57 protein-coding genes (1 of these 57 only partly in view) are annotated in these 56,883 nt (G+C 50.4%); 27 read left to right on the forward strand and 30 right to left on the reverse strand.

Features of this window, described 5'->3' with window-relative positions:
- The 4 genes from H164_RS0103615 to H164_RS0103630 all read right to left on the reverse strand — a co-directional run.
- The coding region (locus tag H164_RS0103615; RefSeq protein ID WP_019967355.1) for an HU family DNA-binding protein at nucleotides 1-341 on the reverse strand (341 nt) is incomplete at its 3' end.
- 220 nt (nucleotides 342-561) lie between these two features.
- Nucleotides 562-2,277, reverse strand: a complete 1,716-nt coding sequence (locus H164_RS0103620) for a hypothetical protein (RefSeq protein ID WP_026356222.1) — start codon at nucleotides 2,275-2,277, stop codon at nucleotides 562-564.
- Between the two features lie 153 nt (nucleotides 2,278-2,430).
- On the reverse strand, nucleotides 2,431-2,835 hold the full coding sequence (locus H164_RS15850) for a hypothetical protein (protein ID WP_248616178.1): 405 nt from the start codon (nucleotides 2,833-2,835) through the stop codon (nucleotides 2,431-2,433).
- A 340-nt stretch (nucleotides 2,836-3,175) separates the two neighbouring features.
- Nucleotides 3,176-4,870: a putative transporter gene (locus H164_RS0103630; RefSeq protein ID WP_019967358.1), complete on the reverse strand. Its 1,695-nt coding sequence runs from the start codon at nucleotides 4,868-4,870 to the stop codon at nucleotides 3,176-3,178.
- Between the two features lie 329 nt (nucleotides 4,871-5,199).
- Between H164_RS0103630 and H164_RS0103635 the strand changes: the two genes are divergently transcribed.
- The gene (locus H164_RS0103635) at nucleotides 5,200-7,173 is read left to right on the forward strand and encodes a glycoside hydrolase family 97 protein (protein WP_019967359.1); all 1,974 of its coding nucleotides are present in this window, start codon (nucleotides 5,200-5,202) and stop codon (nucleotides 7,171-7,173) included.
- Nucleotides 7,174-7,193: 20 nt separating this feature from the next.
- On the opposite strand, the gene cmk is transcribed toward H164_RS0103635, so the two are convergent.
- Nucleotides 7,194-7,886: a (d)CMP kinase gene (gene cmk / locus H164_RS0103640; protein ID WP_019967360.1), complete on the reverse strand. Its 693-nt coding sequence runs from the start codon at nucleotides 7,884-7,886 to the stop codon at nucleotides 7,194-7,196.
- Entirely contained in the window at nucleotides 7,883-8,824 is a 942-nt protein-coding gene (gene porQ / locus H164_RS0103645) for a type IX secretion system protein PorQ (protein ID WP_019967361.1), read from the reverse strand. Before porQ ends, cmk begins: the two co-directional genes overlap by 4 nt.
- A 340-nt stretch (nucleotides 8,825-9,164) precedes the next feature.
- On the opposite strand from porQ, the gene H164_RS0103650 reads away from it, so the two are divergent.
- The 8 genes from H164_RS0103650 (at nucleotide 9,165) to H164_RS0103685 (ending at nucleotide 14,629) form a co-directional block, all read left to right on the forward strand.
- Entirely contained in the window at nucleotides 9,165-9,887 is a 723-nt protein-coding gene (locus tag H164_RS0103650; protein WP_019967362.1) for an energy transducer TonB, read from the forward strand.
- Nucleotides 9,888-10,859, forward strand: a complete 972-nt coding sequence (locus tag H164_RS0103655) for a polyprenyl synthetase family protein (RefSeq protein WP_019967363.1) — start codon at nucleotides 9,888-9,890, stop codon at nucleotides 10,857-10,859.
- 23 nt (nucleotides 10,860-10,882) lie between these two features.
- A complete protein-coding gene (locus H164_RS0103660) occupies nucleotides 10,883-11,659 on the forward strand; it encodes a TatD family hydrolase (RefSeq protein ID WP_019967364.1) in 777 nt (258 codons plus the stop codon).
- A gap of 14 nt (nucleotides 11,660-11,673) precedes the next feature.
- Nucleotides 11,674-12,522, forward strand: coding sequence for a MotA/TolQ/ExbB proton channel family protein (locus tag H164_RS0103665; RefSeq protein WP_019967365.1), 849 nt, complete (start codon nucleotides 11,674-11,676; stop codon nucleotides 12,520-12,522).
- Nucleotides 12,516-13,046 carry a membrane protein gene (locus H164_RS0103670; protein ID WP_019967366.1) on the forward strand — a complete coding sequence of 177 codons (531 nt, stop codon included), beginning with the start codon at nucleotides 12,516-12,518 and terminating at the stop codon, nucleotides 13,044-13,046. The genes H164_RS0103665 and H164_RS0103670 overlap by 7 nt, the downstream gene beginning before the upstream one ends.
- A complete protein-coding gene (locus tag H164_RS0103675; RefSeq protein WP_019967367.1) occupies nucleotides 13,033-13,563 on the forward strand; it encodes an ExbD/TolR family protein in 531 nt (176 codons plus the stop codon). Before H164_RS0103670 ends, H164_RS0103675 begins: the two co-directional genes overlap by 14 nt.
- Complete coding sequence (locus tag H164_RS0103680; RefSeq protein WP_025830302.1) at nucleotides 13,556-14,047, forward strand: ExbD/TolR family protein; 492 nt, start codon at nucleotides 13,556-13,558, stop codon at nucleotides 14,045-14,047. Before H164_RS0103675 ends, H164_RS0103680 begins: the two co-directional genes overlap by 8 nt.
- 78 nt (nucleotides 14,048-14,125) lie before the next feature.
- Entirely contained in the window at nucleotides 14,126-14,629 is a 504-nt protein-coding gene (locus tag H164_RS0103685) for an Lrp/AsnC family transcriptional regulator (RefSeq protein ID WP_019967369.1), read from the forward strand.
- Here the strand turns inward: H164_RS0103685 and H164_RS0103690 are convergent.
- Nucleotides 14,624-15,118, reverse strand: a complete 495-nt coding sequence (locus tag H164_RS0103690) for a dihydrofolate reductase (protein ID WP_019967370.1) — start codon at nucleotides 15,116-15,118, stop codon at nucleotides 14,624-14,626. The two genes, H164_RS0103685 and H164_RS0103690, sit on opposite strands and share 6 nt — an antisense overlap.
- On the reverse strand, nucleotides 15,115-16,401 hold the full coding sequence (locus H164_RS0103695; protein WP_019967371.1) for a methyltransferase RsmF C-terminal domain-like protein: 1,287 nt from the start codon (nucleotides 16,399-16,401) through the stop codon (nucleotides 15,115-15,117). Before H164_RS0103695 ends, H164_RS0103690 begins: the two co-directional genes overlap by 4 nt.
- Before the next feature lie 108 nt (nucleotides 16,402-16,509).
- On the opposite strand from H164_RS0103695, the gene H164_RS0103700 reads away from it, so the two are divergent.
- The 3 genes from H164_RS0103700 to H164_RS0103710 are packed head-to-tail and all read left to right on the forward strand — an operon-like array spanning nucleotide 16,510 to nucleotide 18,185.
- Nucleotides 16,510-17,283: a DUF6249 domain-containing protein gene (locus tag H164_RS0103700; RefSeq protein ID WP_025830301.1), complete on the forward strand. Its 774-nt coding sequence runs from the start codon at nucleotides 16,510-16,512 to the stop codon at nucleotides 17,281-17,283.
- A gap of 10 nt (nucleotides 17,284-17,293) precedes the next feature.
- Nucleotides 17,294-17,830, forward strand: a complete 537-nt coding sequence (locus tag H164_RS0103705) for an RNA polymerase sigma factor (RefSeq protein WP_019967373.1) — start codon at nucleotides 17,294-17,296, stop codon at nucleotides 17,828-17,830.
- Complete coding sequence (locus H164_RS0103710; RefSeq protein WP_008565029.1) at nucleotides 17,823-18,185, forward strand: DUF5056 domain-containing protein; 363 nt, start codon at nucleotides 17,823-17,825, stop codon at nucleotides 18,183-18,185. The genes H164_RS0103705 and H164_RS0103710 overlap by 8 nt, the downstream gene beginning before the upstream one ends.
- Before the next feature lie 390 nt (nucleotides 18,186-18,575).
- Here H164_RS0103710 and porE read toward each other — a convergent pair whose 3' ends face one another.
- Entirely contained in the window at nucleotides 18,576-20,624 is a 2,049-nt protein-coding gene (gene porE / locus H164_RS0103715) for a PorE family type IX secretion system protein (protein WP_025830300.1), read from the reverse strand.
- 378 nt (nucleotides 20,625-21,002) lie between these two features.
- Here porE and H164_RS15855 point away from each other — a divergent pair, with 378 nt between their 5' ends.
- Entirely contained in the window at nucleotides 21,003-21,215 is a 213-nt protein-coding gene (locus tag H164_RS15855) for a hypothetical protein (protein WP_238315296.1), read from the forward strand.
- A gap of 50 nt (nucleotides 21,216-21,265) precedes the next feature.
- Here the strand turns inward: H164_RS15855 and H164_RS0103725 are convergent, their stop codons facing one another.
- Nucleotides 21,266-23,380, reverse strand: coding sequence for a DNA topoisomerase 3 (locus H164_RS0103725; protein ID WP_019967377.1), 2,115 nt, complete (start codon nucleotides 23,378-23,380; stop codon nucleotides 21,266-21,268).
- A gap of 503 nt (nucleotides 23,381-23,883) precedes the next feature.
- Here H164_RS0103725 and cdd point away from each other — a divergent pair.
- From cdd to H164_RS0103745, 4 genes are read left to right on the forward strand one after another with little or no spacing between them, the layout of a single operon-like run.
- Nucleotides 23,884-24,366 (forward strand): cytidine deaminase, encoded by a 483-nt coding sequence (gene cdd, locus H164_RS0103730; RefSeq protein ID WP_019967378.1) that lies wholly within the window; start codon nucleotides 23,884-23,886, stop codon nucleotides 24,364-24,366.
- Nucleotides 24,367-24,392: 26 nt separating this feature from the next.
- A complete protein-coding gene (locus H164_RS0103735; protein ID WP_019967379.1) occupies nucleotides 24,393-25,130 on the forward strand; it encodes a (Fe-S)-binding protein in 738 nt (245 codons plus the stop codon).
- A 24-nt stretch (nucleotides 25,131-25,154) separates the two neighbouring features.
- Nucleotides 25,155-26,528 (forward strand): lactate utilization protein B, encoded by a 1,374-nt coding sequence (locus H164_RS0103740; protein ID WP_019967380.1) that lies wholly within the window; start codon nucleotides 25,155-25,157, stop codon nucleotides 26,526-26,528.
- A gap of 19 nt (nucleotides 26,529-26,547) precedes the next feature.
- Nucleotides 26,548-27,123 carry a LutC/YkgG family protein gene (locus H164_RS0103745; RefSeq protein ID WP_019967381.1) on the forward strand — a complete coding sequence of 192 codons (576 nt, stop codon included), beginning with the start codon at nucleotides 26,548-26,550 and terminating at the stop codon, nucleotides 27,121-27,123.
- Between the two features lie 216 nt (nucleotides 27,124-27,339).
- On the opposite strand, the gene H164_RS0103750 is transcribed toward H164_RS0103745, so the two are convergent.
- From H164_RS0103750 to H164_RS0103800, 10 genes are all read right to left on the reverse strand, one after another.
- Nucleotides 27,340-28,134 carry a TlpA family protein disulfide reductase gene (locus H164_RS0103750; protein WP_025830299.1) on the reverse strand — a complete coding sequence of 265 codons (795 nt, stop codon included), beginning with the start codon at nucleotides 28,132-28,134 and terminating at the stop codon, nucleotides 27,340-27,342.
- Between the two features lie 18 nt (nucleotides 28,135-28,152).
- A complete protein-coding gene (locus H164_RS0103755; protein WP_019967383.1) occupies nucleotides 28,153-29,253 on the reverse strand; it encodes a DegT/DnrJ/EryC1/StrS family aminotransferase in 1,101 nt (366 codons plus the stop codon).
- Complete coding sequence (locus H164_RS0103760) at nucleotides 29,250-30,182, reverse strand: GNAT family N-acetyltransferase (RefSeq protein WP_019967384.1); 933 nt, start codon at nucleotides 30,180-30,182, stop codon at nucleotides 29,250-29,252. The genes H164_RS0103755 and H164_RS0103760 overlap by 4 nt, the downstream gene beginning before the upstream one ends.
- Nucleotides 30,170-30,580 (reverse strand): sugar 3,4-ketoisomerase, encoded by a 411-nt coding sequence (locus H164_RS0103765; protein ID WP_008565043.1) that lies wholly within the window; start codon nucleotides 30,578-30,580, stop codon nucleotides 30,170-30,172. The genes H164_RS0103760 and H164_RS0103765 overlap by 13 nt, the downstream gene beginning before the upstream one ends.
- Before the next feature lie 15 nt (nucleotides 30,581-30,595).
- On the reverse strand, nucleotides 30,596-31,756 hold the full coding sequence (gene purT, locus H164_RS0103770) for a formate-dependent phosphoribosylglycinamide formyltransferase (RefSeq protein WP_019967385.1): 1,161 nt from the start codon (nucleotides 31,754-31,756) through the stop codon (nucleotides 30,596-30,598).
- Between the two features lie 27 nt (nucleotides 31,757-31,783).
- On the reverse strand, nucleotides 31,784-32,932 hold the full coding sequence (rfbB, locus tag H164_RS0103775; protein ID WP_019967386.1) for a dTDP-glucose 4,6-dehydratase: 1,149 nt from the start codon (nucleotides 32,930-32,932) through the stop codon (nucleotides 31,784-31,786).
- Between the two features lie 5 nt (nucleotides 32,933-32,937).
- A complete protein-coding gene (locus H164_RS0103780) occupies nucleotides 32,938-33,447 on the reverse strand; it encodes a metallophosphoesterase family protein (RefSeq protein WP_019967387.1) in 510 nt (169 codons plus the stop codon).
- Nucleotides 33,444-34,067, reverse strand: coding sequence for a cytidylate kinase-like family protein (locus H164_RS0103785; RefSeq protein ID WP_019967388.1), 624 nt, complete (start codon nucleotides 34,065-34,067; stop codon nucleotides 33,444-33,446). The genes H164_RS0103780 and H164_RS0103785 overlap by 4 nt, the downstream gene beginning before the upstream one ends.
- On the reverse strand, nucleotides 34,042-35,427 hold the full coding sequence (locus H164_RS0103790) for an MATE family efflux transporter (protein WP_019967389.1): 1,386 nt from the start codon (nucleotides 35,425-35,427) through the stop codon (nucleotides 34,042-34,044). The genes H164_RS0103785 and H164_RS0103790 overlap by 26 nt, the downstream gene beginning before the upstream one ends.
- Nucleotides 35,428-35,985: 558 nt before the next feature.
- A complete protein-coding gene (locus H164_RS0103800; RefSeq protein ID WP_008565052.1) occupies nucleotides 35,986-36,402 on the reverse strand; it encodes a DUF3127 domain-containing protein in 417 nt (138 codons plus the stop codon).
- 200 nt (nucleotides 36,403-36,602) lie between these two features.
- Between H164_RS0103800 and dnaN the strand changes: the two genes are divergently transcribed.
- The 6 genes from dnaN to H164_RS0103830 all read left to right on the forward strand — a co-directional run bounded on the left by dnaN (nucleotide 36,603) and on the right by H164_RS0103830 (nucleotide 44,084).
- Complete coding sequence (gene dnaN / locus H164_RS0103805) at nucleotides 36,603-37,724, forward strand: DNA polymerase III subunit beta (RefSeq protein WP_026356224.1); 1,122 nt, start codon at nucleotides 36,603-36,605, stop codon at nucleotides 37,722-37,724.
- Between the two features lie 92 nt (nucleotides 37,725-37,816).
- Nucleotides 37,817-38,677, forward strand: coding sequence for a 3'-5' exonuclease (locus H164_RS0103810; RefSeq protein WP_019967392.1), 861 nt, complete (start codon nucleotides 37,817-37,819; stop codon nucleotides 38,675-38,677).
- Nucleotides 38,671-39,861, forward strand: a complete 1,191-nt coding sequence (gene coaBC, locus H164_RS0103815; protein ID WP_019967393.1) for a bifunctional phosphopantothenoylcysteine decarboxylase/phosphopantothenate--cysteine ligase CoaBC — start codon at nucleotides 38,671-38,673, stop codon at nucleotides 39,859-39,861. Before H164_RS0103810 ends, coaBC begins: the two co-directional genes overlap by 7 nt.
- Complete coding sequence (porD, locus tag H164_RS0103820) at nucleotides 39,818-40,723, forward strand: type IX secretion system protein PorD (protein ID WP_026356225.1); 906 nt, start codon at nucleotides 39,818-39,820, stop codon at nucleotides 40,721-40,723. The genes coaBC and porD overlap by 44 nt, the downstream gene beginning before the upstream one ends.
- A gap of 6 nt (nucleotides 40,724-40,729) precedes the next feature.
- Complete coding sequence (gene recN, locus H164_RS0103825) at nucleotides 40,730-42,391, forward strand: DNA repair protein RecN (protein ID WP_019967395.1); 1,662 nt, start codon at nucleotides 40,730-40,732, stop codon at nucleotides 42,389-42,391.
- A 37-nt stretch (nucleotides 42,392-42,428) separates the two neighbouring features.
- On the forward strand, nucleotides 42,429-44,084 hold the full coding sequence (locus tag H164_RS0103830; RefSeq protein WP_019967396.1) for a tetratricopeptide repeat protein: 1,656 nt from the start codon (nucleotides 42,429-42,431) through the stop codon (nucleotides 44,082-44,084).
- A 329-nt stretch (nucleotides 44,085-44,413) separates the two neighbouring features.
- Here H164_RS0103830 and H164_RS0103835 read toward each other — a convergent pair whose 3' ends face one another.
- From H164_RS0103835 to H164_RS15430, 4 genes are all read right to left on the reverse strand, one after another.
- Nucleotides 44,414-44,854 (reverse strand): HU family DNA-binding protein, encoded by a 441-nt coding sequence (locus H164_RS0103835; RefSeq protein ID WP_019967397.1) that lies wholly within the window; start codon nucleotides 44,852-44,854, stop codon nucleotides 44,414-44,416.
- Nucleotides 44,855-45,044: 190 nt separating this feature from the next.
- On the reverse strand, nucleotides 45,045-46,700 hold the full coding sequence (locus H164_RS14880) for a hypothetical protein (RefSeq protein WP_019967398.1): 1,656 nt from the start codon (nucleotides 46,698-46,700) through the stop codon (nucleotides 45,045-45,047).
- A gap of 63 nt (nucleotides 46,701-46,763) precedes the next feature.
- Nucleotides 46,764-47,009, reverse strand: coding sequence for a hypothetical protein (locus tag H164_RS0103845; protein WP_008565063.1), 246 nt, complete (start codon nucleotides 47,007-47,009; stop codon nucleotides 46,764-46,766).
- Nucleotides 47,010-47,012: 3 nt separating this feature from the next.
- Nucleotides 47,013-47,180, reverse strand: coding sequence for a hypothetical protein (locus H164_RS15430; protein ID WP_154652101.1), 168 nt, complete (start codon nucleotides 47,178-47,180; stop codon nucleotides 47,013-47,015).
- 429 nt (nucleotides 47,181-47,609) lie between these two features.
- Between H164_RS15430 and thrS the strand changes: the two genes are divergently transcribed.
- Nucleotides 47,610-49,559 (forward strand): threonine--tRNA ligase, encoded by a 1,950-nt coding sequence (thrS, locus tag H164_RS0103850; protein WP_019967399.1) that lies wholly within the window; start codon nucleotides 47,610-47,612, stop codon nucleotides 49,557-49,559.
- A gap of 353 nt (nucleotides 49,560-49,912) precedes the next feature.
- On the opposite strand, the gene rlmH is transcribed toward thrS, so the two are convergent.
- Together rlmH and H164_RS15060 are read right to left on the reverse strand one after the other, a co-directional pair.
- Complete coding sequence (rlmH, locus tag H164_RS0103855; RefSeq protein ID WP_008565067.1) at nucleotides 49,913-50,383, reverse strand: 23S rRNA (pseudouridine(1915)-N(3))-methyltransferase RlmH; 471 nt, start codon at nucleotides 50,381-50,383, stop codon at nucleotides 49,913-49,915.
- A gap of 1 nt (nucleotide 50,384) precedes the next feature.
- Nucleotides 50,385-50,666 carry a DUF4491 family protein gene (locus tag H164_RS15060; RefSeq protein WP_081622254.1) on the reverse strand — a complete coding sequence of 94 codons (282 nt, stop codon included), beginning with the start codon at nucleotides 50,664-50,666 and terminating at the stop codon, nucleotides 50,385-50,387.
- A gap of 106 nt (nucleotides 50,667-50,772) precedes the next feature.
- On the opposite strand from H164_RS15060, the gene H164_RS0103865 reads away from it, so the two are divergent.
- Nucleotides 50,773-52,521: a phospho-sugar mutase gene (locus tag H164_RS0103865; protein WP_025830419.1), complete on the forward strand. Its 1,749-nt coding sequence runs from the start codon at nucleotides 50,773-50,775 to the stop codon at nucleotides 52,519-52,521.
- Nucleotides 52,522-52,533: 12 nt separating this feature from the next.
- Nucleotides 52,534-53,004 (forward strand): MaoC family dehydratase, encoded by a 471-nt coding sequence (locus H164_RS0103870; RefSeq protein ID WP_019967402.1) that lies wholly within the window; start codon nucleotides 52,534-52,536, stop codon nucleotides 53,002-53,004.
- A gap of 426 nt (nucleotides 53,005-53,430) precedes the next feature.
- Here H164_RS0103870 and H164_RS0103875 read toward each other — a convergent pair whose 3' ends face one another.
- The 4 genes from H164_RS0103875 to H164_RS15065 all read right to left on the reverse strand — a co-directional run bounded on the left by H164_RS0103875 (nucleotide 53,431) and on the right by H164_RS15065 (nucleotide 56,288).
- Nucleotides 53,431-53,880, reverse strand: coding sequence for an HU family DNA-binding protein (locus H164_RS0103875; protein ID WP_019967403.1), 450 nt, complete (start codon nucleotides 53,878-53,880; stop codon nucleotides 53,431-53,433).
- A 253-nt stretch (nucleotides 53,881-54,133) separates the two neighbouring features.
- Nucleotides 54,134-55,573, reverse strand: coding sequence for a hypothetical protein (locus H164_RS0103880; RefSeq protein WP_019967404.1), 1,440 nt, complete (start codon nucleotides 55,571-55,573; stop codon nucleotides 54,134-54,136).
- A 12-nt stretch (nucleotides 55,574-55,585) separates the two neighbouring features.
- The gene (locus H164_RS0103885; protein ID WP_025830442.1) at nucleotides 55,586-55,807 is read right to left on the reverse strand and encodes a hypothetical protein; all 222 of its coding nucleotides are present in this window, start codon (nucleotides 55,805-55,807) and stop codon (nucleotides 55,586-55,588) included.
- 10 nt (nucleotides 55,808-55,817) lie between these two features.
- Complete coding sequence (locus tag H164_RS15065) at nucleotides 55,818-56,288, reverse strand: DUF5977 domain-containing protein (protein WP_081622255.1); 471 nt, start codon at nucleotides 56,286-56,288, stop codon at nucleotides 55,818-55,820.
- Between the two features lie 339 nt (nucleotides 56,289-56,627).
- Here H164_RS15065 and H164_RS0103890 point away from each other — a divergent pair, with 339 nt between their 5' ends.
- Nucleotides 56,628-56,883, forward strand: partial view of an RNA polymerase sigma-70 factor gene (locus H164_RS0103890; protein ID WP_019967406.1) — the 5' end (the start) only. It continues 443 nt past the right edge of the window; the window shows 256 of its 699 coding nt (coding positions 1-256); the start codon lies at nucleotides 56,628-56,630; its stop codon lies beyond the right edge, outside the window.

Consider the following 56,883-nt stretch of genomic DNA (forward strand, 5'->3'; position numbering starts at 1 on the left):
GTGTCTTTCCATGTCAGCACCAGCTTGGCGGGCTTCAGGGCAGAGGTTGCCGTCACGTCGATTTCCTTCTCGATTTGTTTCGAGGGCACCACCACGCGCAGCGAGAAGATGTCGCCGAGGTCGAGCCCCACGCCCAGCCGTGCACACTCCATGATCAGGTTGCGCAGCGTGATGAGCACGTTGCGGGCATCGCCCTCGCTGAGCGACGTTTCGCGCACGATGCGTTCGAGCACCATCTCCGGCGTCAGCTTTTGTTGACCCTTGGGCACAGCGATATACACCGTCTTGCCCTTCAATTTTCCCATTGTCGCCTTACGCGACTTCACTGTAAACTCTAACATAACAAATTAAATTTTAAGGTTTGTAATATAATTAAAAAAACACACGAATTTCATTCGTTTTCACCCCATTCGCAGAGTGCCGTCCTACCCAGCTGTTGGGCAGCTCCCTACCCAGCGATTATGTCGCCCTGTACCCAGCAGCTGGGTAGCGGAGGATATATTCGCTGGGTAGGACGATACCCAGCAGCTGGGTGTAGAAGTATGCTATGCTGCATATCCATCATTCGAACGGTTGCGTATATATTCCGATACTGCGGTGACCGTGGTCCAGTAGAACTTTTGCTTTGCTAAATACCATGTAGAACCCTTCTTTGATGCTAAACGGAGTACTACTTGTAGACCAGTATAGTCCAGCGAAGCCGACGCTAATCAGTGTACCATTATTATAGCTGCCTAATGTGGGCAGGAAAAAATAGTCTGCGAGATTACTGGGGGTGCCGAGAGTTGGAATACTACTGGGATACGGAAAATAAATCTGTCGCAAGTCTCTGGGAGCTTCAATAGCCATGCGTCGGTAGCCCATTTTCAAGTCGTCCCATGTAAGCGTGCTTGGATAGCTTTCATTAGCCTTGAGATAGGCCACAATGGCACTCTTCTTTCTTAACCAAATGCCATTGAAGCTAACGAGATGGCCGTTCTGTGCAAAAACGCTGCCCGTGACCCAATGTGGGTCGCCTTTCGCAATATACCAGCACTGCTCGTTGACGTTGGGAATGCCTTGCATCCCACCGAAAGCGTCTGCCTTGGCATCATAAAGGACAAGATTGGTAGATGTGCCGGTGCCCCCATGGTCGTAGCCGCGGTCGTTCATGTTTACGTATGAGGCGTCGGGGTCAGGCCAATGTGGGTCAAAAGCGCCGTTAACCAAAGGCCGATAGCTTTCGTAACCATACCAATAATGATTCTTTGCTCCCCACATGTAGTAGTTCCCATGGGCAACAGAAGCTGGTGTGAGATTGGCCGTCACGTCATAGATAACGCCCTTGTCGAGGGTGATTCCGGTTCTGACGTCCGTGACGACAGTCTCCAAGTTTGTCGTTGGGTCTTTGATGGTGTATTCTATCTTGAAGTCGTATTTGTCGGGGCGAACGATGACATAGGTGGAATTGGCCTCCGGATTGGCAGCAGTGGTGAGCGGAAAGTTTGAAATGTCTATATCAATCACGTTAGATCCTGCGCTCCCTTGGGCACCGGGGCCGACGGTTTCGCCATCAAAGTCGAACAGGTCGACCAAATTGCTTGAAGGGTTGTTATAGCACCTTGTAGCAGTCATCTTGATGTGTGTCAGCCGAATATTGGGTGCAAGGGCTGCATTCTCACACCGGGGCAGGAAGCAAAGATAAGCCGGCTTATGCACAAGCGTAAAGTTGAACTTGTCGGGGTTGCCTGTATTATTTGCTTTACCTGAACCGCAGTCGCCGATGTGACCGGCCCAAGTATAGTCATTGGCTGTAGGGAAGTCGTAATGTTTGTACAACCCTACCGAAGTGGCACTTTCAGGGGTAGCATAGAAAGCGGAAGAACCGTGCCCTGTGTAGCGTACTTCGCAACCGTCGAGGTAGTCGGCCTTGCTGCCGGGCAGGGTGAACTCTGCGCTGGTTCCGCCGTCGTGCAGTTCGATGGCCGTACTCTTCTGCCATGTGCCGTTCTTGTCTTTCACCCAGATGTAGTCATCGCTCTTCCAATAAGCATCGGCTCCTTGGCCGGGTGTGTGTTTGAGGATTGTGCGCGTCTTCGCGCCTGCCGTCTCTTCCTCACCGTCTATCGACAGTCGCTTTGCTGAAGCCTTCGGTCCGTTGGCTGCGAAGATGACGCCACCCTTTGGTGCTTCGGTTTCGTTCTCTTTCTTTTTGTCCTGTGCAACGTCTTCATTGGCACAAGCTGCAAGTAGTGCTGCCACCATGAGCAACATGCTTGCCTGTATTAATCTTTTCATTTGTTCTAATTCTTAATATGAACCTCCCCCAGCCCCTCCGAAGGAGGGGAGTCCGAGCTTGCGGGTCTCTTCTGAGTTTTTCTCAAGTTAGGTCTCCCTCCCATTGGGAGGGACGGGGTGGGTGTTGGTTGTTACTTGTTACTTGTTACTCTTTTACTCTCCCCACACATTATAGCTTGGGTAATCACTCCCCTCTCCCTTTGGAGAGGGGTTGGGGGTGAGGCTTTCGGGTGAGGCTTCCTCCCATTCCTCATCACTGCCTCGCTTTGCATTGCCAAAGCTACCACCTTGTCCGATGTGCTGGTGCTGACCACTGACGGCCTGCAAGAGATTGTCTTCCTGCATCGGATAAACCTTCATCTCGGGCGTTGTGTATGCCCTTTTCTTACTCTCCATTTTCTTCATATTTATTGTTGTTATCTTGATTGTGCTGTTTGCATGTAGGGACGCACGGCTCGTGCGTCCGCTCCAATGGCTTGTTAACTGCCAACTTGTTAACCGTGGTGAGCGGACGCACGAGCCGTGCGTCCCTACATTTTGCTCCCTTATTTCGTTCATTTTTTGCTCGTAAAGGGACACGAAAACGCGAACAAAGGGAACTCCGAGAAGCCCTTTGTTTATTGGGGTTGCACGCTCTTCGCGCGCGCGTACGTGAAGACGTTTAAACGCCAGGTGCGCTAAGTGTGTGTGTGTGTGTGTGTGTGTGTGTGTGTGTGTGTGTTAGCAAATTATTTGAACCAGCCAAATAAAAAGCGTTAAAAGATGCAGAGAAGTTGAAGTTTCTCTGCATCGGCGTTACACCTTTTATATATATGCGATATGTCAAATGGTTTTGCTTCACGGCAGCAAAGGTAAGACTATTTTTCTTAACCTCCAAACAATTAGGAAAGAAAATGCTTCATACCCCACAACAGAACAGCACGATGAGCTGGGCCGTAAAGATGCGCAGGAACATGCTCAAAGGGTAGACGGTGGAGTAGCCTACGGACGGTGCTTCGCGCGAGCAGACACTGTTGGCGTAGGCCAGTGCCGGGGGGTCGGTATATGAACCGGCAATCATACCCATGATGGTGAAGTAGTTGAACTTGTAGCGTAGGCGGGCAATCGTTCCCACAATCAGAATGGGAACGATGGTGATGAGGAAGCCGGTATAGACATATTTCAGTCCGTCTCCCTGCACAACGGTTTCCCAGAAGCCTGCACCGGCCTTGATGCCCACCGATGCAAGGAAGAGCACGAGTCCTATTTCGCGTAGCATCATGTTGGCCGAGGTTGTGGTATAGGTAACAAGTTTGAAATGATAGCCAAAGCGGCCTATGAATATGGCGATAATCAGTGGGCCGCCGGCGATACCGAGTTTCAAGGGAACCGGCATGCCCGGGATAGCGAGTGGAATGCTCCCGAAGAGAATACCGATGATGATTCCGATGAAGATGGTACCGATGTTGGGTGCATCGAGACGCTTTATGCTGTTGCCCATGATGTCGGCCACGCGGTTCACATTGTCTTCGGGACCAACTACCATGATGCGGTCGCCAATCTGGAAATGGTGATTACGGCCGGCAAAGAGGTCCATGCCTTGGCGGGTGATGCGGGTGACATTGACGCCATAGACACTTGAGAAGTGCATTTTTCCCAATGTCTTGCCGTTCATGGCAGGGTTGGTCACGACTATTCTGCGGCTGATCAGTGGCTGTATTTCGGCCTCTGTGTGCCATGGTGTGTCTATTTCCGGGCCGATGAATGCCTTGATGGCTTCGGCGTCGGCTTCGGTACACACAATGAGCACTTCATCGCCAAGGCTAAAGATGGTGTCACGATTGGGGATAGTCACTTCGCCATCGTGAAGCAGTCGCGAACAGATGACATCACGATTGAGGAATTGGGAAATCTCAAGCAGTGTGCGTCCGGCAATATAGGCATTGCTCACTTTCAGATGCATCTGGTGAGGCTTTGCGTGTGGATTTTCATCCTCTTGTTCAGCAAGGTTCTGTTCTTCTTTCTCTAATTTCACACGCGTGATATAGCGGATAGCAATGGTTGCACCGATGATGCCCAGTACGCCAAGCGGATAGGCACAGGCATATCCCGATGCAATCTGAGGCATGCGACTGGGTGTAAAGATGCTCGTAAGGGCCTCATTGGCGGCACCAAGTCCGGGTGTATTGGTCACGGCTCCATAGAGCGTGCCAACCATCATTGGGAGGTTGTTGACATTGCTTGTGTCGAAAAAGACCCAATAGCAAATGAACATCACGGCAATGTTGAGCAAGATAATTGCCGTGGTCAGCAGATTAAGGGTCACGCCACCCTTGCGGAAGCTCTCGAAGAAGCCCGGTCCTACCTGAAGACCGATGCAGAACACAAAGAGAATAAGTCCGAAGTCCTGTATGAATCCCAAGATATTGATAGGAGCAGTAAAGCCTATATGACCTGCGAGAATTCCGGCAAAGAGTACGAAGGTGACGCCCAATGAAATACCGCCTACTTTCACTTTGCCCAATAGGACTCCAACAGAGATTACAATGGCATAGAGCAATGCAATGTGGGCTATTGAGTCAGTTGTGGTAAAAAGATTAATTAACCAGTCCATATTTTTAGTATAAATATGGTTGCAAATGTACTGAGTTTTTAGTGATTGGCAAAATAAATGCTATCTTATTTTGGTAGTACTGTTTCCATATTGTAAAAAAGAGTACCCTCTTTTGAATATGCTCATAGCGGTTTCTGCAAGACCATCTTATCCCGAACAGACGTGTGTTTTTTGTTCAACTGAGGCGTTGGAAGGCCGTTTCTCCTATGGCTTATCTCTGACTCCCGTTAAATTAAGGAGGCAGAAAAGCCAGATTTGTTTCTTTCGATTTTGCCGTTCGCCGGTTTTGTCTTACCTTTGCGAAAACTGAACAACGCTTACGTAATAACATGAAGAAAAACCTTTTATTTGCATTAGGCTTATGCCTCTCAATGGGAAGCTTTGCCGACAATCACACCGTCTGCTCACCCGACGGGAAACTAATGTTGACCATCAGCAACGAGGGTGGGCGCCCGTCTTACACGGTTAGTTACGATGGGGCGGAAGTGCTCAGACCCTCGGCACTCGGACTGACGGCAGACTATGGCGACTTCACGCAGGGTATGAAGTTCGTCAAGGTCACCGAGAAGCGCATTCAGGTGTCCTATGACATGACACGCACGAAGCGTGCACACGTCAGTTATGGGGCCAATCAACTGATGCTTGACATGGTGAACGCGAAAGGCTTTCCGCTGCAAATCACGTTCAATGTTGCGAATAACGATGTGGCCTATCGCTACACCTTGCTTCGCCCGAAAAGCGGAACGCCACGCTGTGCCGTTATCCGCAGCGAGGTAAGTGGCTTCAATCTGCCTGACGACACGCGCACGTTCCTCACGCCGCAGATACAGCCCATGACGGGGTGGGAGCGCACCAAGCCCAGCTACGAAGAGGAATATCGCCCAGACGCACGACTGGCAGACAAGTCGGCCTTCGGCGTGGGCTACACCTTTCCCTGCCTTTACCGCATACCGAACGGCAAGGCCGACACATGGCTGCTCATCTCCGAAACGGGAACGGAAGACTATCCCGGGTGCCGCCTCTCCGAATATGAACCCGGCAAGGGCTATCACGTGGCCTATCCGCAGCCCGGCGAGAACAACGGCGTCGGGAGCGAATACGCTGCCGTCCCGCTGCCGGGAAGCACGCCGTGGCGCACCATCACCGTGGGCCGCTCGCTGCAGCCCATTGTTGAGACCACCGTGCCCTACGACGTGGTGGAGCCACGCTACGAAGCAAAGGCCGAATACAAGCCGGGCAGGTACACATGGAGCTGGATACTTTGGATGGACGAGAGCTGCAACTACGACGATCAAGTGAGGTTCATCGACGTGGCTTCGAAGATGGGCTACGAATACATTCTCGTTGATGCGCTGTGGGACAAGCGAATCGGTTACGACCGCATTGAACAACTCTCCCGTTATGCGCAGAGTAAGGGCGTCGGTCTAATGTTATGGTATAACAGCAACGGCGCGGCAAACGATGCACCGCAGGGCCCACGCAATGTAATGAACAATCCGATTAGTCGCAAGCGCGACATGGCATGGATGCAACGCATCGGTGTGAAAGCCATCAAGGTGGACTTCTTCGGCGGCGACAAGCAACAGACGCTGCAACTTTATCGGGATATCCTCAGCGATGCCAACGACTATGGGCTTCAGGTCATCTTTCATGGTTGCACATTGCCGCGCGGTTGGGAACGTATGTATCCGAACTTCGTGGCGAGTGAGGCTGCTTTAGCAAGTGAGAACGTGTACTTCACGGACTATCATGCCAAGCGTGAAGCCTTTGAACTCACGATGTATCCTTTCACACGCAATGCTGTTGCGGCTTTCGATTGGGGTGGTGTGCTGATGAACCGCTATATGAGTAAGGACAATAAAAGCCGTCATCAACGTTTTACAGGTGATATCTTTGAAATGGCGACAGCCATCACCAACCAAACAAGCGTGAATTGCGTGGCACTTACGCCCAATGCGCTCGCTACACTGCCTGCCTTCGAAATCGAATGGCTCAGGCAGTTGCCCACAGCATGGAGCGACCTACGCTTCCTTGGCGGTTATCCCGGAAAGTATTTCGCTGTAGCCCGACAGACTACTGCAGGCAAGTGGTATGCCGCCGCCATCAATGCCGACCCGAAGCCACTGACTTTGACGCTCGACCTGCCGATGTTTGTCGGGAAAGTGGTTAAAGTATATGCAGACGGCCTCAAGAATAAAGGTTCATTGTGGCTTACGCCGGGTATGAAGCAGCAGAAAGTGGGGCGGAACGGCCGACTGACGGTGACGGTTCAGCCCAATGGTGGAGTGATTGTCAATGAGTAGAGCAGTCTCGAAGTGGCCTTTTAACCCTCGATTCTCTGCTGCACTTGTCGCATCAGCCAATCATTTTGCTCGGCAATCGTCATGTGGCTGTTGTCGAGTTCGATAGCGTCTGCGGCCTTACGCAGCGGACTCACCTCGCGATGACTGTCGATATAGTCGCGCTCCTGCACGTTTTTCAGAATGTCGTCGAAGTCAGCCGGCATGCCTTTTTCCTTGAGTTCGTCGTAGCGGCGCTGTGCCCTTACCTCAGCAGATGCCGTGACAAACACCTTGAGTTCGGCTTCAGGGAACACCGTTGTGCCTATATCTCGCCCGTCCATCACGATACCTTTGTCCCTTCCCATGCGTTGTTGGCGGGCCACCATGGCCGCTCTTACGAACGGAATGGCCGCAATCGGGCTGACATGGTTGCTCACTTCGAGCGTCCGAATGGCCTCTTCCACGCACTCACCGTTGAGATATGTGTCGGGTCGACCAGCCTTTTCGTTGAACTTAAACGTGATATCTATGTTGCTCATCTGCTGTTTCAGCGCATCTGTTTTCACGCTTCCATCGGCATTAAATAGGCCATGTCGCATGGCAAAAAGGGTCACCGAGCGATACATGGCGCCCGTATCTACGTAGATATATCCTATCTTTTTGGCCAGTTCTTTGGCCATTGTGCTCTTGCCACATGACGAAAATCCGTCGATGGCGATGGTTATTTTCTTCATAAAGAATATGCGATATTGATGATGATTGAATGGTTACTGACGTGGTAAGTGCCGTAGGCAAGGTTGAGTTTGAAGCGTTCAAGGTTCAGTCCCGCGCCCATACTGAAGCCCGCTCCGTGGCTACTTTCGTTGCCAGATGTGTCGGTGATGCTCATTTCATGGGCGCGACGGAAGTTGTATCCCAGCCCTATCCAAATGCTTTCCGACAGGTTTACGTCGACACCGGCAGCCAAATGGTCAATGAATTTATAGTTCCAATGGTTCATATCCACAAGGGTTGCAGAGAAGCGAAACGGCGTGTTCGTGAGCCTTTTCGACGCACCCAGCTGCACGTCCAGGGGCATTTTCTCAAACGATTCGTCGTAGGCTTTGAGCTGACCGCCAAGGTTTTTGGCCACAAGAGAGACCGACCAATCGTTGTCGTCATAGTAGTTCAGCCCCAAATCCACGCCCATTGCCGTTGAATGATAGCTGCCGATATAAGACATGATGAACTTGGTTGCGATGCCACCTGCAAGCTTTTCGGTCAGCATATAGGCGAAATAACCGGCCAAGGCGATGTCTTTTGCCGTGAAAGTGCCCGTCAGGTTGTTATTCTCGTCGGCCTCTTTCATGGTGCCATAGTCCATGTATTGCGCCGAAACCGCCCACGACGCGTACTCGCCTACGTTGCGATTGAAGGCCGCACTCCCCATGTTTGTCCCGCCATAGCGCATATAATTGAGGCCAACGGTCTTGTCCGAGACGTTCGAAAGCAGTGCGGGATTGCTGAAAATAAGGGCTTCGTCGTCCTCAACAAGGCTGATGTTGTCTCCCCCGACGGCTGCATTATGCGCACCGACAGGCAGCCGCAGGAAATTATATCCTGTCTGACTTTCCTGTGCCATGGCCGATATTGCACAGCAGGACAGCAGCAGTGCGCATGCAGTTTTTTTCATTTAATTTTCCTAATTATTCGGCAAAGATACGGCTTTTTTCAAATATAAGCATTAATTTTGCCTCACAAAGTAGCAGCATCGACCGAAAAGCGTCGGGCAAGGTGAAAGGGCCTGCCGGACAGCTTGCTGGAGCGGGGCTTGCAATATCAGCCATATCGGCTTGCAATATGGCCCATATTACACGGTAAAATGGCTGATATTAGCGACCAATATGGCTGATATTGCAGGGCAATATAGCCCATGTTGAAAACCGGTCTGGCCGCAGTTGTCGCGCAATAGGTCGAATGATGCCGTTTCATGCCGTGCAAAGCGGGTCGGGAAAGAATTTATTTCAGACAATTTGGAACTGAAGAAATCATATCGTGCAGACTTAGAACACAAGCGGACAACGCACTTCTTGTTGGGCTTGACGTTGGTGTTGGCCTTGCTGTACACGGGGTTTGAATACGTTTCTCCACCCGCCGAAGACGGCCGTGGCAACGAGATGACCGACGAGATGAGCGAGGACCTCGAACTGATGCCGGCCATGGACACGCGCGACATGATTGCCGCTGCACCGAATGCCGCCCCACATTCGGTGACCGAAAAGCTGAAAGCCGTGGACAAGGAACCCGATATGGTCCGCCGACTCGACCCGAACAACGGCGATGCCCAGCTCGGGACAGGGGGGCAAAACGGCCAAACGGTGCGCCAAGACGATGCAAATCCGACCGCAGCCTTGCCGCAAACGGCCCCCGACGACAGCAATCCGTTGCACTTCCGCATTGTGGAAAAACTGCCGGAGTTCCCCGGTGGCATGGTCGAACTGATGAAATGGCTCACGCACAACTTGCATTATCCGGCCTTGGCACAGCGACAACGGTTGGAAGGAAAGGTGGTCGTGTCGTTCATTATCAACAAGGATGGCTCCGTGACCGGCGAGAAAATAGAGAAAGGCATAGACCCTTTGCTCGACCAAGAGGCCTTGCGCGTGGTGAAGATGATGCCGAAATGGAAACCGGGAGTAGAGAAAAACAAACCTTGCAGGACGTTGTTTGTAATCCCGATAAACTTTAAGTTATAAATGAAAGCAGACGAACTCTTAGTGAAAGTCAACGACTTTCTTGACCATTTGCAGTACAATCGCAAGCCGGAAGGGCTGTATGCACCCGTGAAATACGTTCTTTCGATGGGCGGAAAGCGTATCCGGCCGATACTGCTGCTGCTGGCTTACAATCTATATAAGGACAATCCGGAGTCGGTTCTCATGCAGGCTTGCGCCTTGGAGACCTATCATAACTACACATTGTTGCACGATGACCTGATGGATAACGCCGAGATGCGCCGCGGACATGAGACGGTTCACAAGCGGTGGGACGCCAATACGGCCATTCTTAGCGGCGATTCTATGCTGGTACTTGCCTACGAACGCATGGCAAAATGCCGTGAGGTTTACTTGCAAGATGTGCTCCATACGTTCACGGAAACGGCCTTGGAGATAGGCGAAGGCCAGCAATATGATATGGATTTCGAGACACGTAACGACGTCACCGAGGCCGAATACATCGAGATGATACGCCTCAAGACGAGCGTACTCTTGGCTTGTGCGATGAAAATCGGGGCCATTTTGGCCGACGCGCCCAAGCAGGATCAAGAGAATCTTTATAAGTTTGGCGAGCAGATAGGGCTGGCTTTCCAACTTCAAGACGACTATCTTGATGTCTATGGCGACCCGAAAGTGTTCGGAAAAAAGATTGGCGGAGACATCATCAGCAACAAGAAAACCTACATGCTCATCAATGCTTTCAACCGTGCCGACGCTGAATTGCGTCGCGAACTGGTGCATTGGATCGAGGCAAAGACGTTTGATTGCGATGAGAAAGTGGCCGCCGTGACGGCTATATATAATAAGGTGGGTGTGGACAAGCTGGCAAGTGAGAAGATAGCTTGCTATTTCCAAGCAAGCAAAAAGTATCTTGATGCCGTGCAAGTGGGCGAGGACCGCAAGGCCGAATTGCGGCTTTATGCCCGTAAGATGATGGAACGAGAGTATTGACGGCGGTAATCTGACAGGAAGAAATGACATTCACTGATACGCATACCCATTTAGACGGCGAGGAGTTCAAGGCCGATTTGCCCGACGTTATCGGCAGAGCTAAGGCGCAAGGTGTGGGCCGTGTGCTCGTTCCGGCCATCGATTTGAAGTCCGTAGACACGGTGCTTGCAGTTTGCAGACAGTTTCCCGGCTATGCGTTTCCGATGATCGGGCTACACCCAGAAGAGGTGAAAGCCGATTGGGAGACGCAACTTTGCCAGCTGAAAGCACGCTTCACGGAAGCTTCTTTCATTGCCATTGGCGAGGTGGGGCTCGACTTTTATTGGGACAGAACGTTCGAACGGGAACAGCTTTTGGCCTTTGAAGCACAGGTAGAGTGGGCGGTCGAGACGCAATTGCCGCTGATGATTCATTGTCGAAAGGCACAGAACGAGTTGCTGCATATCCTGAAACGCTATGAGAAAGAGCTATCAGGGGGTGTCTTCCACTGCTTTACGGGCAACCAAAAAGAGGCCGAACAGCTGTTGAAATTCGAGCGGTTCGCATTGGGAATAGGCGGTGTGTTAACCTTCAAGAGCAGCCATCTGCGCGAAGACTTGCCCGCTGTGGTCCCCTTGGAACGTATTGTTTTGGAGACCGACAGCCCATATATGGCCCCCGTTCCACATCGGGGCGAGCGCAATGAGAGTGCTTTTGTGCGGTTGGTATTGGAGAAACTGGCCGAAGTCTACGGCGTTTCGGCTGAAAAAGTGGCCCAAACGACCGAAGAAAACGTCAGACGTATATTCACGAAAATCTAAAAACGAAAATAGAAATGAAACATTTGATGGTGCGTTTTGCGGTGCTTTCGCTGCTGATAGGGGTGCTTAGTGCTCCGATAATGGCGCAGAACAAGACCGTAGGTTCGGCAAAACCAAACACGACAAAAGTTGATACGGCGGCGAACGACGATGCCCTTGCGGCACAAATCGATGCGGCTTCGGCCGACAGCACGGCGTTGTTGGGCGACGAAGTGGCAGGCGAAGGCTTTCATCAGGCTCTGAAAACCAAGTTCATCGAGGGCAATGCGGGCTTCATGTCACTGGTGGCTTTGGCCTTGGTCATCGGACTTTCCTTCTGTATTGAGCGTATCATCTATCTCAGTCTCTCTGAAATTGATGCCAAAAAGTTCATGGTCGACCTCGATGAAAAGCTCATGCAAGGTGACATAACGGGCGCAAAAAGCTTGTGCAGAGACACGCGCGGGCCTGTTGCTTCCATCTGTTATCAAGGCTTAGAACGTATTAATGAGCGCATAGATAACATAGAACGGTCGGTCGTTTCCTATGGATCTGTGCAGTCATCTAACCTTGAAAAGGGCTGTTCATGGATAACTTTGTTCATCGCAATGGCCCCTTCTCTGGGCTTTCTTGGCACGGTTATCGGCATGGTTATGGCCTTTGACCAAATCCAAACGGCCGGGGATATCAGTCCAACCATCGTGGCTTCGGGTATGAAAGTGGCCTTGCTGACGACCATATTCGGCATCATCGTGGCCCTAATATTGCAGGTTTTCTATAACTATATCCTGTCAAAGATCGAGCATATCACGTCACAAATGGAAGAAAGTGCCATCACTTTGCTGGACTCGGTGATGAAATATAAGTTGAAGAACGAATGTTGAAGTTGCACAATATAGCCCATTGGCCCACGGAACGCATCTCGCAACGCGTGCTTTACCTGCTGATAGCATTGACTGTGATGGTGTTTGCTTTGTTCTATTTTGTGGCTTATGATCGTCCGTTTGCCGACGATCCGAGTTTCAATGCGCCCTTGTTCACCGACTTGTTGCTGGTTTTCATGCTGCTGCTCGTGGTGCTTTCGTGTGGCTTGTCGGTGTGGGCTGTGGTGCGAAGTGTGCGTCGTTTGCGCGGAAAGGGAAGCGGAATGGAGAACAATGTGCCTGCTTTGCGCATCTCACGTTGCGTGATGTTCGGAACTATTGGCATCTTTATTGTTGCTTTCCTTGTGGCATCCGGGACTGCAATGTCGGTCAATGGGAAGGCCTATCACGACTGGTTTTGGCTCAAGGTGTCGGATATGTTCATTTATACTTCGGTCCTATTGCTGGCGATAGCCATAGGAACAGTGATCTATGGTGCCACGAAATATTACAGAGGTTCAAGGAAAAAGCATGTTCAAGCATAGGAAACACGGTGTCCCGGTACTCAATACGACGTCGACAGCCGACATATCTTTCATGCTGTTGATATTCTTTTTGGTGGCCTCTTCCATGGATATTGATAAGGGACTTTCACGACAATTGCCGCCCGTGGAGCGTAGACCGCAGCAGGAAGAGACAGAAATCAACCGTCAAAAACTGCTTGAAATCAAGATAACCGACCGGAATTTGTTGCTTGTAGACGGCAAACCGATGCCGCTGAACCGGCTCTCCGGCCATGTAACGCGCTTCATCATGGCCCGTGGAAAAGACCATCTGATTTCCATAGATGCCAGTCCTGAGTCGGCCTACGATGTCTATTTCCATGTTCAGAATGCCCTTGTCGAGGCCTATCGTGCCTGGCGTGACCGCGCTTCCAAACAGAAATTCGGCTATGATTACCATCATCTTTCGCCCCGACAGCGCGAGGAAATCCGCGATATTTGTCCGCAACGGGTGGCCGAGACCTACGACATGGTAGGGAAAGGAGGTCGAGATGAGTAGGTTTCGCAGGCGTTCGCACGAGATGCCGGGGCTGAATACGGCCTCGCTTCCCGACTTGATTTTCTCCGTTCTTTTCTTCTTTATGATCGTAACCCACATGCGAAAGGAGACCTTAAAAGTGGAGTGTCGGGTGCCACAAGGCCGGGAATTGACGCGATTGACCAAGAAATCGGCCGTCAGTTATATTCATATCGGCCGGCCTTTCGATGAGAAATATCCTGCTGCGGGCATGATATTCGACGGTTCGTGCATTCAGTTGAACGACAAATATGTGACGCCTGCGGAAATCATCGACTATATTTCGGCCGAAAGGAACCGCCTTTCTCCCGAGGACAAGCAGGCGATGACGGTCTCGATAAAGGCGGACAAAGATACCAAGATGCGTGTAATCAATGCCGTAAAGCAAGCCTTGCGTCAGGCAAAAGCCTTGAAAATCAACTATTCGGCAGTGGAAAATGGGCGCATTAAAAGTGAAAAAGAATAACGATTTGTCATAAAGTTGGCCGTTGAGTTGCAATATTCAAACAAATATACTACCTTTGTAGACAAATTAATATAAACCATGTTACATCATCATTTAGACGCATTGGATAAGAAAATCCTTAGACTTATTGCTGAGGATGCACGTATCCCGTTCCTCGAAGTAGCCCGCGCATGCAACGTAAGTGGCGCAGCCATTCACCAACGGGTGCAGAAATTAACGTCTTTAGGCGTGTTGAAAGGCTCGCAATTCATTATCGATCCCGAGAAGATAGGCTATGAAACGTGTGCTTATGTGGCCCTTTATCTGAAGGAACCTGAGAAGCATGATGCCGTAATTGAGGCCTTAAAGCGAGTTCCGGAAGTGGTGGAATGTCATACGACTACGGGCGGAATGGATCTCTTTATCAAGCTTTATGCGCGCAATAATCACCACATGATGCAGATTATTCACGACAAATTGCAGCCCTTGGGCCTGTCGAGAAGCGAGACGATTATCTCTTTCAGCATGCTCATCGACCGTCAGTTGCCTGTCAGCGAGATGGAAGTTGATGACGAAGAAGGTGAAGATGAGGAGGATTTATAGGCAGAGTATGGGCTTTTGATAGACAGTAAAGGCGAATGTAAACGGATTATATTCGCCTTTTTTATGTGTTTCGTAGTATGTTCTGTGCCAATCTTGATAGTCAGGAAAGAAGGCATCGGCATGCTCGGGCATGGCATCTATCTCTGTTAGATAGAGCTTTTCGGCCCGATTGATGGCTTCTTTGTACACTTGTTCTCCCCCGATAATGAATACTTCTTCTTCATTTTGGCACTGTTCCAAGGCCTCTGCGAATGATGAAACCCGCACGCAACCGGGGAAAGATGCAAAGGAACGGCTGATGACAATGTTCCTTCGGTGGGGCAAAGCACCGTTGGGGAGCGACTCAAACGTGCGTCGGCCCATGATAACCGTGTGGTCCGTGGTCAATTGTTTGAAGCGTTCGAGGTCGGCTTTGAAGGGATAAAGCAACTTGTTCTGATAGCCGATGGCCCGGTTCTTGGCTACGGAAGCAATGAGAGAGAGTATCATTCGAGTACGATGGTTGGTTCTTTCGGAAGGTGAGAACTCTTGATTTTCCACGCCTGCGGATAGAGGTTGTTGGCCCGACTGCCCAAGTTTTTGGCGAAACCGAGCGGATATCCGCGATAAGTAATCAGTACAATGCCACGCGGACTGCCTTCGGGAAGCGTGATGGCTTCAGTGTGCAGGTAGGCGATGGCCTGCGAATAATCAATCGATATGCGCGGATAAGCCGAACAATCTGCTGCAACAGACAAGGCTTTCGAGTGGTCGGGAACGGTTTGTTTACCCTTTATTGTGTCGGGGAGTGGGCCATGTGACAGCACATGCAACCCTTTTAAAGCCTTTTCGTCAATGGTTCTCACCATCTTCAGCCGCTTCTCTTCGTTCGCATTTTCAGTTTCTCCGTACTTCCGAAGCACAGCCAAGAAGAAACCTTCACCGCGCGTTTTTCCCGGAATGAAGCGATAGACGGGATTCGAATCAATGAGGCTCCCCGTGATGTTCCATGCCTTTTCCGTCGGAATCTCCACGAAGTCGGCCCCTAATTCCCGTGCAATCCATGCCGCATTTTCCTCATCTTCGTGCGCATTGAACGTACAGGTAGAATATAGCAACAGTCCGCCTGGCTTCAGACAAGGCCAGATGTCGCTGACAATCTCACGCTGCAGGCGGGCACATTCCTCTACTTTCTTCATGTTCCAATCGTCAATCGCCCCCGTATCTTTGCGGAACATGCCCTCGCCGGAGCAAGGAACATCGGCCAAAACGATGTCGAACTGCAACCTGCTTCGGCTGTAATCGCAGGCGTAATTATTGGTAACAACGATATCGGGGACGCCAAATTTCAATATATTCTCATTGAGAATGCTCGCCCGTCTGCGGACAGGTTCGTTGCTGAAAAGCATGCTTCCGTGGGGCAAGGCAGCAAAGGCACAGCCGGTTTTTCCGCCGGGAGCCGCGCAAAGGTCAAGCATTCTGACCGGCGTTTTGACTACTTCACGCAGCACATGGTCCACAAACATCGATGCAGCCTCCTGCACATAGTAAAGTCCGGCATGCAACAATGGGTCGAAAGTGAAGTCGGGACGCGTCTTCAGATACACGCCATCGCGACACCAAGCCACGCCTCCTGCGCTGTCTTTTACGCCAAGACGCGCCGCAGCTCCTTTGAAAGGGTTGAGTCGGATACTCACGGGCGGCTCCTCGCGTAGGCCTTTTTCGAGCGTGGCATACAGTGCATCGCCCATCAATCTACGGGTGTATTCTGTGAAATCTGTCGGCAGTTGCATCGTATATTGTCTTGAATGATGGTGCAAATGTAGGAAAAAAATCGTTCCTTTGCAACTAAATAAGCCGGGGTTTCGTCTAAACCACAGATAATAATCAATATAATGAATATGAAACAAACTCTAATCGCACTTCTGTTAGTGCTGACATTGGGAACAACCGACGTGGTCGTGGCACAACGACACAGGCATACACCGCGCACGGAAGCCTTATCGGGGAAGGCAAACCCCGATGACAAAGCACATCAAACGGCCGCGGGAAAGGCGAAAGATGAGGGCATTGATGCTTTCTCAGACACGACATCGGCGGCCGATGCCACCGTTATGGACACCACCGACACCACGTACACGTCGAGTTACGACGAAGATGCAGATGATTTCAATGATGCATCGTGGTTCGTTAAGGCCATCACGGGCACCCTGGGCGCCAGTGCTGTGCTATTTGCCCTGCTGATAATCGTGCTTATCTTCCTACTTCTTATTTCTCCTTTCATTGTTGTCGTACTCGTTTTGCGCTATCTTTTCAAGCGACACAACGACAAAGTGCTGCTCGCCGAGAAGGCTATGGAGAGCGGACAGGCCATACCTTCGGAAGCAAAGCCCCGTACCTCGCGTTCCTATACAAGAGAAGGACAATGGCAACGCGGCATCAGGAACGTCTCAATAGGCCTTGGACTCATGGGGCTTTTCTGGTTCATCGACGCCGAAGGACTGATAGGTGTAGGCGTATTAGTGCTTTGTATGGGAGCCGGACAGATGTTTATCGCACGCACTTCGCGTGGTATGACGCCTCCAAATGCTGACGACATGACAGACGAGGACCAAACCTATGACGAAAAACCTGCAGCGAATGAGCAGCAGGAAACCGAAGGCGACACGCAATAAGCTCTCATAAGTGAAGCAACCAACCGATATCTCTCTCGTCACACAGGTGGCTGTGTTTCGCAACCGGAAGGCTTTCGACCGACTGGTTGTGAAATATCAATCGCCTATTCGGCGTTTCTTCCTTGCCCAAACGGGGGGAGATGCGCAGCTCAGTGACGACCTTGCGCAAGATACCTTCGTCAAAGCCTATACCAACATCACGCATTTTCGGGGCTTATCGAGCTTTTCCACGTGGCTTTACCGCATTGCCTACAACACCTTTTACGACTATGTGCGCCATCATAAGCCAACAGGTAACATCGATACTCCGGGCATCTTGGCTGCCAAGGCGGCCCATGTTGACAGCGGATTAAAATTGGATTTGCAGCATGCCCTGCGTATTTTGTCGCCCAAAGAACGTCTTTGTGTCACGCTTCAACTTATCGAAGGGCAACGCATTGACAAGATTGTTGCCATCACAGGCATGGCAGAAGGGACGGTGAAAAGCCATCTTTCGCGTGGCAAACAGAAGCTTACCGTTTATCTAAAACAGAATGGATATGACTGAATATAATATTGATGAAAAACTGATTACACGCTTCTTTGAAGCTAATCGGATAGGAGAAATCGAGGACCGAGGCTTCTCCCGTAGGGTGATGCGGCAGCTTCCGGTATCCCGTATGCATCGGTTGAATACGCTGTGGACATTGCTTTGCACGCTCATCGCAGTGGTTTATTTCTTCATGCACCAAGGAACAAGAGTGCTCTTTGTGGCGTTTAGCCATCTCTGGAATAATTTTTTTGCCTCTCTTGTCATGCCGGAATGGAACATGACTACGGCGTTGTTGACCTACATAGGGGTTGTTTTGGTGATGGTATTTGCTGTATATCATGTCTTAACAAATGCCCGGAGGTTCATTTAGCGGCTGTGTTTAGACGGATAAACCCTATTTGATTTATTTAACAAAACACTCAAAAAAGCGAACAAAAACATTTTGCTCGCTTTTTTATTTATTGCTTTTTGCGTTCTGTTTTCATTCACTTTATAAACTAATCAAAGTCATATTGCGTTACGAACTACGTCATTTTGCCGTGTAATCTGATGCATTTTAGAAACTTGTTTGATATGAAAACATCGGCCGTTTCATGCATTTTGTTCTGTTTGTATGCTTATATACGAAATAAGGGAAAGCCTAAATGGACTTTCCCTACAGCAAAGATAATACATTTTCAAGGCGAATGCAAATCTGATATGAATTTATTTGACAATAAAGGTGAAAGGATCAATCAGTCAGATGAAACGTCTTTGAAGCTCAAAAATAGATTTCAGTCTCTTCTTTTCCTTTCTTCTTCTGTTTGTTTTCAGGCTCTTTCTTCAGCTTTCCGTCCTTATCGAACATGCCGTATGTTGTTCGAAGCACGCTGAATTCAGTGCGTCGGTTCAGTTGATTGCATATTTCCTGCTGTTCTTTATCAAGCTTTTCGATGAAAGCGGGCGTGAGTTGGTCGCCTTCTTTCAGCCAAGTATATTGCTCGGTCAGCTTCTTTTTGATAGTTTTCGGACGTTGTTTACCATAGCCAACTGCCGTCAAACGGTCGGCAGCAATACCGCTTTTGATGAGGTAACGCACCACGTTCTCGGCCCTTTGTTGCGACAATCGCTGGTTGTATTCAGCCGAACCGCGGTAGTCACAGTGGGCCGCAAGTTCGATAGTCACATGAGGGTTCTCGTTCAAAAGAGCGACAAGCTGGTCCAAAGCCTGTGCCGATTCGGGGCGAAGTGTGGCTTTATCGAGGTCGTAGAAGATGTTGTCGATGAGCACGGGGGCCGTTATTGAGGCCAAAGGAAACTGTAAAACGTGTTCTTCGGAAGCCTTTGTGGGGCGAATGTTGAGGGTTTCGTGGTGATTGAGAAAGCCATCACAGGTGGCAAGGAAAATGTAATCGACTCCCGGTTTCAGCGTCTGTGTGAACGAGCCATCGCCTCTTACGCTTAGTTTTAGGTTGGTTCCGTCGTTTCCCACCATGTAAACTTGCGCATGAGGAAGCTCATATCCGTCTTTTTCATATACCCAACCTTTGACCGTTTGCACGATTTCTGGGTATTCAAAGCTGTAGATATGGTCGTATCCCCGGCTGTCATTGCGGTTCGAAGCGAAGTATCCGCGGTTGTGAGGGCCTTCGAACGTCATGCCGAAATCATCACCGTTACTGTTCAAGGGATAGCCGGGGTGGGTGAGGGTTACATGACTTTGCCCATCAAAATGGGCGATAAAGATATCTAAACCACCCAATCCCGGATGTCCGTCACTTGAGAAATAAAGGTCTCCATTAGGCCGGAATGTGGGAAATTCTTCATTACCCGGTGTGTTGATTGGGCTTCCGAGGTTCTCCGTTCCGCCCAATCCTGCGGGCGTGATACGCACACGCCAGAGGTCAAGACCGCCCATTCCGCCCGGCATATCCGAAGTGAAATAGAGCCAATTCCCATCAGGAGAGACGGCCGGATGGGCGAAAAGCGAGAGTGTGTCGCGGCTGATAGGCAGTTCAGTTGGCTTGCTCCATGTGGCATCACTACGTTCGGAAGTCATGATTTTAGCGTAACGTGGGAACGTTGGGTCAGTGGAACATTGTGTCAAATACATTGTTCTTCCATCGGGAGAAAAGCTACATGCCCCCTCATCAAAGGCCGAATTGATGGCTCCATCAACGGGTTCGGGCTTGCTCCACAGGCCTTTATCGTTCTTTTCGGAGACGAAGATGTCACCGTTCTTCGTGCCCGTGATACCGCTTAATTCGTCACCTTGTGCATCGTTTCGTGTGGACGTGAAGTACAATTGGCTGAAATCGTTGCCGTAAAGCATGGGGGAGTAGTCGGCTTTATAGGAGTTGAAGGCCGTCTTCTTCACGGTATAGCTGCTCCCAAGCTTCTTCCATGCGGGTGCTTTACGGGCAGATTGCAGGCCGTTCACGACCAATGTGTCGTGCGGAAGCGAGTCTTTCAGGGCCAGGAACTCCTTTTCTGCTGCCTTATATTGCCCGTCTTTCAGCAGCAATCGCGCGTAGGTCAGACGGTCATTGAGCGTGGCCTGTCGGTAACGAATGGCGTTTCTGAAAGCCGGAATGGCCCGCTGTGTTTGGTTTATTTTGGCATAACAGCGTGCCATTTTCACGGCCCTTTGACCGCGAACTTCCCCATCTTTAGCCGGTGTTTGCTGGTAGGCTTTGCGGTATTGCAGTGCAGCTTCGTAGTATTCTCCTATGGCTTGATGCTGTTCGGCTTTCTTCATGGCGCGTTCAACGCCGCAGGAAGTGAGGGCAAAGAGGGCTGTAATATATATAATAAGGTGATGTTTCTGCATATGAAAATAACGGAAAGCATGGGGTTATATTATAGTTTTCAGTGGGTTTTGCCCTGTATTTCTGATAGATTTTTATATCTTTGCCCCGCAGATAAGGTCAATATGAAGATAAAAAAGTATTTTGTTAGACTTCTGATAGGCGTGTTTTGGACGTGCCTTGCATTGGAAATCCCACAGCTTTTCTTGAATATTGCGTGGCCAGATGTGATGAATGATGCTCTTTGGCTACTTGGTCCAACGTCGTGTTGTGCCTTGATAATCCGATGGTTTTATGTGCAAAGTCGGCGTAATTCGAATGCCGTGACAAAAGCATTATACGCTATGTCATGGCTCAGTTTGCCTGTTTTGGTGTTGCATTTGCTATTTTATAGTTATGTAATGACAGGCAGAACGTATGAGATTCTCTATCAAGATAAGGAGTATGAAGTTGTAGTTGACTATGCGTCCTTTGCCACAAATAGTGATTATGTATCAGTATATAAGAGGTGGTTAGGTTTTCGAAAGACACTTTACAGAGGTTATTATGGAAGTGGAACCGATTCATTGAGGAGCCGGAAAGCCATAGAAAGTTTCTTGAAAAAGCAGAATTAAGCGTGAAATCAGGCATTCACCTAATGGTCATTAACCTTGATGAATGTCGTCTATGCTTTGTCATTGAAAGGCAAAACGAATTTACAACCTTCCTTCCAGCTGCTGCATCCGTAAGCAGTTTTCCCTTTGATGATGTGTCCTTTGCCACATAATGGGCAGGGTTTCCCAATGAGTTCGTCGCTCGGTTTCAGAGAAGTATTCTTTGTAGAGACCTTTTTCTCGGTAGATTTTGGCGTCGCTTTCTTTTTTGTTTTCTTCTTTAAGTCCTCATCGGAGAGTATAGTCACGCGGCGATTGCTGTTGTCACGCAGCACATCATTCACGATATTCGAGATCTGTGCCTTTAATTCTTCGATGAATTGTGAGGCATCATACTTCCGATGTTCTATGTCGCGGAGCTTCTTTTCCCATATACCCGTGAGTTCACAGCTCGTGAGTAGCTTTTCATGTATCATGTCAATGAGTTCTATTCCCGTAGGAGTTGCCACGAGATTCTTGCGTTCACGGCGAATATATTTACGTTTGAAAAGCGTCTCAATAATGCCAGCTCGGCTCGAAGGACGACCGATACCGTTCTCCTTCAAGGCTGCACGCAGCTCGTCATCTTCTACGAATTTGCCCGCAGTTTCCATGGCACGGAGCAACGAAGCCTCTGTATAGAACTTCGGAGGCGTGGTTTGTTTCTCCGTAAGTGTAGGCGTGTGAGGTCCGCTTTCGCCTTTAGTGAAAGTGGGAAGAGCGGCTGTTTCTCCTCCAATTTCACCTCGAAGAGCAGGGGAAGTGGGTTGTTCTTCTTCTTGAGAAGCCATGTTATTTGAAAGCGTATCACTCTTTTCGTTCTTTGAGGAGGTGCTTTCCGTGAGACTTCTCCACCCGGGTTCCAATATTTCTTTGCCTGTAACTTTGAACTCTATGCCGTCAACTTCACCGAGAACCGTGGTTGTAGAGAACTTACAATCAGGGTAGAAAGCACTGATAAAGCGTGTTGCAACGAGGTCAAACACGTTTTGTTCCATGATAGTAAGGCTTTTCACGGGAACTCCGGTCGGTATGATGGCGTGGTGATCTGTGACCTTACTCGTGTCGAAAACCTTCTTACTTTTGGGCAACTTCTTGCTCATGGCAGCCAAGTCCTTTATCCATGGCATGTATTTTGGTTGACTGTCAATCTTGCATTGACTCAAACCATTGAGTATCTGCGGGCATTTCGGATAGATATCATCGCTCAGATACTGCGTGTCGACACGTGGATATGTCGTGAATTTCTTCTCGTATAGGCTTTGGATAAGGTTCAAAGTCGTCTCTGCCGAATAGCCGAATTTGCGGTTACAGTCCACTTGTAGCGATGTAAGGTCATAGAGATGAGGGGGCACTTCGGTGCCTTTCTTCTTCTGAACGCTCTTGATGGTGAAAGGTTTCCCATCGATAGTGGCGAACGCTTTCTCGCCTTCTTCCTTGCTGGTGAACTTACCCGAGGTGGCCGTGAACTGCGTGTCGCGATAGATAGTGGCTAAAACCCAATAAGGTTCTGGCTTGAAATTGTCGATTTCCTTTTGCCGATTGACAATCAAAGCCAGTGTCGGTGTCTGCACACGGCCGATACTTAGCACCTGCCTGTTCTGTCCGTATTTCAGCGTGTAGAGTCGGGTTGCGTTCATACCCAACAGCCAATCGCCGATAGCCCGACTCAAACCAGCCATATAAAGCGGTTGATATTGCTGCTGATCCTTAAGATTTTGGAAGCCTTGTTGTATGGCTTCGTCGGTCATTGACGATATCCAAAGCCGCTTCACGGGGCATTTCACGTTGGCCTTCTGCATCACCCAACGTTGAATCAGCTCTCCTTCCTGCCCGGCATCACCGCAGTTGATAATCTCATCTGCACCTGCATAGAGTTTTTCAATGGTCGAAAACTGTTTCTTAATGCCGTCATCGGGAATGAGTTTAATGCCGAATCGCAGCGGAATCATCGGCAAGGCAGCGAGGCTCCAATGCTTCCAATTCTCGCTATAGTCGTTAGGTTCTTTCAGCTCGCACAGGTGTCCGAAAGTCCATGTGACCTGATATCCGTTTCCTTCCATGTATCCATCCTTGGCAGTCGTAGCTCCCAAGATGCGTGCTATATCCTTTGCTACACTCGGTTTCTCGGCAATACAGACAATCATTCTTTATCGGTTTAGGCTTGCAAAGATACGAATTATTGTTGAAAATAGTAAGGAAAAGCCGTTTGAACGTTCATTCTTGACGACATATTATAAGGAAAAGGGAGATTAAACGGCATTCACGTGTTTTTAGATAAGCACGCAAATGTTTTCAGATAGGCATGTAAACGTTTTTATGATAGGGAGGAAAGCCATTTTCTTCCGTATGTTTTATGATTTCCATCCGTATCTAATTGAATTATCTCCATGGAGATAAATTCTTATCACCGTGGAGATAAATATTTATCACCATGGAGATAAGGTCTTATCACCATGGAGATAATCCGACGAGATACGGATGGAAATCGCAGGAGATGCGGATGGAAATATGCTTCCCTCCCGTTCTGAGTCATAAGACATGCTTATTCGGCGTATCGGCTTAAGCTAAAAAAAATGTCCAGAAGGGAGTGGTTACTTCGATTTAATTTGTATCTTTGTGAATAGTATTAAACAACATAAAAAGCAGCATGAAGAAATTGAAGATTGAAATAGAATATGATTTCTGCCGACTTGATGAACTGAACGAACAAGACCGAAAGCTCATCGAATGTGCCAAGGCTGCGGTGAAGAACAGCTATGCCAACTACAGCCATTTCCATGTGGGGGCGGCCTTGCGGCTGCATGACGGGCGGGTTGTCATCGGTGCCAATCAAGAGAATGCGGCTTTTCCTTCGGGACTGTGTGCCGAGCGTTCGGCCATATTCGCTGCGCAGTCGCATTATCCGGAGCAGGCGATTGATGCCTTGGCTATTGTCGCTCACAACGAAAAAGGCTTCCTGTCGGACCCGATTACGCCTTGCGGTGCCTGCCGACAAGTGATGCTCGAGATGGAAGACCGGTACAAACAAGATGTTCGTATCTTGCTCTATGGCACGTCGGGGGTGTATGTTCTGCAGCGCGTGAAGGATCTTTTGCCGTTCGCCTTCGTCGATGAAAACATGAGGAAATAGCGCAAAAATTATTTATACAAAGCATTATGAAAGTTGGATTGTTTGTTCCTTGTTATGTCGATGCACTGTATCCGGAGGCCGGGATTGCTACATACAAGTTGTTAAAACACTTCGGAGTCGACGTTGACTACCCCGAAAAGCAAACTTGTTGCGGTCAGCCTATGGGCAATGCCGGCTTTGAAAACATGGCAAAACCATTGGCTCGGAAGTTCGATGATATGTTCCGTGGCTTCGATTATGTGGTGGCTCCGTCGGCCTCTTGCGCCGCTTATGTGAAGGTGTATTACCCCCGTTTGCTGAAAGGAGAGCACGAATGCCTGTCTTCAAAGAAGATAATGGATATCGTGGAGTTCCTGCATGACGTGCTTAAAATCACCTCTTTGCCGGGCAACTTTCCCCATGTGGTGAGTGTACATAACAGTTGTCACGGTGTGCGGGAGCTTGGTTTGTCCGCCCCTTCTGAGCGGAATATTCCTCCTTTCAACAAGATTATCGACTTGTTGAAGCTTCTCAAGGATATCACGATCAAGGAACCGGAGCGTAAAGATGAGTGTTGTGGCTTCGGAGGTATGTTCTCGGTGGAGGAAACGGCAGTTTCTATTCGCATGGGAGAGGATAAGATTGACCGCCATATTGCCACAGGCGCCGAGTTTGTCACGGGACCCGACAGCAGTTGTCTGATGCATATGGCGGGCATTGCCAAGCGCGAAAAGAAACCTATCAAGTTCGTTCACGTGACCCAGATACTGGCTGTCGGACTTTAATGTAGTTGAACAGGAGATGAAATTATGAGCACAGAACATTCAAAGAAGGCCGCCCTATTCAATAAGGACCGTGAGAAAACGACTTGGCATGACCAGACTTTCTGGTCGGTTCGCATGAAACACGACGACGTAGCTCACCAATTGCCCGAGTGGGAAGCCCTGCGCGAGCATGCAAGCAACATCAAAAAGCACACCATAACCCACCTTGCCGACTATCTCGAGACGTTCACTTCGAATCTTGAAAGTCGTGGAGTTATCGTGCATTGGGCCAAGGATGCCGATGAATTCAACGCCATTGTGTATGGCATACTCAAGTCGCATGGTGTGCGGAAAATGGTGAAATCGAAGTCTATGCTGACGGAAGAATGTGAGATGAATCCCTATCTTGAGGCCCGTGGAATAGACGTTGTGGAAACCGATTTGGGCGAACGTATCATTCAACTTCTGGGCCAAAGGCCGAGCCATATCGTCATGCCTGCCATTCATTTGAAGCGCGAAGAAGTGGGAAGAATGTTCGAAGAAAAGGGCATTTCGCATGAGAAAGGCAACTACGATCCTACGTATCTCACGCGTTGTGCACGTCATCATCTGCGCGAAGAGTTTATGAATGCCGAGGCAGGAATGACAGGTTGCAACTTTGGTGTGGCCAAAACGGGCGACATTGTGGTGTGTACCAACGAGGGAAATGCCGATATGACGACCTCCATGCCCAAGCTACACATCGTCTCAATGGGCATAGAAAAGCTCATACCCGACTATGCCTCGCTGGCTGTTTTCCAGCGTTTGCTCTGCCGTTGTGGTACGGGTCAGCCCACAACTACCTACACTTCGCACTTCCGACAGGCGCGTCCGGGGGCCGAAATGCACGTTGTTCTGGTTGATAATGGGCGCAGTGACACTCTCGCCAACCCCGAACATTGGGAGAGTTTGAAGTGCATTCGCTGCGGCGCCTGCATGAACACGTGCCCCGTTTACCGTCGAAGTGGCGGCTACAGCTACAGTTATTTCATTCCGGGGCCTATCGGTGTGAACCTCGGTATGCTGCATGATGCTCGGAAATATGCGGGCAACGTGAGTGCTTGTTCGCTGTGTTTGAGCTGCGATAACGTGTGTCCCGCCGAGGTAGTACCGGGCAGTCAGATTTATGTTTGGCGTCAGATGCTCAACAGTATAGGCAAGGCCGACCCGATGAAAGAGGTGATGTCGATGGGAATGAAAGTGCTTTTCGACTCGCCGATGCTCTATCAGACGGCCTTAAAGTTCGCTCCTTTCATCAATAGGGTGCCCGAACAGCTGACCAAAATTGGTAGTCTCAACCCTTGGGGTATTGGTCATGCGATGCCCGAATTTGCCAAAAAGTCGTTTCATCAGCTATGGAAGCAGGGTAAGGTGAAGTGAAACCATGTAATTTGCAAGTATGGAAAAGAAAGAATTTCTCGATAGATTGCGCGCCAATACGCGTGAGCAATACGACATGCCCGACATGAATATCAATGGCATTACCTATCCCGACACTGTCAAACAGTTTGTTGAAATGACGCAAACCGTGGGAGGCAACGTGATAGAAGCCCAAGAAACGGACGACTTGAATGCGCTTATCCGCCGCGCATATCCTGAAGCTAAGGTCATCGCAAGCCATCTTCCGGGCATCAAGGCCGACCGAAATCCCGACACAGTTGACGAGGCTTGCGCGCTGAACGGAACCGATGTAGGCATCGTTCGCGGCGAAATCGGCGTGGCAGAGAACGCATGTGTGTGGGTACCTCAAACGATGAAGGAGAAAGCCGTGTGCTTTATCTCGGAGAATTTGGTCATCATTCTCAACCGAAACCAGCTGGTTGACAACATGCATCAAGCCTATGAGCGGATAAAGATGACCGACTATGGCTTCGGAACATTCATCAGCGGGCCCAGCAAGACGGCCGACATCGAGCAATCGCTTGTCATGGGCGCACAGGCTGCCCGTTCCGTCACGGTCATCTTGGTGGGTTGACAAATCGCCTTTGCTACCCCGGCTCGTAATAATCATTCATATTGCAGGCTAATCTCAACCATTTTACCTTGCAATCTCAGCCATTTCGCGCGCTAATATGGCTGAGATTGCGTCGCAATATGGCTGAGATTGTATGCCGAAATAAACCATTTTGTGCGCCAACCTTTCATATCCTATGTTTTGCATAGGCTTTCTTGCACTTTCAGAAAGGCGTTTTCACTTTTCTGGAACGAGTTTTTCAAGTTGCAGGATAAGCGCTTTGCGAATCGTTTCGTTTGTTCCGTGAACCATATACTGCAGGGTTCCGTCGGCCGAAAGTATGAGGGTCAGCGGATAACCCTCGCTGCCCACCCACTTCGTAAAATAGTTGTCGCGAGCCAAGTGTGTCCAAGTAAAGTCTTGTTTCTCTGTAATCTGTCTGATTTTTTCGGGTGTTTCGAAGTCTACCGAAAGAAATCTTACCTGCGGAAAACGCTCTTTCCATGTGGAGAGTTCTGACATTTCCTTGCGGCACGGACCGCATCCTGAATACCAAACGTTGACAACGGTCACGCGTCCTCGCAGCGAATCTTGCGTCCATGTGCCGCCGTCGATGTCGTGAAGCATGAATGTTCCCGGCAGCTCCTGCCCGATTTCGGGTGCTTTCAGCTGTTTGTCTCCGCTGTGAGTCGCGGCTTCCATCTCGTCGAAAAGATGGGCTGCCGCTTCGAACTTGTCGGCATTAACAACGTTTTCCCGTGCGATTTCATATTTCTTCCATGCTTCGGGAATAACGAAATCAGCCGAAACGAGCACGCGCAATGCCGAATGTTTCTCGCCGTCAGATAGGTGTTGCATTCCTTTCTGAATGGAAAAAATCTCCTGTATTGGCAGTCCTTGCTTGAAGAAACGGCCGTTGATGATGATAGCCGGCACTTGTTTTTGTGCCTCTTGCGCCCATGTTCTCGGTGTAAAAAGCATAAGGAGCAGCAGTAGCGAGGCAAAAACAGTTTTGAAAAATGAGTACTTCATGATTTGTTATTTATGTTTTTAGTATGTTTCTGTCCATTGATTGATGGCTCGAATGACCATTTCCACCTCCTCGTCGGTCATGGCTTGGTTGCATGGCAGGCTGAGTTCGGTTTGCGCAATGCGCTCGGTTATCGGCAGTTTCAGCGTATTCCATGCCTTGAAACAAGCCTGCCGGTGGGGTGGGATAGGGTAGTGGACCATTGTTTCGATGCCTTTTTGATGGAGAAAAGCCTGCAGATTGTCGCGCTGTTCACAAAGGATTGGAAAGATATGGAACACGGAATTGGTCGGTCGAATGAGCGTTATTCGCTCGTTTTCGATGCCTTCAAGATAGCGAAGAGCTATCGTTTTGCGTCGTTGGTTATCGGCATCAAGGTATTTAAGTTTAACCATTATGACCGCCGCTTGCACCTCATCAATGCGACTATTGAGGCCTTGATAGGGGAAAACATACTTGTGATTGCTACCGTAATTTCCAAGAGATTGCACTGCATTTGCAAGCATTTCGTCATTCGTTGTCACGCAACCTGCATCGCCGAAAGCACCCATATTCTTACCCGGATAGAAGCTATGTGCGGCGGCATTTCCTATGCTTCCGGTGCGCAATCCGTTCCATTTCAGCCCGTGACCTTGGGCATTATCCTCGACAAGTAGCAGCTTGTGGCGACGGCAGATAGCTTGGATGGCATCGTTCATAGCACAGATTCCATAGAGATGCACAAGCAAAATGGCACGCGTCTTGGGCGTTATAGCCTGTTCAATCTGCGTGGAATCGATTTGCAATTCGGCATTCGGTTCAATCAAGATCGGGGTCAATCTGTTCTCTGTCAGGGCGAGAATAGAGGCGATATACGTGTTGGCTGGCACGATAACTTCGTCACCTTCGTTCAGAACACCCAATTCCTTGTAGGCCCGGAAGATGAGAATCAGCGCATCAAGTCCGTTGCCACAACCGATACAATGCCGTGTTCCGATGTATTGGGCGTAGGCCGTTTCAAAGTCATGCGTGGCTTTTCCTTGCAGATACCAACCGCTATCGACGACTTGGTTCACGGCTTTGCGAAGCTCATCAGCATGTTGCCGGGTGATACGTTTCAGGGAAAGATAATTGATTTTCATAGGTTCCATTCATACCAATCATAGCAAACGGCACGCCCACCGAAGCTTTCTTTTTGGTAAATCAGACTTTCGTTGAGCGTCAATCCCTGCCGTTCGGTGGATTTACCGAAGTCGAAATAAGTCTTGTTTCGATAGACATTGTGAATCAATTCATCAAAAAGCAGGTCAAGTGCATGCAGTTGTTTACCTTTCGGCGAGGCCGATATGTATTGTGTGTGTACCACGTCGCCGTATTCATAAACAACGGTTCCGGCGAGAAGTCCGTCAAGTCGGGCCGTGAAAAGACGGATGTTGTCGGGAAATCTCGCCTTGAGCAGTTTGATTTCCGACAAGGAATGGACGGGAACGGCATGATATTTCGTTTGCAGGTTCTGTGTCAATAGCTGCCAAAAGTCGGCCCAACGGTCGCTCTCTTCGATGATGATACCAAGTTGTTTTGCCTTTTTCATGCCGCTATTCCGTATGCGGTAGCAAGGCAAGGGCACATGAAGTTTGATGACAGAAGCTATGTCTCTGGCCACTAATTTGGCGTTGGTTGTACGGTAAATCGCGTAAAGGTCTTCCTCGGAAGGCTGTTGCTGATAAAGCCAAGGCACGGCTTTGTAGACCACTTTTCGCAAGCCTTCGTCGCGTAGATAGGTATTGATGAGGCGCAGAATGGTGATGGCTTCGGTGGCAGTGAAATGAGAATTGACAATCAAACCGCCGAAAGTGAGTCCCTGATGCGAGCAGAGCGTGTCGCCTTCTCGGTTGGCCGGCAAGATCGCATAGAGTTTGTTACGCCGGTAGATGAGGAGTGAATGGTCGGTAAAACGCTGATGATAGTCCATATAATCCCTATAAAAGAGAAACAACCCGTTTTTTGATGCGGCGACAAAAGCGTCCCATTGGGGTTTCAACTTGGGCGTATAGGGTTTTATTTCGAACATTTCAAGTAGGCGAGAAACTGTTGATAGTCGTAGATATAGTCTGCTTCATCGAATTCATCTTCGGCCAATACGAGGCAAACGGCACCCGAAGAAAAGTCTTCAAGCGTCCGCCAAATGCCCGTATCTACCAGCAGTCCCTGATAAGGATGGTTGAGATGATGGGTTATTTTGCTTTGTCCGTCGTCGAGAACCACATCGAAACTTCCGCTCACGGCAACGATAAACTCGCGACAATGACGGTGAGCATGCCCGCCACGGCATTCACCTGAAGGCACATCATAGGTCCAATAGACGCGCCGAATGCCGAAAGGTACCTGCGTATATTGCTGTGCAACCGTCAGATTTCCACGGGGGTCGATGATCTTCGGCAGGTCTATGATTTGGCCTAATGACTTCATGTGTTGGCTGTTTCCTTATTTGATGATGGTCGCTGCCACGCGTTTTGCCTTCTCACGCAGGGCATCCATGTCGGCATCGAGGTCGCCATAGCATAGCACGACCCCCATTCTGCGGCCTGTATGTTGGTCGGGTTTGCCGAAGATACGCACGCGTGTGCGGTCTTCTTTCAGTGCTTCTACGAGATTGTATGCAGGTTCATGGTCGGCATTCTCCTTGGCCAGAACAACGGCCGAGCAGCCCTTGTGCTCCAAATGAATAGCAGGAATGGGCCAACCCATGATGGCTCGCAAGTGAAGTTCAAATTCATTGAGGTTCGTTGTGTGCCCCAAGGTGACCATGCCTGTGTCATGTGGGCGCGGACTCAGTTCAGAAAAGATAACTTCCCCCTGTTTTGTGAAAAATTCAACACCCCAGATACCCTGTCCCGTCAGTGCTTTTGTGACCTTTTCTGCCATCATTTCAGCTTGCTTCAAGGCTTCTTTCGAAAGTTGAAATGGCTGCCAACTCTCTCGATAGTCACCGCCTTTCTGTACGTGTCCGATGGGTGGACAGAAGATAGTTGGGGCGTTTTCCTGCGTCACAGTGAGCAAAGTGAACTCCGAATCGAAGTCGATGAACTCTTCAATAATCACCTCTTTCACATCGCCTCTGCCTTCTTCCATGGCCTCATGAAAGGCGGTTTGCAGTTCATTCTCATTGTGAACGTAGCTCTGTCCGTGCCCACTTGAACTCATCAATGGCTTTACCACGCATGGAAAACCTATTTCGTCAGCAGCCCGTTTGAACTCTTCAAAGGTTTTGGCATAGAAGTATTTGGCCGTTCTTAAGCCCAATTCGCGTGATGCAAGGTCACGAATGGCGCGACGATTCATTGTGAAGTTGACTGCCCGAGCTGATGGAACAACTTGGATTCCTTGTTTTTCAAAGTCGAAAAGTCGCTCTGTTCGGATAGCCTCTATCTCTGGAACTATGATGTCAGGATGGTGCTTTCCGACCGCAGCAGTAAGGGCGTCACCGTCCAACATGCTGAAGACTTCGCGCTCATCTGCCACTTGCATGGCTGGTGCATCATTGTAACGATCGCACGCAACGACATGAAGTCCTGCTCTTTTTGCAGCAATTACAAACTCTTTTCCAAGCTCTCCGGAGCCCAAAAGCATGATTTTCTTTGTCATGGTTGGGGGATATTATCGATTAAATGGTTATCTGTTACCGTACATTTCGGCGTAGTATTTCTGATAATCTCCGCTGGTCACCTCTTTAATCCATTGCTGGTTGTCGAGGTTCCACTTGATCGTTTTCACGATTCCGTCAGCAAATTTAGTCTCAGGATACCAGCCCAGCTCTTCCTTTATCTTTGTAGGATCGATGGCATAGCGCTTATCATGGCCCAGACGGTCGGTCACATGGGTAATCAAGTCGTTGTTGATCCAGCTGATATCAATGTCGCCTTGCGCATCTTTCTCTTGTTTTTTGAGTACTTTGCGCAGGCTCTTGTCGGCTTCCATCATATCATGTATGGTCTTGATGGTCAGCTTTACGATATCGATATTCGTCATTTCGTTGTGTCCGCCGACGTTGTAAACCTCACCTTCGCGGCCTTCGCGCACCACCATGTCGATGGCTTTGCAATGGTCTTCCACGTAGAGCCAGTCGCGAACGTTGAGCCCTTCTCCATAAACAGGCAGCTTCTTACCTTCCAAAATATTATTGATGATGAGTGGTATCAGCTTCTCCGGGAAGTGATAGGGGCCATAGTTATTGGAGCAACGCGTGATTGTTACAGGCATCTTATAGGTGTCATGGTAAGCCATGACAAACATATCTGCACTCGTTTTGCTGGCACTATAGGGACTGTGAGGGCACAATGGTGTCTTTTCCGTGAAGTAACCTTCGGCGCCAAGACTGCCATATACCTCGTCAGTTGACACCTGATGGTAACGCTTTCCGGCTTTCCATGTGGGATAGCCTTGGGCATCTTTGCCCGTAACCCATGCTCTGCGGGCTGCGTCGAGCAGGTTCTGTGTGCCCAATATGTTGACGCTCAGGAAGAGTTGTGGGTCTTCGATGCTGCGGTCTACATGGCTTTCGGCCGCGAAATTGACCAAATAATCGATGTCATTTTCAGTAAACAAACGATCAACAAGCTCTCGGTCGCGAATGTCTCCCTTTACAAATATGCAGCGTTTGTCGTCAATATCATCCTTGATAGTGCCGAGATTACCGGCATAAGTGAGTGCATCGAGAATGATAACCTTAATATCCTGTCCCTTATATTTACGGTTCAAAAGATACTTGATGTAGTTTGCGCCGATGAAACCGGCCGCACCTGTTACGAGATATGTCTTCATATTGTTTATAATTTTGTTTGTTTCTGTCCTATTGTTATAACTTCGCAATCTGTGAATTTATTGCCTTCAATGGTCAAACGCACTAAGGTTCGTTCCTTATGCCAACCCTGAATGCCGGCTGCACCGGGATTGATATGCAGCAAATCGAGCCTCTTGTCGGGCATGACCTTCAGGATATGAGAGTGCCCAGAGATGAATAAATCGGGCGGAGATGCATAGATTTTCGCTGCAATCGAACGGTCGTAGCGTCCTGGATAACCACCGATATGTTTCATCATCACGTCGATATCCTCGCATTTGAAACGCAGGATTTCGGGGTAACGTGCCCTTAGATCATACCCATCGCAGTTGCCATAGACGGCCCGAAAGATAGGTTTCATGGCTTCAAAGCGGTCAGCCAGCTCTACAGACCCAATGTCGCCGGCATGCCATATCTCGTCGCATTCGCCGAGATAGGTTTCATATTTGTCGTCCCAATAAGCATGTGTGTCGCTGATGATGCCTATCTTTTTCATCTTTCAAAGCGTTTACGAACGAAAGAGATGATGAAGGCCGTGGTATCTTCCAAGCCTAACAAGCTACTGTTCACGCAGAGATCGTAGCTTTCGGCAGCTCCCCATTTCTTCCCGGTATAGTAATTATAATAGGTGGAACGGGCCTCTTCACGGGTATTGATAAACTTCCTTGCCTCTTCGTTTGTCAGTTGTTGGCGTTCGCACACACGCTTAATGCGGTCTTCGATGGCTGCCGTAATAAAGATGTTTATCGTGTCCTTGCGATTACGAAGCACATAGTCTGCGGTTCTACCCACGAAGACACAGCTCCCCATATCGGCAGCTTTGGCGATAGCATCGCTTTGGAATTGATACAGACTCTCCTGTGAAAAGTTGTTCTTATAGAAGTTATTCTCGCCCATCAGCGGCACATGGGTATGAAACAACGAGCGAAGAAACCCCTTCTGTTCGTCGTTCTGCTCGAAGAACTTCTCGCAGAAACCACTCTCTTTGGCTGCCAGATTGAGCAATTCGCGGTCATAAAACGTGCAATTCAGGTCATCGGCGAGTTGCTTGGCAATGATTCTCCCACCGCTTCCTACCTGTCTTCCGATGTTAATGATCATCTTCTTGTTCTCCATATTGCAATTCCTTATGTTGTTTCTTGAACTTCTTTACGTTGAAAAGCATGATGACTGCGGCGATAAAAGCAGCGAAACCATCAGCGAAGGGCATGGCATACCACACACCGTCTACGCCTCTGAACAATGGAAAGACGGCTAAGGCCGGCAGCAGAAAGATGAGTTGACGGGAGAGAGACAGGAAGATGCTCACTCTTACCTTGCCGATGCTCTGAAAGAAAAACGTGATGACCATCTGGCTTCCGATGAGGGGAAACAGTACCATACTGATGCGAATGGCCTTCATACCTAACTGAATCAGCGTCGGATCTTTGGTGAACAGACGCGCACAATAGTAGGGCATGAACATCGCGATGAGCCATCCTGTGGTCATGATCAGCGTGGCAGCAATAATCGAAAGCTTCACCACATGTATCATTCTGTCTATCTTTTGTGCACCATAGTTGTAACCTACGATGGGTTGCATGCCTTGATTGACGCCCAGAACGAACATCAGAAAGACGAAAGAAACCTTGTTTGCGATGCCGTAAGCACCCACATCAAGGTCGCTGCCATACCTGACCAGTTGCTGATTGATGAAGATAACGACGACACAGGCACACACATTCATGGCGAAAGGTGAGATGCCTACGCCGATGATGTTCCTCACCAAATCGCTGCGAAGCCTGTAGATACCACGTTCAAAGTGCAGGAGTTCCTGCTTGTTGCTGAATATCCGAAGCTGCCATATCAGTGCCATCACCTGTGCAAGCACCGTGGCGTAGGCAGCACCTTGAATGCCCCAACCGAAGAGCATGATGAAGACATAGTCGAGCATCGTGTTCATCACGACCGTGACAATGGTGGCATACATGGCCTGACGAGGCTTTCCGGCTGCCCTGAGCACCGCATTCATGCCGAAATACATGTGAGAAAAGACGTTGCCGACCAAGATAATCACCATGTAATCGCGGGCGTATGGCAGCGTGGCCTCACTGGCTCCGAAGAACTTCAAGATAGGGTCGAGAAACAAAAGACACACGACCGAGAATGCAATCCCAATGATAAGGTTCAGCGTTACCGTGTTTCCCAAGATGCTTTCTGCCGTCTTATAGTCCTTCTGTCCCAGCTTCATGGAGATGAAGGTTGAGGCCCCTACGCCCACAGCGGCACCGAAGGCAGTCGAAAGGTTCATGAAGGGAAAGGTGATGGCAAGCCCGGATATGGCCAAAGGACCAACGCCCTGACCGATGAATATGCTGTCGACGATGTTGTAGAGCGACGCCGCCGTCATCGCCACAATCGCCGGCATGGCATATTGCAGCAGCAGTTTGCCCACAGGTCTTGTGCCCAATTGTAATGTCGCGTCCTTGTTGTCCATGATGCAAAGGTATAAAAATATTTTCAAACCCTACCTATATAATAAGGAGAAAATAAGGCTCCGAGGGGAAGCACAGTCTAAGGGGAAAGCCCCGCTACGAGGAACTCTTGACCATTCCTTATAAAGAAGGGCGGAGGACCTCCATTGGGAGTCCTCTCGTACTTCCATTGGAAGTCCTCTTGCACTTCCAATAGAAGTCCTCTCGTATAGATACTATCTATCCTCTTGTATAGATACTATCTATCCTCTCATATAGATAGTATCTATCCCGTTCTATACATAGTATCTATCCTCTTGTATAGATAGCATCTATCCTCTTGTATAGATAGTATCTATCCTACTGGACCCTAAATATAAGTCTTTGACGACTCCGAAAATCCATTCTGGCCCTTCCAAAGAGGGGGAAGACGGTTCTTTCAACTGCTTTCGAGTAGGGGAGTGCGAGCTTACGGGCCAATGACAAATAAAAACAGACCTTGTGAACTAAGGTGTCCACAAGGTCTGCTTGCTTTCTTATAAAGGCTGTATCCTTTCTGCGCGGAATGCCGTGCGTGCAATTTAGAAAGGTAGGTCGTCTGCACTTTCACCTTCGGCGGCCTGCTGTGGAGGGAACGGAGCCTGCGCCCCGTCCGGAGCCGGTGACGATGCTGCATTGGGGGCAGCTCCGAATGGTTCGGGAGCGGCCACTCCGGCACCTAATGTGGCAGGGTCTACAAGGCGGACATCGTAGGCCCGGATACTGTTGAACCAGCGACCATTGTATTCATGAGCGTCGATATCGAACGAAACCGTCACTTCCTGACCGACTTGAATATTGAAACGCTGCAACCGTTCTTCGCCAAACACGCTGAAAACCATCTTGTGAGGATAGTTCTCATGGGTTTCTATCACGAAATCCTGTGCTTTCCATTCGCCACGTGCAGATGTACCCGAACGTGCGGGAAGTGCTGCAATAACCTTTCCTTGTAAATCCATAATCTGTTTTATATTGTTTTTTAAGTTTCAAAAAAGCCGAATAAGGGTTTTTGTTTTTACACTTCTGCTCGCGAAATTACTAAAATAGTTCTAATAAATGAAACATTTTATGCCTTTTTTTTGTTTTGCACAATGGTTTTTAGTATTTTTGTATGTGTAAAAAAATAAACGGAACATTAACTATTAAACGAAATATACTGATGAGATTTACATTATCAAGCAGTGCACTGAATGCACGTCTGCAGTCTCTTGCCAAAGTGATTAACGGCAAAAATTCTTTACCTATTCTCGACAGCTTCCTTTTCGAAGTCGGTAACAAGGAGCTCAAAATCACGGCTTCTGACAGCGAAAACGTTATGACCTCCCTCGTTTCACTTGACGAATGCGACGGCGAAGGAAGTTTCGCCGTGCCCAACCGTACGATACTTGATGCGGTCAAAGAACTGCCGGAGCAGCCTCTTTCGTTCGATATCGACACCGATGCACTCACCATTAAAATCCTCTATCAGAACGGTATATACAACTTCACAGCACAGAATGCCGACGAATATCCTCACACGCAGGCTGTTCCTGACGGCGCACACGTCATCACGATGAGCTCGGCCTCACTGGTGAACAATATCACTCGATCGCTCTTCGCAACAGCAGCCGATGAACTTCGGCCCGTGATGAATGGTATTTATTTCGATTTGTCTACCGACTTCCTGTCCATCGTCGCCACAGACGGACATAAGTTGGTGCGCAACCAAGACTACACCGTGAAGAGCGATACCCCGGCTTCGTTCATTCTTCCGAAGAAACCGGCCATGTTGCTGAAGAATGTGTTGACAAAGGACGATAATGAGGTGGTCATCAAGTTCGACGACCGCAGTGGCGAGGTCCGTTTTGCCGAAGGCCAGCTTACTTGTCGACTCATCGAGGGTAACTATCCCAACTATAATAGTGTCATTCCCCAAAATCCCAACAATATGAGTATCGACCGCAGGAGCCTTATCGGTGCACTGCGTCGCGTGCTTCCATTCGCCAGTGAGAGTAGCCAGCTCATTCGCTTCCACATTGAGACCGGAAAACTGGAGGTGTCTTCCGAAGATATCGATTTTGCCACCAGTGCCAAGGAACATATCGTATGCGATTACAACGGGCCACAGATAAGCATTGGTTTCAAAGGTAGCTCTTTGCAGGAAATACTCAACAACCTCGACAGCGACGAAGTCGTCTTCCAATTGGCCGACCCGAGTCGCGCAGGCGTGATAGTTCCGGCCCAACAGCCCGAGAATACCAATATTCTGATGTTGATTATGCCGATGCTGCTTAACGATTAATGCCTTTCCCACCGTAGAAGAAGCCGAAAGCTACGGCGAGGCTCGTGATAGATGCTGCTTAACGATTAATGCCTTTCCCACCCTTTTAGAAAATGAAATTAAATCTTACTAAGCCCCTCGTAGTCTTCGATCTTGAGACTACGGGGCTTGATATTGTAAACGACCGCATCATCCAATTGTCCTATATTAAGATTTATCCTGATGGAACAGAGGAGCGCAATAACTTTCTTATCAATCCGGGCAGACACATACCGGAGTTTGTCAGTGATCTTACCGGCATTGATGACGAGCGCATAAAAGATGCTCCCTCGTTCAAACAACTATCCACGACCTTGGCCGAAACGTTCAAGGGGTGTGATTTCGCAGGCTTCAATTCGAACCGCTTCGATGTGCCCTTGCTGGCCGAAGAGTTTTTGCGTGCAGGTGTTGATTTCGACTTTTCCAAATGCCGGCTTATCGATGCACAGACCATCTTCCATAAAATGGAAAGAAGGAATTTGGCAGCAGCCTACGAATTCTATTGTGGACGGAAGATGGAAGAAGACTTTGAGGCCCATCGTGCTGATCAAGACACCGAGGCGACCTACCGCGTGCTGATGGGTGAACTTGATATGTACACGACAGAAAGGCAGGAAGATGCTGACCGTATCTTGCCCAACGACATGGACTACCTGGCAGAATTCTCCAAACAGAACGACAATGTAGACTTTGCAGGGCGTATCGTGTGGGCACCCGTGAACGGAAAAGACGGCAAACCTTTGACTGATAAAGATGGGAAACCGCAAATGCAAGAGATATTCAATTTCGGAAAATACAAGGATATGCCCGTGGCCGAGGTGTTGAAGAAGGATCCGGGATATTATTCTTGGATGTTGGCAGCTGAATTTCCTAATAACACCAAACAAGTATTGACACGTATCCGACTGAGAGAATTCAACAACCGCTCATGCTGAAAGGGAAAAAGATCGTATTGGGAATCACAGGCTCCATAGCTACTTATAAGTCATGTCTCGTTATTCGGGAACTCATCAAGCGTGGTGCTGAGGTGCAAGTCGTCATCACGCCGTCTGGGAAAGAGTTCATCACGCCGATTACACTCTCTGCACTGACTCGAAGGCCTGTCGTCAGTGAGTTTTTTGCTCAACGTGACGGTACATGGAACTCGCATGTGGACCTTGGATTATGGGCCGATGCCATGCTCATAGCTCCCTGCACGGCAAGCACATTGGGTAAAATGGCGCATGGAATAGCCGATAACATACTTATCACGACCTATCTCAGCATGAAAGCCCCTGTATTCATTGCTCCGGCAATGGACCTTGACATGTATCAACATCATTCAACACAGGCTAACCTCTTACAACTGAAAGCCTATGGCAATCACATCATCGAGCCCGCAAGTGGTTTTCTTGCCAGCGGTCTTGAAGGAAAAGGGCGTATGGAAGAACCAGAAAAGATAGTTGAGACACTCGAAATGTTTTTCAGTTCGGCAGATGATTTGAAAGGAAAACGTATCATGATTACGGCCGGTCCAACGTATGAGAAAATTGATCCGGTTCGTTTCATCGGTAATTATTCAAGTGGGAAGATGGGCTTTGCTTTGGCTGAAGAGTGCTATCAGCGTGGTGCAGAAGTAACGTTGATAAGTGGCCCGGTGGTTTTATCCTGCTCCAAAGGTATCAAAAGAATAGATATCGAAAGTTGTGAGGAAATGTATGAACAGGCTATCACAACCTTTCCACATCAAGATGCAGCCATTTTGTGCGCAGCTGTGGCTGATTTTCAACCGGAAAATGTGGCTAATTATAAAATCAAACGAGAAAAAGATGACTTGGTTATCCGCCTGAAACCCACGCGCGATATTGCAGCCACGCTTGGGAAGATGAAGACCAATGAACAGCATCTTATTGCTTTTGCCCTTGAAACCAATGACGAAGAGAGTAATGCCCGACGAAAATTGGAAAGAAAACATGCCGACTTTATCGTACTAAATTCTACACGCAATCTCGGTACGACATTCCAAAGCAACGAGAACAAAATAACGATTATCAATAGGGAAGGAAAGAAAGAATATGCCAAAAAGCCGAAAACCGATGTTGCTAAAGATATTGTTGACGAGCTGGCTACTCTTCTATAGTGGTTTGCTCATGGCACAAGAGCTACAGGCCACCGTCAATGTCAACTATTCCCAAATACAAGGAACCGACAAGACCGTGTTCGATAACCTGCAAACAACTCTTGAGCGATTTCTCAACGACAGGAAATGGACCGCTCTCCAATTTCAGAAGAAAGAACGAATACCGTGCAGTTTCAATATAACTGTTACAAAATATGACCCTTCGAGTAATCTTTTCACCTGCAAGGCCATCATACAGGCCAACCGTCCGGTGTACAATTCGTCTTACACGACTACCTTATATAATAATGTCGACAATGACTTCGATTTCGAGTTTGCCGCGTTCAGCCAGCTTGACTTCAACGAAGAGCATATCGACAACCAACTCATGGCACTCTGTGCCTATTATGCTTACCTCATTATCGGTATCGATCTTGATAGTTTCTCGCCTTTAGGGGGGACCGATATTCTACAACGATGCCTCAATGTAGCAAACAATGCTCAGAATCTGAACTTCACTGGCTGGAAGAGTTTTGATGACAATCGTAACCGGTATGCCATCATCAATGACTACATGGACGAAGCGCTTTCTCCTTTCCGCCGACTGCAATATGATTACTATCGTACAGGACTCGACCAGATGGCCAACAACACAGAGAAGGCGCGTGTCAATATTTCCTCTGCACTCGAGGCTAATCTCCGCAAGGCCCACGAGAATCGGCCACTGAGTATGCTACCGCAGATATGGACCGACTACAAGAAAGAAGAGCTTGCTGCCATCTATCAAGGTAAAGGTACCCAGAAGGAAAAGGAAAGCGTCTATGGGCTACTCTTCAGTATCAATGCCAGCCAAAATAATTCATGGGAGAAGATAAAACAATAACAGTATATGCTGAAACAACTATACATTAAGAACTTCACGCTGATAGATGAACTGAACATCACTTTTAACAGTGGTTTCTCGGTTATCACGGGTGAGACCGGTGCCGGAAAGAGTATTATCCTCGGTGCGATTAATCTGCTCCTTGGTCAGCGAGCCGACACGAAAGTCATCAAAGCTCACGAAGACAAATGTGTGATTGAGGCACATTTTGACTTGTCCAACTACAACATGGAGCAGTTCTTTGCAGATAACGATGTCGATTATGAGTCAGAAGATACTATCATCCGACGCGAAATCAACAAGAACGGAAAGAGCCGGGCTTTCATCAACGACCTCCCCGTGCAACTCGGTCTTATGAGAGAGTTGGGTGAAATGCTGGTAGACATTCACAGCCAGCATCAAAACCTTTTGCTCCAAAAGGAGAACTTTCAACTCAACGTAGTGGACATCATTGCCCATGACAGCAAAGAATGCGATGCCTATCGGGAAAGTTTCGCCGCTTATAAAAAGGCGCAGGCCGACCTGAAACAGTTGGAAGAGAACATCGCACAAGGCAGGGAGAACGAAGAGTTCATGCGTTTTCAGTTCAACGATATCAACAAGGCCGGCCTGAAGGTTGACGAACAAGAGAGCATCGAACAAGAGTCCGAACAGCTCTCCCATGCCGAGGAAATCAAGGAAGCCCTTTCCGACAGCGACAACCTTTTAAGCGGTGAAGTGCAAGGGGCAGTGGAACAGGTGAAACGAGCCGCAGCCCGTCTGCATGCCATCGAACACGTATTCCCCGATGCCCGGGAACTGGCCGAACGACTCGACAACTGTCATATAGAACTTAAAGACATCGCATCGGAAATCGGTCGCGACGCAGACCACTTGGAGTTCGACCCAGCACGTCTTGACCAACTCAACGAGCGACTTGACACCATCTATTCGCTCCAGCAGAAGTTCCACGTATCAACCATAGCAGAACTCCTACAAATAAGAGACGACCTCGAACGGAAACTCGGCAACATCGATAACTCAGACGAACTGCTCGAAGAAACCCGGACACGTGTGGAGCAGCTCCGAAAAGACTGTTTAGACAAGGCTGCCTGCCTGACCGAGAAACGTGAGAAAGCCGCCCTACTGGTAGAGAAAGAAATGGCGAGTCGCCTTGTGCCGTTGGGCATACCCAATGTGAGGTTCCAAATACAGTTTACCGCCAAAGAACTCTCCGAAGACGGCCGTGACAAGATTGCTTTCCTCTTCAGTGCCAACCGCAGCACGCCTCTTCAGCCCATTAGCGAAGTGGCCTCGGGAGGCGAGATTGCCCGTGTCATGCTCTCCTTGAAAGCTATGATTAGCGGAGCGGTCAAGCTGCCCACAATCATCTTTGACGAGATAGACACCGGTGTCAGCGGACGCGTGGCCGAGATGATGGCACAAATCATGCAGGAGATGGGCCGCAACGACCGGCAGGTCATCAGTATTACCCACCTGCCACAGATTGCCGCCCTCGGTGCAGCCCACTACAAGGTGTCGAAGGAAGAAACAGCTGAGGGCACCGTCAGTCGAATGCAACGGCTCACCCCTGAAGAGCGCATACAAGAGATAGCCCAGATGCTAAGCGGAAGCAACGTCACGGCCGAGGCCGTCAGCAATGCCAAAGCGCTCTTGAAGAACGCCTGAAACACCTATCACGAAACAAGAAACAACTACCCACACAATGAAAAAGATACTCCTTTTCTTCACGGTCTTTCTCCTTACGCTCTCGGTGAAGAGCCAACCGGCTGCCGTGCGTAAAACAGTCAAATCTGTTTTCACCCTGACTACTTTTAATAAGGATGGAAGTCTACACGCTTCCGGCCACGGCATCTTTGTCTCGGTCGACGGACAGGCCGTCAGCACATGGACGCCCTTTGTGGGTGCCGACCACGCCGTCGTCATTGATGCTGATGGCAAGCAGTACACTGTGGAGACCATCATCGGTGCCAACGAACTCTACGATGTTTGTAAGTTCACCATCAATGCCCGTACGCTTCCCGCCACGCTCGCCTCAAGTCCGGCAAGCGGAACAACCTATCTGATGCACGGTTCCTATGCGAAGGTCGATGCACGACCATATAACATCGGCCGTGTGGAGAAGTTCATGAACCGCTACAACTACTATGTCTTCTCACAAAACGCCCCCGAGAACCTCACCGGCAGTCCCTTCGTCAATGCCCAAGGACAAGTCATCGGATTGCTCCAACGGAACAAGAAGAGCGGCGAAGCGTATGCCACCGATGCCCGATTGGCAGCCGACCTTAAGGCGAATGCCTTCTCACTCAACGACCCCGTGCTGCGTACTTGCGCCATTCGCACGGCCTTGCCCGAACAACAAGATCAGGCACTCCTCACCATCATGATGACTGGGGAGACGGTCGACTCGCTCAAGCGACAAGCCTATATCGACGACTTCATCAGCCGTTTCCCCAAGGCTGTTGAGGGCTACTCGGCCAAGGCCATGAGCTACGTAGACGCGGGTCGCTATGCCGAGGCAGACAAGGTCATGCAAACGGCCCTCGAACGAGTCGACAAGAAAGACGAGGCCCACGCCGAATATGCCAAGGTCATCTTGCAAAAGCAACGCTATCATGCCGACAAGCCTTTCGCGCCGTGGTCGCTCGACAAGGCACTCGACGAGGCACGAAAGGCCGAAGCCATCAATCCTCTCGATATCTACCGTCACCAACAAGCACAAATCATCTACGCACAGGGCCGTTATCAAGAGGCGCTCAATAGCTTCCTTGCCCTCACCAAGAGTTCTATCCGCGGCGGTGAGCTTTTCTATGAAGCCGCGCAATGCAAGACCATGCTCAAGGCACCCGATACAGAGGTCATGGCACTGCTCGACAGTGCGGTGGCCGCCTGTCCTAAGCCACTCTCCGCGATAGCCGCACCCTACGTGCTGGCACGAGGCATGGCCCTCGACACACAGGGGCAATATCGCCTTGCACTGAAAGACTACAACCTCTATGACTCGCTCATGCAGGGACGGCCCCTCTCGGCCGACTTCTACTATCTGCGCTACAAGTGCGAAACACGCTCCCGGCAGTATCTGCAGGCCCTCAACGACATTGCCCGCGCCATCATCATGAGTCCTGCCGAACCAACCTATTATGCAGAGATGGCTTCGTTGAGCCTGCGCGTCCGTCGCAACGACGATGCCGAGAAGGCCGCACGTCGCTGCACCGAGTTGGCACCCGACTATGCCGACGGCCACCTGCTGCTCGGCATGGCCCTGCTCGAGCTCGGACGTAAGGACGAGGCACGCACAGCCCTGCTCAAGGCTAAGGAATTGGGCGATAAGCGCGCCGATGAATATCTCGCGAAGCTGTAAGATATCACTCAAACACCCAAAAGCCACTCTCGGCCCCCGAAAACCTCCCCCAACCCCTCCCTTCGGGAGGGGGCGGGGGTGGGTGTCTGGTGGGCTTTCGGGGTGAGGCTTTCGGGGTGGATATCTAAAAACGGGGAGGGCAACACTGACAAGCGAGTTAATCATAAGGTGAATTTTGATTTTGACTAAATACAGGTAAGTCGTGCGCCCTCCCCAAAGGGGGAGCCTCCCCCGGCCCCTCCGAAGGAGGGGAGACCGAGCTTGCACTGAATTAGTTTGCACGCTGTTCGGTCTCCCCCTCCTTCGGAGGGGGCTGGGGGGAGGCTTCCTTAATTCCCGTGCTGCCCAATTCCCCCTTCCTCCTTCTTCTTTTCTTTCTTCCGCTTCGGGTTATTCACGCTCACCTCGGCCGTCTTGGCGGCTTCGCGCATCTTTGCTTTCGGCGTGAATACAATCTTCGGAGTCTTGAGCGAGGCGGCTGTCACGTCGATTTCCTTGTCCACCATCTTCGAGGGGTAGTAGACGCGCAGGGCACCGAGGTCGCCCAAGTCTACGCTGAAGCCCATCTTCAGCCCGCGGCACACGAGGCGGGCCAGCGTGGTGAGCGCATTCATCACGTCGCCATAAGAGAGCGATGTCTCGTCTACGATTTGTTGGCACACGGCGTCGAGCGTCATACGGTTACTGTTCTTGGCCACGGCGTAGTACACCGTCTGGCCCTTCTTTGCGCCGATTGTCTGTTTCTTCGACTTGATTTCAAATTCGATCATGTCTATAAATAATTAAGTTAAACATATATGAAATACCCTTTTTCAAGGGTGTTAAACACTCATCACTGCAGGTGTTAAACACTCACCATTGTGAGTACGGAACACTCACCGTCATAGGTGTTAAACACTTGCAGTCGTGGGTACGGAACACTCACCGTCGTAGGTGTTAAACACTTGCAGTCAGTTCCGTTTAGAAGTGCACGAAAGGAATTACCGTGAAGTAGGAGAGCCCTGATCCTTTTCCGGCAAAGTTGTCGGCACCGAGATGCTTGGGATAGTAATTCACGGCATTCAGTGCGTCCGTCTCCGTACTCGTCCATGAGCAGTCGGGGTTATCATGGCTGGATAATGCTGGTGCACCAACAGCCGTGAACGTTGCATCGATGACAGACATAGTCGCAGGATCGATAGCTGCAGAGCCGCTCCATTGGGTGTACATGGGCAGGGTGCTGCCGAAAACGTTCCGCAGTTTCATCACTTCGCCAAAGGCGGGCAGATACCATTTGCGGCCGACCATCGAGCCGGATACGGTGATACCACTTGCGGCCAAGTGGTCGCCATAGCGTGCGGCTGCATAGAAAGCGGGAAAGTCGAGGCTGTTGGCTTTGATGGTCGTTCCGTCTGCGCTTCCTGCGGCCTCCCAAGTATATTTGTAGCCGTCCACGTCGTTGAGGGCATCGGTAGGAGTGGCAAATAGGGCACTGTTGGCTTGCGGGGTGGTAGCTCTCCTGTCCCACATAAATCCATTATATCCGGTGACGATGGGATACAGAGAGGTTGGTGCGCAATCCAAGGCCATAGCTGTTCCGTCTTTGGTGGCTGTCTTCTCCTCCACGACAAGACCAATGGGGGTACGCCCTGCTCGTTCGGCCAATGTGCCGGTGGTGCCGTCGCTGAAAAGGTAGCGCGCAGGGAACACACCATCTTTGATGTCGGGGGCGAACTTCTTGTTTGCGCCTGCATGGAAGTCTTTGGAGGTATAGTTGGCCGTCACCGTTCCGGGGAAGTGGGTCACGGTGTTGGTCACGGTATATTCGATAGAGAACGTGGTGTAAGTACCCGGGGGCAGCACGAAGGTTGCGGAGTTGTCGGCAGGGGTGGCAGTTGCAGGCAGGGTGAAGCCCGTGCCGTCTGTGCCTTGCAGGTTCAGCGTAATGCTCTGCGAGGGCCCTGCGGGCGCGGTGGCAATGTCGAGACCGGCATCGCCGAAGTTGAAAGTTCCGGCCAAGGGCTTATCGGCGGTTATCTTGATTTTAGAGAGTTTGCCGCCGGCTAACTTGCTGTCCGAAGAGAACGGTGTGAGGGTGAAGTAGGCAGCCTTATGGCGCAGGGTGAAGTCGTAGTGGTCGCCGTTCTTGGTGGCGGTGGCCGTTCCGCAGTCACCACACTCGCCTATCTGTGTTGCCTCGAGAGGCAGCTTCTGGGTCTGCACAGCGGCGATGGTCACCTTATCTTTCGTGCCGTTCTTGCCCGTGTAGCGCAGAATGTAGCTCGGGTCGGTGTAGGTGCCGTGGAAGTAGAACGTGGCCGTGGGCACTTTGGTGAGGGTTCCACCACCGGCCGCGAGTTGGTCGCCGATGTCTGAATGGTGGCTCTCTATCACGTCAGAGCCGGTGTTGAGCCACAGGTGGTCGTTCTCCGTCCAGTAGAACTTGACCTTTGAACCGGTATATTCGCCGGCGGTGCGGCTCTTGGCAGACTGCGGTGCGGGTGCCTCATCTATCATGGTAAAGGCCGTGGTGCCTGCCGTCGGGTTGTCTTTGTCCTGCGCAGCGTCGTCGCTTGCACAACCTGCCGTCGAAAGGAGTGCGGCGAGCAGGAACAGGAATGTCATTGCTTTTTTCATTGTTTCCTTGTTTTTAATTGTTCTTTACTTGTTTTTACGTTTCACTTGGTTTGTGCTTGGGGCCTACCAGCCCTCGTCGAGTGCGTCGTGGTGGCCTCCGAAGCTGGGCGTGTAGTGCTCGAAGTCTTCGTCCAAGGCGTCTTCGTGGCCGCCTGTTCCCGGCGAATACGGCTCGAACTCCTCGTCAAGGGCATCTTCGTGCCCTCCGGTTGCGTGCGAGCCGAGCAACAGCCGGCAATAGTCTTCCGTCTCGACCACCCGGATATGGGGAGGCACATAGACCCGCTTTTCTGTTTGTTTTCTGTTCATCTTTTATCTCGTTTTAGCGTGATACTCCTTGTTTGCATGTAGGGACGCACGGCTCGTGCGTCCGCTCCAATGGCCTATGAATTTGTCTGCTTGTTCACACACACTGTCATACTGCGCTGAGCGGATGCACGAGCCGTGCGTCCCTACATTTTGCTCCCTTATTTCGTTCATTTTTTGCTCGTAAAGGGATACGAATATTCGAACAAAGGGAATTCTTCTAAGCCCTTTGTTTATTAGTGTTACGCGCTCCTCGCGCGCGCGTACGTGAAGACGTTTAAACGCCAGGTGCGCTAAGTGTGTGTGTGTGTGTGTGTGTGTGTGTGTGTTAGCAAATTATTTGGATTAACCAAATAATAAGCGTTAAAAGATGCAGAGAAATCAAAGTTTCTTTGCATCAGGCTCACACCTTTATAATATATATGATTACTTTTTATCATCGCGTGCAAAGGTAAATAAAATTCGGGAAACAGAAAAGGAAAAGGGAGATAATCTTTCACAGACGGCAAAGAAATCGTGAAATAATGTGTCCCGTTATTTTGCTATCTCGTGCTTTTGGCGTAACTTTGCGCTCATAATTGATTGATAAAACTAATTTGTAACATGGTTAAAATCACTTTCCCGGACGGGTCTGTTCGCACGTATGAACAGGGCGTCACCGGTTTGCAAATCGCAGAGAGCATCTCGCCGGCTCTCGCCCGCAACGTTGTATCTTGCGGGGTTAACGGCGAGACCGTAGAACTGAACCGCCCCATCAACGAAGACGCGACGATTGCACTCTACAAGTTTGAGGACGAAGAGGGCAAGCACACCTTCTGGCACACGTCGGCGCATCTGCTTGCCGAAGCCTTGCAGGAGCTTTATCCCGGCATTCAGTTCGGCTTCGGACCGGCCATCGAGAACGGCTTCTTCTATGACGTCATGCCGGCCGAAGGGCAGGTGATTTCGGAGAACGACTTCGCCAAGATTGAGGCCAAGATGCTCGAACTGGCCAAGAAAGACGAGCCCGTCGTGCGGAGAGATGTTTCGAAGGCCGACGCGCTGAAGGAGTTCGAGGCCGACGGTCAGGCCTACAAATGCGAGCACATTGCACAGGACTTGGAAGACGGTACCATCTCCACCTACACGCAGGGCCGCTTCACCGACCTTTGCCGCGGTCCGCACCTGATGTCCACCGGGCTCATCAAGGCCGTCAAGATAACGAGCGTGGCCGGCGCATTCTGGCGCGGAGACGCCAAGCGCGAGCAGATGACGCGCATCTACGGCATCACGTTCCCGAAGAAGAAGATGCTCGACGAATACCTCGTCATGCTCGAAGAGGCCAAGAAGCGCGACCACCGCAAGATAGGCAAGGAGATGGAGCTCTTCATGTTCTCCGACCGCGTGGGCAAGGGGCTACCCATCTGGCTGCCGAAAGGCACGCAACTGCGTCTGCGCCTGCAGGAACTCCTGCGTAGCCTCCTGCGTCCCTATCACTATCAGGAGGTCATCACGCCCGGCATCGGCGGCAAGAGCCTCTACGTTACCTCGGGCCACTATGCCCACTACGGGAAAGATGCGTTCCAGCCTATCCACACGCCCGAAGAGGACGAGGAATACATGCTCAAGCCCATGAACTGCCCCCACCACTGCGAAGTCTACGCCCGCAAGCCGCGCTCCTACAAAGACCTGCCGCTGCGCATCGCAGAGTTCGGTACCGTGTTCCGCTACGAGAAGAGCGGTGAGCTGCACGGACTCACCCGCGTGCGCAGCTTCACGCAGGACGACGCCCATATCTTCGTGCGCTCCGACCAAGTGAGGGCCGAGTTCGAGGCCAATATCGATATCATTCTCAAGGTGTTCAAGATGTTCAACTTCGACAACTACGAGGCGCAGATATCCCTCCGTGACCCGAAAGACAAAGAGAAGTACATCGGCTCCGACGAGGTGTGGGAGGAGAGCCAGAGCGCCATTCGCGAGGCTTGCAAGGAAAAGGGCCTCACGGCACGCGAGGAGATAGGCGAGGCCGCCTTCTACGGACCGAAGCTCGACTTCATGGTCAAAGATGCCATCGGCCGCAAGTGGCAGTTGGGCACCATTCAGGTGGACTACAACCTGCCGGCCCGTTTCAAGCTGGAATATACGACCGAGGACAACGCCAAGCAGACGCCCGTGATGATACACCGCGCACCGTTCGGCTCGCTCGAGCGCTTCACAGCCGTGCTCATCGAGCACACCGCAGGCCACTTCCCCCTGTGGCTGACGCCCGACCAAGTGGCCGTGCTCCCCATCTCTGAGAAATATAATGACTATGCAAGGCGAGTAGTCGACCATCTCGACGCTGCAGGCGTGCGTTGCGTCATCGACGACCGCAACGAGAAAATCGGCCGCAAGATACGCGACAACGAGCTCAAGCGCGTGCCTTACATGGTAATCGTGGGCGAGAAGGAAGCCGCCGAGGGCCTCGTCTCCATGCGCAAGCAAGGCGGCGGCGAGCAGGCCACGATGACGATGGAGGCGTTTGCAAAGCGCATCAACGACGAGGTGGCCGAGCAGCTGAAGACGTTAGACTGACCCTTCACGCCGGCCCTGCAGGACAGGCGCGTCACACGGTAAGGCAGACAACATGACACCCGCAGCGGTGTCTGTTGTCTGCCTTTCTTATGCGCTGTCGCCACGCCTCCGGTCACGGGCTTTCTGTCGACGAGGAGTTCCACGGCTGTTTCATCTATGTGGAACTGTGCATTCCACGTACGTGGAACTGTGTGTTTCATCTACGTGGAATTGTGTGTTCCACGTACGTGGAACCATGTGTTTCATCTATGTGGGACTGTGTGTTTCACGTATGTAGGGCAGGTTGTTCTATATGCCTGTCCGTTCGGCAAGCAACTTGTCAACCCATTGACTTGTCGGCTTGTGGGCTAAGGCTATTCGTGATGGTAGGGCTCGCCTTTGATGATGGTGCAGGCGCGATAGAGTTGTTCGGTGAAGATGAGGCGCACCATCTGGTGGCTGAACGTCATGGGCGAGAGGGAGAGGCGTTCGTTGGCGCGGGCGTAGATGTCGGGGGAGAATCCGTAGGGACCGCCGATGAGGAAGACGAGACGTCGGGCGGTCTGCTGCTTTTGCTGCAACCAGCGGGCGAATGCGGTCGAGGTGTGCTGCGGTCCATGCTCGTCTAAGAGGACGAGGGTGTCGGTGGGGTGGAGGAGGCGCAGGACGAGGTGGCCCTCGCTCACCTTCTGCTGTTCTTCGCTGAGGCTCTTGGTGTTTTTCAGTTCGGGGACGACGGTGATGTCGAACGGCATGTAGTGTGTGATGCGACGGTGATAGTCGTCGATGCCGGCGAGGAGGTGCTTGTCGGTGGTTTTGCCTATGAGTATGAGGCGCGTCTTCATGTCATTGTTTCTTTCTGCGTGGGAACCATCCTTTTTCTACCCGCTTCTTTTGCTCGAACAGTTCACCGATGCTCCAAAGGAGCGATGCGCCGAGGACGCCGAGCACGGACGACCATACGACGTGGGCGACGCAGAGGGAAGCGGCAATGGAGGCGATGCCGAGAGCGAGGAAGAGGGGCCATGGGCGAGTGCCGAAGTAGTACTCGGTCTTGACGACGATGGGGTGGAAGATGCCGATGATGAGGAAGGTGGAGAGGGCGATGATGATGCCTGTGAGATACATATATAGTGATTTTAGGCGGCAAAGGTACAAAAAATAGTTGTGAAACGACGTGGTTTTTCGTCGAAAATGCTTATCTTTGCCCTAAACCAACTAAATACTTATGATTATGACAAACAGTGCAGAACTTATTTCACAGTGCGAGGCGAAAGCTAAGCAATGGCTTGCTCCGGCCTTTGACGAGGAGACGCGGAGGGCGGTCGAGGCACAGCTGGCTGCGACGGACAAGACGGAGTTGATCGAAAGTTTCTATAAGGATCTCGAGTTCGGGACAGGTGGGCTGCGCGGCATCATGGGCGCGGGCTCGAACCGTATGAATGTCTATACGGTGGGCATGGCTACACAGGGCTTTGCCAACTATCTGAAGAAAAACTTCGAGGGCAAGAAAGATATCGCGGTGGTCGTGTGTCACGATTGCCGAAACAACAGTCGTAAGTTCGCCGAGACCGTGGCGAACATCTTCTCGGCCAACGGCATCAAGGTCTATCTGTTCGACGATATGCGGCCCACGCCCGAGTGCTCGTATGCCATTCGTCACTTGGGGTGTCAGGCCGGCGTGAACATAACGGCGAGCCACAACCCGAAGGAGTATAACGGCTACAAGGCTTATTGGGAAGACGGAGCGCAGGTGTTGGCTCCGCACGACAAAGGTATCATCGACGAGGTGGGCAAGGTGAAGGTGGAGGACGTGAAGTTCAAGGGCAATCCGGCGCTCATTCAACTCATCGGCAAGGATATCGACGAGCCTTACCTGAACGAAATACATACGTTGAGCATCGACCCCGAGGTAATCAAACGTCAGCACGACCTGAAGATAGTCTACACACCGCTCCACGGCACGGGTATGATGTCTATTCCGCAGAGCCTGAAGTTGTGGGGCTTCGACAATGTGCATTGTGTGAAAGAGCAGATGGTGCGCAGCGGCGACTTCCCCACGGTGGTAAGCCCGAACCCCGAGAACGGCGAGGCATTGGCGCTGGCCATTCGCGACGCCAAAGCCTTGGACGCTGACATCGTGATGGCTTCAGACCCCGATGCCGACCGCGTGGGTATGGCTTGCAAGAACGACAAGGGTGAGTGGGTGCTCATCAACGGCAATCAAACGTGCCTGCTCTTCCTTTATTATATCATTACCAACCGCAAGGCAAAGGGCCTGTTGAAGCCGACCGACTTCATCGTGAAGACCATCGTGACGACTGAGGTCATTAAGAAGGTGGCCGACAAGGCGGGCATTGAGATGCGCGACTGCTACACGGGGTTCAAGTGGATTGCCCGCGAGATTCGCCTCTCCGAGGGTAAACAGAAATACATCGGTGGCGGCGAGGAGAGCTATGGCTTCCTTGCACAAGACTTCGTGCGCGACAAGGACGCCGTGTCGGCCATGAGCCTGCTGGCAGAGATTTGCGCGTGGGCCAAGGACCAAGGCAAGACGCTCTACGACGTGCTGATGGATATCTACTTGGAGTATGGCTTCTCGAAGGAGTTCACGGTGAACGTAGTCCGTCCGGGCAAGACAGGTGCAGATGAAATCAGGCAGATGATGACCAACTTCCGCAACAACCCGCCGAAGGAACTCGGGGGCAGTAAGGTTGTGCTGTGGAAAGACTACCAGTCGCTCGAGGCCCTGCACGCAGACGGCAGCAAGACCAAGCTCGATATGCCCGACACGAGCAACGTGCTGCAGTGGTTCTGCGACGACGGTACGAAGGTGAGCGTGCGCCCCTCGGGCACCGAACCGAAAATCAAGTTCTACCTTGAAGTGAAGGGCGAGATGAAGCACGCCTCGGAGTATGCCGCACTCGACGCCCGGGGCATGGAGAAGGTGAACGCCATCAAAAAGAGTCTTGGATTAGAATAAAAAGAATAAAGCATGAGCAAGTTAATTGTCAATTCATACGAAGAGTTCGCATCGCATCTCGGCCGTCAGCTTGGCGTGTCGGAGTGGTTGCAGGTAGACCAAGAGCGCATTAACAACTTCGCCGACGCTACGCTCGACCACCAGTGGATACACGTAGACGAGGCGCGCGCCAAGGCCGAGAGTCCTTACAAGAGCACCATTGCCCACGGCTACCTGACGCTCTCCCTGCTGCCTTACATGTGGAACCAAATCATCGAGGTGAACAACCTCAAGATGATGGTCAACTACGGCATGGACCGAATGCGCTTCGGCAAGCCCGTCCTCACGGGCAGTCGTGTGCGCCTTGTGACGGCGCTCGATGCCATCGAGAACCTGCGTGGCATCTGCAAGGCACAGATTGGTTTCAAGATTGAGATAGAAGGCGAGAAGAAGCCCGCCCTCGAGGGTGAGGCCACGTTCCTTTATTATTTTACTAACTCTTAATCTCTCCCAGAAGCCTCCCCCAAAAGCCTCTCCCCCGACCCCTCTCCCAAGGAGAGGGGAGTAAAATGCAAATAGACCTTGCGAACACTTTAGTTCACAAGGTCTATTTTGTTTATCATGCATTTTTCATCATTGCCTGCAAGCTTGGACTCCCCCTCCTTCGGAGGGGGTTGGGGGGAGGCTTTCTGTGGGTGGGCTTTTTTTTAACGGGGAGGGCAACACAGACAAGCGAGTTAATCATAAGGTGAATTTTGATTTTGACTAAATACAGGTAAGTCGTGCGCCCTCCCCAAGAAACCTCCCCCGCCCCCCGAAAACCTCCCCCGCCCCCTCCGAAGGAGGGGAGACCGAGCTTGCACCAAATTAGTTTGCACGCTGTTCGCGCTCCCCTCCCTTCGGGAGGGGTCGGGGGTGGGTTTGAGGGCTTTAATTCCCGTGCTGCCCAATTCCCCCTTCTTCTTTTTTCTTTTTCTTCTTTTCTTCCTTCCGCTTCGGGTTATCCACTTCCACTTCTATTTTCTTCAGCGTGTCGGCGATAGACTGCTTCCAGCGCACCAATATACGGGGACGCTTCAACGAAGTGGCACACACGTCGACTTCCTTAGCCTCCATCTTCGAGGGAATCGTAGTACGAATGGAAAAGATGTCGCCGAGGTCGAGCGAACCGCCGAGGGTGACCACCTCCTTGATGATGTTTTTCAGCGTGATGAGCACGTTGCGCACGTCGCCCTCACTCAATGAGGTTTCACGCACGATGCGCTCCACGAGCCACGTCGACGAGAACTTGTTCGGAGCCTTGGGTTCTGCACAATAAGCCTTCTGCCCTTTTTTCGGGCCTACGCCGAGCACGCGCTCGACAACTTTAAAGATAATCATGTTTTTAATGTATTAAATGAATAAATGTGGGGCTCGGTCGTGAGGCCTTGCCCCGTTAACGAAATTTGTTTTCATTTTGCCTCTCCGTTGAGAGGTCTCTGCCTTCTTACCGAGAAGTCTTTTGTCTTCCTATTGAGAAGCCTTTTGTGTTCCCATTGGGAAAGGTCTTGTCTTCCTATTGGGAACACCTTGGTCTTCCTATTGGGAAAGATCGAGGCTTCTCACTGGGGAATACGATTTTAAAATCATTTTCTCACTCGGCAGTCCACAGATGCATACCATGCCCGTAATATTCGTATTGCACGGACACGCCATCTTTGGCAAAGTACATGTAATAGTAGATGTCTGAATACCCCGGAACAACAGGTGGACTTGCCCAGTAGTAGCCACGATCAAAATCGAGCAACGTCCACCCGTAGTTGTAGTAATAACCACAAGCTGGGAGAAAAAAGTAATCGTCGGGGTTGCTTGGCCTGCCCTGGGTGCTGTTGTTAATGATGTTGGTGGGGTTGCTCATAGCTGTGGTTCGGTAATCGGTGCCGCCATAATTAGAATTGGTAAAGCCTGAGATTTTAGCCTTTTTCTTAAACCACATGCCGCGGACGTACAAATGATCATTCATTGTCCAAAGGGTCGTAGCGTCCCAATGGGGGTCGCCTTTCATAGCATACCAACAAGCTTCGTTTACGTTGGGGCAACCGGCAGCAACAGTTTCATCCCAGAGCCGGGGGTAACCGCCGGAGTATTCTTTAACCTGTAAGTCGGTATGTACCTTTTTGTTCTTACCGGCGGTAAAAGTCATGCTGGGATAGGTCTTGGTGATGGTGCCGGTGAGACGAGTTTGTTGATCATAGAGCGTATACTCGATACTGACATTGCTGTAAGTACCGGGGTTGACGACCATCGTAGCAGTTTTGGTGGTAACAGTAGATGTGTTGGGGACAGGGAAGTAGTTGAGGCTTAACTCAATACTGTTGGAAGTGGAGGCGGGGTTGCTGAGCGTACCATCGTCGGCGAAGTTGAAGGTGCCGGCGAGTGCATCGGAAGCGTGGCCGGTGAACACGCGGATCTTTAGGACGCAAGCATTTTGATTTTGTGCCCATGTTTGTGTTGAATAAGGTATAAAGGTGACGTAGGAGGCCTTGTGGTCGAGGGTGAAGTTATAACCTGTTCCCGAATAGATAGCTGTTCCTGTTCCGCAGTCGCCGCTCTCACCGATGTGCGAGGCATCGTTAGGTATGGTCTGTGATTGTTGAGCCTTGATGGTCACCTTGTCGCCCACTGTGCTGCCCTTGCCCGTGTAGCGGACGGGATAGGAGGGAGCAGTATAGGTACCCGCGAAATAGAACCGTGCCGTTGCTGCCCGTTTTACAGCCCCCGGCACCGTGGGGCTATAGGTGAGCATTGCAGAGATGTTGTTGCTGTTGTCTTGTATCAACGTTCCGTTGTTCACCCACAGGTGGTCGCCCTCCGTCCAATAGAAGTTCAGGCCCGAGCCGTCGTATTCTGCTGTCGTTCGGGTTGCGCCACCATCTACCGTAAATGCGGTGAGGCCTTTGGTGTCGGGCTTCTGTGCTTGCTCTTGCTGGCTGTTTGTTTCTTCGCTTGCACAGGCTGCCATCAGGAACAATGCGCCTGTAAGTGCGAGCAGGGATAATGCGTTTGTTTTCATCTTCTGTTCTTTTTTAGTCATTGAAACGTTTTGTTACTGCAGGCCCCACGGTTGCGGAGTTTCTTCCTCTTCGTCTTCGAAATCATCGTAGTAGCCTCGCTTTGCATCATTGATGTCGTTTCCGTCGTCGCCGGCTTTAGTGTGCCCGCCGCTGTTGGAGAACGCGTTCAATAGGGGTTGACCTTCGAATGGGTTATGAATAACCTCGATGGAAGGACTCACATACCGTTTCTTTTTGAATTGTTTTCTGTTCATAATCTCTAATTTATAGGGTGAATATTGTTTTGCTTTCCTTGTCTCGTTGCGTGCATGGTGCATGTAGGGACGCACGGCTCGTGCGTCCGCTCCAATGGCCTGTTAACTGCCAACTCGTCAACCGCGGTGAGCGGACGCACGAACCGTGCGTCCCTACACGCTCTTGCGTCTTTTCGTTTGCTTCCTTTTGCGTCTTTTTGTTTGCGAATGCATGTAGGGACGCACGGTTCGTGCGTCCGTTCCAATACCCCGTTAACTTCCAACTCGTCAACCGTGGTGAGCGGACGCACGAGCCGTGCGTCCCTACATGCTCTTGCGTCTTTTCGTTTGCTTCCTTTTGCGTCTTTTTGTTTGCGAATGCATGTAGGGACGCACGGCTCGTGCGTCCGCTCCAATGACCTGTTAACTGCCAACTCGTCAACCGTGGTGAGTGGACGCACGAGCCGTGCGTCCCTACATTTTGCTTCCTTATTTCGTTCATTTTTTGCTCGTAAAGGGACACAAATATGCGAACAAAGGGAACTCCGAGAAGCCCTTTATTTATTGGGGTTACGCGCGCTTCGCGCGCGCGTACGTGAAGACGTTTAAACGCCAGGTGCGCTAAGTGTGTGTGTGTGTGTGTGTGTTAGCAAATTATTTGGATTAACCAAATAATAAGCGTTAAAAGATGCAGAGAAATCAAAGTTTCTTTGCATCACCGTACACATCTTATTATCGTTGATTGAAAATATCATCTTGGCGGCAAAGGTAAGGCTTTCTTTTCAAACTGCCAAACTTTCAGCGGATAAAATCTCTTTGTTCTCTTATTCGAAACCACGAAATGAAAAAGAAACCAGAGGAAATCATTGTAGGGTTTCGGGTTATTTGCTACCTTTGTCAACGAGAAACAAACCCACCGATACCGTTGAACGATACGATAACGAGAAACAAGAAAGACGCGGAATTCGACTTGCTGTTCACCCGTATGAAAGCACACGACGACCGGAATGCTTTTCGCAGCCTGTTCGAAGCGTTCTTTGCACCCTTGTGTGTGTTTTCCGGCCGCTTTATCCCCGACACTGATGCGGTAAAAGACA

This window comes from Segatella maculosa DSM 19339 = JCM 15638, assembly GCF_000382385.1.
GTDB lineage: Bacteria > Bacteroidota > Bacteroidia > Bacteroidales > Bacteroidaceae > Prevotella > Prevotella maculosa.

Bases quoted from the DNA above. Each gene is read 5' to 3' on its own strand.
- H164_RS0103620 (WP_026356222.1), bottom strand. From the start codon at position 2,277: ATGAAAAGATTAATACAGGCAAGCATGTTGCTCATGGTGGCAGCACTA.
- H164_RS15850 (WP_248616178.1), bottom strand. From the start codon at position 2,835: ATGAACGAAATAAGGGAGCAAAATGTAGGGACGCACGGCTCGTGCGTC.
- H164_RS0103630 (WP_019967358.1), bottom strand. From the start codon at position 4,870: ATGGACTGGTTAATTAATCTTTTTACCACAACTGACTCAATAGCCCAC.
- H164_RS0103635 (WP_019967359.1), top strand. From the start codon at position 5,200: ATGAAGAAAAACCTTTTATTTGCATTAGGCTTATGCCTCTCAATGGGA.
- cmk (WP_019967360.1), bottom strand. From the start codon at position 7,886: ATGAAGAAAATAACCATCGCCATCGACGGATTTTCGTCATGTGGCAAG.
- porQ (WP_019967361.1), bottom strand. From the start codon at position 8,824: ATGAAAAAAACTGCATGCGCACTGCTGCTGTCCTGCTGTGCAATATCG.
- H164_RS0103655 (WP_019967363.1), top strand. From the start codon at position 9,888: ATGAAAGCAGACGAACTCTTAGTGAAAGTCAACGACTTTCTTGACCAT.
- H164_RS0103660 (WP_019967364.1), top strand. From the start codon at position 10,883: ATGACATTCACTGATACGCATACCCATTTAGACGGCGAGGAGTTCAAG.
- H164_RS0103665 (WP_019967365.1), top strand. From the start codon at position 11,674: ATGAAACATTTGATGGTGCGTTTTGCGGTGCTTTCGCTGCTGATAGGG.
- H164_RS0103670 (WP_019967366.1), top strand. From the start codon at position 12,516: ATGTTGAAGTTGCACAATATAGCCCATTGGCCCACGGAACGCATCTCG.
- H164_RS0103675 (WP_019967367.1), top strand. From the start codon at position 13,033: ATGTTCAAGCATAGGAAACACGGTGTCCCGGTACTCAATACGACGTCG.
- H164_RS0103680 (WP_025830302.1), top strand. From the start codon at position 13,556: ATGAGTAGGTTTCGCAGGCGTTCGCACGAGATGCCGGGGCTGAATACG.
- H164_RS0103685 (WP_019967369.1), top strand. From the start codon at position 14,126: ATGTTACATCATCATTTAGACGCATTGGATAAGAAAATCCTTAGACTT.
- H164_RS0103690 (WP_019967370.1), bottom strand. From the start codon at position 15,118: ATGATACTCTCTCTCATTGCTTCCGTAGCCAAGAACCGGGCCATCGGC.
- H164_RS0103695 (WP_019967371.1), bottom strand. From the start codon at position 16,401: ATGCAACTGCCGACAGATTTCACAGAATACACCCGTAGATTGATGGGC.
- H164_RS0103700 (WP_025830301.1), top strand. From the start codon at position 16,510: ATGAAACAAACTCTAATCGCACTTCTGTTAGTGCTGACATTGGGAACA.
- H164_RS0103710 (WP_008565029.1), top strand. From the start codon at position 17,823: ATGACTGAATATAATATTGATGAAAAACTGATTACACGCTTCTTTGAA.
- porE (WP_025830300.1), bottom strand. From the start codon at position 20,624: ATGCAGAAACATCACCTTATTATATATATTACAGCCCTCTTTGCCCTC.
- H164_RS15855 (WP_238315296.1), top strand. From the start codon at position 21,003: ATGACAGGCAGAACGTATGAGATTCTCTATCAAGATAAGGAGTATGAA.
- H164_RS0103725 (WP_019967377.1), bottom strand. From the start codon at position 23,380: ATGATTGTCTGTATTGCCGAGAAACCGAGTGTAGCAAAGGATATAGCA.
- cdd (WP_019967378.1), top strand. From the start codon at position 23,884: ATGAAGAAATTGAAGATTGAAATAGAATATGATTTCTGCCGACTTGAT.
- H164_RS0103735 (WP_019967379.1), top strand. From the start codon at position 24,393: ATGAAAGTTGGATTGTTTGTTCCTTGTTATGTCGATGCACTGTATCCG.
- H164_RS0103740 (WP_019967380.1), top strand. From the start codon at position 25,155: ATGAGCACAGAACATTCAAAGAAGGCCGCCCTATTCAATAAGGACCGT.
- H164_RS0103745 (WP_019967381.1), top strand. From the start codon at position 26,548: ATGGAAAAGAAAGAATTTCTCGATAGATTGCGCGCCAATACGCGTGAG.
- H164_RS0103750 (WP_025830299.1), bottom strand. From the start codon at position 28,134: ATGAAGTACTCATTTTTCAAAACTGTTTTTGCCTCGCTACTGCTGCTC.
- H164_RS0103755 (WP_019967383.1), bottom strand. From the start codon at position 29,253: ATGAAAATCAATTATCTTTCCCTGAAACGTATCACCCGGCAACATGCT.
- H164_RS0103760 (WP_019967384.1), bottom strand. From the start codon at position 30,182: ATGTTCGAAATAAAACCCTATACGCCCAAGTTGAAACCCCAATGGGAC.
- H164_RS0103765 (WP_008565043.1), bottom strand. From the start codon at position 30,580: ATGAAGTCATTAGGCCAAATCATAGACCTGCCGAAGATCATCGACCCC.
- purT (WP_019967385.1), bottom strand. From the start codon at position 31,756: ATGACAAAGAAAATCATGCTTTTGGGCTCCGGAGAGCTTGGAAAAGAG.
- rfbB (WP_019967386.1), bottom strand. From the start codon at position 32,932: ATGAAGACATATCTCGTAACAGGTGCGGCCGGTTTCATCGGCGCAAAC.
- H164_RS0103780 (WP_019967387.1), bottom strand. From the start codon at position 33,447: ATGAAAAAGATAGGCATCATCAGCGACACACATGCTTATTGGGACGAC.
- H164_RS0103785 (WP_019967388.1), bottom strand. From the start codon at position 34,067: ATGGAGAACAAGAAGATGATCATTAACATCGGAAGACAGGTAGGAAGC.
- H164_RS0103790 (WP_019967389.1), bottom strand. From the start codon at position 35,427: ATGGACAACAAGGACGCGACATTACAATTGGGCACAAGACCTGTGGGC.
- H164_RS0103800 (WP_008565052.1), bottom strand. From the start codon at position 36,402: ATGGATTTACAAGGAAAGGTTATTGCAGCACTTCCCGCACGTTCGGGT.
- dnaN (WP_026356224.1), top strand. From the start codon at position 36,603: ATGAGATTTACATTATCAAGCAGTGCACTGAATGCACGTCTGCAGTCT.
- H164_RS0103810 (WP_019967392.1), top strand. From the start codon at position 37,817: ATGAAATTAAATCTTACTAAGCCCCTCGTAGTCTTCGATCTTGAGACT.
- coaBC (WP_019967393.1), top strand. From the start codon at position 38,671: ATGCTGAAAGGGAAAAAGATCGTATTGGGAATCACAGGCTCCATAGCT.
- porD (WP_026356225.1), top strand. From the start codon at position 39,818: ATGTTGCTAAAGATATTGTTGACGAGCTGGCTACTCTTCTATAGTGGT.
- recN (WP_019967395.1), top strand. From the start codon at position 40,730: ATGCTGAAACAACTATACATTAAGAACTTCACGCTGATAGATGAACTG.
- H164_RS0103830 (WP_019967396.1), top strand. From the start codon at position 42,429: ATGAAAAAGATACTCCTTTTCTTCACGGTCTTTCTCCTTACGCTCTCG.
- H164_RS0103835 (WP_019967397.1), bottom strand. From the start codon at position 44,854: ATGATCGAATTTGAAATCAAGTCGAAGAAACAGACAATCGGCGCAAAG.
- H164_RS14880 (WP_019967398.1), bottom strand. From the start codon at position 46,700: ATGAAAAAAGCAATGACATTCCTGTTCCTGCTCGCCGCACTCCTTTCG.
- H164_RS0103845 (WP_008565063.1), bottom strand. From the start codon at position 47,009: ATGAACAGAAAACAAACAGAAAAGCGGGTCTATGTGCCTCCCCATATC.
- H164_RS15430 (WP_154652101.1), bottom strand. From the start codon at position 47,180: ATGAACGAAATAAGGGAGCAAAATGTAGGGACGCACGGCTCGTGCATC.
- thrS (WP_019967399.1), top strand. From the start codon at position 47,610: ATGGTTAAAATCACTTTCCCGGACGGGTCTGTTCGCACGTATGAACAG.
- rlmH (WP_008565067.1), bottom strand. From the start codon at position 50,383: ATGAAGACGCGCCTCATACTCATAGGCAAAACCACCGACAAGCACCTC.
- H164_RS15060 (WP_081622254.1), bottom strand. From the start codon at position 50,666: ATGTATCTCACAGGCATCATCATCGCCCTCTCCACCTTCCTCATCATC.
- H164_RS0103865 (WP_025830419.1), top strand. From the start codon at position 50,773: ATGACAAACAGTGCAGAACTTATTTCACAGTGCGAGGCGAAAGCTAAG.
- H164_RS0103870 (WP_019967402.1), top strand. From the start codon at position 52,534: ATGAGCAAGTTAATTGTCAATTCATACGAAGAGTTCGCATCGCATCTC.
- H164_RS0103875 (WP_019967403.1), bottom strand. From the start codon at position 53,880: ATGATTATCTTTAAAGTTGTCGAGCGCGTGCTCGGCGTAGGCCCGAAA.
- H164_RS0103880 (WP_019967404.1), bottom strand. From the start codon at position 55,573: ATGACTAAAAAAGAACAGAAGATGAAAACAAACGCATTATCCCTGCTC.
- H164_RS0103885 (WP_025830442.1), bottom strand. From the start codon at position 55,807: ATGAACAGAAAACAATTCAAAAAGAAACGGTATGTGAGTCCTTCCATC.
- H164_RS15065 (WP_081622255.1), bottom strand. From the start codon at position 56,288: ATGAACGAAATAAGGAAGCAAAATGTAGGGACGCACGGCTCGTGCGTC.